Origin of the sequence: Oceanobacillus sp. CFH 90083 (assembly GCF_009389585.1) — a bacterium.
GTDB lineage: Bacteria > Bacillota > Bacilli > Bacillales > Amphibacillaceae > Oceanobacillus.
The window spans coordinates 57,672-115,342 of the sequence record NZ_VIYG01000008.1; the positions used below are offsets into that span (position 1 = coordinate 57,672).

52 protein-coding genes, 1 pseudogene and 1 riboswitch (2 of these 54 cut by a window edge) are annotated in these 57,671 nt (G+C 39.1%); of the genes and pseudogenes, 34 read left to right on the forward strand and 19 right to left on the reverse strand.

The features are described 5' to 3' along the window. The 10 genes from FLK20_RS13445 to FLK20_RS13490 form a co-directional block, all read left to right on the forward strand. Positions 1–111: the end of a dihydroxyacetone kinase subunit DhaK gene (locus FLK20_RS13445; RefSeq protein WP_152657111.1), read on the forward strand. 894 nt of this gene lie to the left of the window's left edge; only the last 111 of its 1,005 coding nucleotides appear in the window; its start codon lies beyond the left edge, outside the window; the stop codon is at positions 109–111. Next, a complete protein-coding gene (gene dhaL / locus FLK20_RS13450; RefSeq protein WP_227995042.1) occupies positions 108–743 on the forward strand; it encodes a dihydroxyacetone kinase subunit DhaL in 636 nt (211 codons plus the stop codon). Before FLK20_RS13445 ends, dhaL begins: the two co-directional genes overlap by 4 nt. A 16-nt stretch (positions 744–759) precedes the next feature. After that, the gene (gene rhaD, locus FLK20_RS13455; protein ID WP_152657112.1) at positions 760–1,578 is read left to right on the forward strand and encodes a rhamnulose-1-phosphate aldolase; all 819 of its coding nucleotides are present in this window, start codon (positions 760–762) and stop codon (positions 1,576–1,578) included. Positions 1,579–1,787: 209 nt separating this feature from the next. Then, complete coding sequence (locus tag FLK20_RS13460; protein WP_152657113.1) at positions 1,788–2,972, forward strand: M20 family metallopeptidase; 1,185 nt, start codon at positions 1,788–1,790, stop codon at positions 2,970–2,972. 402 nt (positions 2,973–3,374) lie between these two features. Next, entirely contained in the window at positions 3,375–4,391 is a 1,017-nt protein-coding gene (locus FLK20_RS13465; RefSeq protein WP_152657114.1) for an oxidoreductase, read from the forward strand. A 170-nt stretch (positions 4,392–4,561) separates the two neighbouring features. Then, positions 4,562–4,861, forward strand: a complete 300-nt coding sequence (locus FLK20_RS13470; protein ID WP_152657115.1) for a TIGR04197 family type VII secretion effector — start codon at positions 4,562–4,564, stop codon at positions 4,859–4,861. After that, positions 4,861–5,211: a DUF3958 family protein gene (locus FLK20_RS13475; protein WP_152657116.1), complete on the forward strand. Its 351-nt coding sequence runs from the start codon at positions 4,861–4,863 to the stop codon at positions 5,209–5,211. The genes FLK20_RS13470 and FLK20_RS13475 overlap by 1 nt, the downstream gene beginning before the upstream one ends. Positions 5,212–5,393: 182 nt before the next feature. After that, positions 5,394–6,899 carry an EndoU domain-containing protein gene (locus tag FLK20_RS13480; RefSeq protein WP_227995044.1) on the forward strand — a complete coding sequence of 502 codons (1,506 nt, stop codon included), beginning with the start codon at positions 5,394–5,396 and terminating at the stop codon, positions 6,897–6,899. A gap of 15 nt (positions 6,900–6,914) precedes the next feature. Further along, positions 6,915–7,283, forward strand: coding sequence for a hypothetical protein (locus FLK20_RS13485; RefSeq protein ID WP_152657118.1), 369 nt, complete (start codon positions 6,915–6,917; stop codon positions 7,281–7,283). Between the two features lie 352 nt (positions 7,284–7,635). Beyond that, positions 7,636–7,875: a hypothetical protein gene (locus FLK20_RS13490; protein ID WP_152657119.1), complete on the forward strand. Its 240-nt coding sequence runs from the start codon at positions 7,636–7,638 to the stop codon at positions 7,873–7,875. Between the two features lie 202 nt (positions 7,876–8,077). On the opposite strand, the gene FLK20_RS13495 is transcribed toward FLK20_RS13490, so the two are convergent. Together FLK20_RS13495 and FLK20_RS13500 are read right to left on the reverse strand one after the other, a co-directional pair. Then, a complete protein-coding gene (locus FLK20_RS13495) occupies positions 8,078–8,611 on the reverse strand; it encodes a phosphoribosyltransferase family protein (RefSeq protein WP_152657120.1) in 534 nt (177 codons plus the stop codon). 19 nt (positions 8,612–8,630) lie between these two features. Continuing rightward, on the reverse strand, positions 8,631–9,701 hold the full coding sequence (locus FLK20_RS13500) for an NCS2 family permease (RefSeq protein ID WP_152657121.1): 1,071 nt from the start codon (positions 9,699–9,701) through the stop codon (positions 8,631–8,633). 203 nt (positions 9,702–9,904) lie between these two features. Beyond that, positions 9,905–10,006, reverse strand: a riboswitch (purine riboswitch). A 301-nt stretch (positions 10,007–10,307) separates the two neighbouring features. Between FLK20_RS13500 and FLK20_RS13505 the strand changes: the two genes are divergently transcribed. After that, entirely contained in the window at positions 10,308–11,468 is a 1,161-nt protein-coding gene (locus FLK20_RS13505) for a hypothetical protein (RefSeq protein ID WP_152657122.1), read from the forward strand. A 176-nt stretch (positions 11,469–11,644) separates the two neighbouring features. On the opposite strand, the gene FLK20_RS13510 is transcribed toward FLK20_RS13505, so the two are convergent. Genes FLK20_RS13510 through FLK20_RS13530 form a run of 5 tightly spaced genes read right to left on the reverse strand, consistent with a single transcriptional unit; the run spans position 11,645 to position 16,642 of the window. After that, a complete protein-coding gene (locus FLK20_RS13510) occupies positions 11,645–12,697 on the reverse strand; it encodes a YkvI family membrane protein (protein ID WP_152657123.1) in 1,053 nt (350 codons plus the stop codon). A 13-nt stretch (positions 12,698–12,710) separates the two neighbouring features. After that, the gene (menC, locus tag FLK20_RS13515; protein WP_152657124.1) at positions 12,711–13,817 is read right to left on the reverse strand and encodes an o-succinylbenzoate synthase; all 1,107 of its coding nucleotides are present in this window, start codon (positions 13,815–13,817) and stop codon (positions 12,711–12,713) included. After that, positions 13,814–14,632, reverse strand: coding sequence for a GNAT family N-acetyltransferase (locus FLK20_RS13520; protein WP_152657125.1), 819 nt, complete (start codon positions 14,630–14,632; stop codon positions 13,814–13,816). Before FLK20_RS13520 ends, menC begins: the two co-directional genes overlap by 4 nt. Then, positions 14,619–15,767, reverse strand: a complete 1,149-nt coding sequence (locus FLK20_RS13525) for an amidohydrolase (protein WP_152657126.1) — start codon at positions 15,765–15,767, stop codon at positions 14,619–14,621. Before FLK20_RS13525 ends, FLK20_RS13520 begins: the two co-directional genes overlap by 14 nt. A 5-nt stretch (positions 15,768–15,772) precedes the next feature. Further along, the gene (locus FLK20_RS13530; protein ID WP_152657127.1) at positions 15,773–16,642 is read right to left on the reverse strand and encodes a MurR/RpiR family transcriptional regulator; all 870 of its coding nucleotides are present in this window, start codon (positions 16,640–16,642) and stop codon (positions 15,773–15,775) included. A gap of 365 nt (positions 16,643–17,007) precedes the next feature. On the opposite strand from FLK20_RS13530, the gene FLK20_RS13535 reads away from it, so the two are divergent. Then, positions 17,008–18,210 (forward strand): hypothetical protein, encoded by a 1,203-nt coding sequence (locus tag FLK20_RS13535; RefSeq protein ID WP_152657128.1) that lies wholly within the window; start codon positions 17,008–17,010, stop codon positions 18,208–18,210. 284 nt (positions 18,211–18,494) lie between these two features. Further along, positions 18,495–18,803, forward strand: a pseudogene (locus FLK20_RS13540) (virulence RhuM family protein); the annotation flags it as partial. 70 nt (positions 18,804–18,873) lie between these two features. On the opposite strand, the gene FLK20_RS13545 reads toward FLK20_RS13540, so the two are convergent. Then, positions 18,874–19,635 (reverse strand): MurR/RpiR family transcriptional regulator, encoded by a 762-nt coding sequence (locus tag FLK20_RS13545; protein WP_152657129.1) that lies wholly within the window; start codon positions 19,633–19,635, stop codon positions 18,874–18,876. A gap of 154 nt (positions 19,636–19,789) precedes the next feature. Here FLK20_RS13545 and FLK20_RS13550 point away from each other — a divergent pair, with 154 nt between their 5' ends. From FLK20_RS13550 to allB, 11 genes are all read left to right on the forward strand, one after another. Next, the gene (locus FLK20_RS13550) at positions 19,790–21,370 is read left to right on the forward strand and encodes an alpha-glucoside-specific PTS transporter subunit IIBC (RefSeq protein ID WP_152657130.1); all 1,581 of its coding nucleotides are present in this window, start codon (positions 19,790–19,792) and stop codon (positions 21,368–21,370) included. Between the two features lie 24 nt (positions 21,371–21,394). Next, positions 21,395–22,720: a 6-phospho-alpha-glucosidase gene (locus tag FLK20_RS13555; protein ID WP_152657131.1), complete on the forward strand. Its 1,326-nt coding sequence runs from the start codon at positions 21,395–21,397 to the stop codon at positions 22,718–22,720. Between the two features lie 289 nt (positions 22,721–23,009). Beyond that, positions 23,010–23,945, forward strand: coding sequence for an RsiV family protein (locus tag FLK20_RS13560; RefSeq protein ID WP_194165623.1), 936 nt, complete (start codon positions 23,010–23,012; stop codon positions 23,943–23,945). A 467-nt stretch (positions 23,946–24,412) separates the two neighbouring features. After that, entirely contained in the window at positions 24,413–24,589 is a 177-nt protein-coding gene (locus FLK20_RS21660) for a hypothetical protein (protein ID WP_194165624.1), read from the forward strand. Positions 24,590–24,881: 292 nt separating this feature from the next. Further along, positions 24,882–26,471, forward strand: coding sequence for a PucR family transcriptional regulator (locus FLK20_RS13565; RefSeq protein WP_194165625.1), 1,590 nt, complete (start codon positions 24,882–24,884; stop codon positions 26,469–26,471). A gap of 138 nt (positions 26,472–26,609) precedes the next feature. Beyond that, entirely contained in the window at positions 26,610–27,866 is a 1,257-nt protein-coding gene (locus FLK20_RS13570; RefSeq protein ID WP_152657134.1) for an MFS transporter, read from the forward strand. A gap of 44 nt (positions 27,867–27,910) precedes the next feature. Beyond that, positions 27,911–29,209 carry a CapA family protein gene (locus FLK20_RS13575; RefSeq protein WP_152657135.1) on the forward strand — a complete coding sequence of 433 codons (1,299 nt, stop codon included), beginning with the start codon at positions 27,911–27,913 and terminating at the stop codon, positions 29,207–29,209. Positions 29,210–29,332: 123 nt separating this feature from the next. Next, complete coding sequence (locus tag FLK20_RS13580; protein WP_227995048.1) at positions 29,333–30,586, forward strand: Zn-dependent hydrolase; 1,254 nt, start codon at positions 29,333–29,335, stop codon at positions 30,584–30,586. Beyond that, complete coding sequence (locus FLK20_RS13585) at positions 30,586–31,365, forward strand: dihydroorotate dehydrogenase electron transfer subunit (RefSeq protein ID WP_152657137.1); 780 nt, start codon at positions 30,586–30,588, stop codon at positions 31,363–31,365. The genes FLK20_RS13580 and FLK20_RS13585 overlap by 1 nt, the downstream gene beginning before the upstream one ends. Further along, positions 31,365–32,300 carry a dihydroorotate dehydrogenase gene (locus tag FLK20_RS13590; RefSeq protein ID WP_152657138.1) on the forward strand — a complete coding sequence of 312 codons (936 nt, stop codon included), beginning with the start codon at positions 31,365–31,367 and terminating at the stop codon, positions 32,298–32,300. The genes FLK20_RS13585 and FLK20_RS13590 overlap by 1 nt, the downstream gene beginning before the upstream one ends. A 26-nt stretch (positions 32,301–32,326) precedes the next feature. Beyond that, on the forward strand, positions 32,327–33,718 hold the full coding sequence (allB, locus tag FLK20_RS13595; RefSeq protein ID WP_152657139.1) for an allantoinase AllB: 1,392 nt from the start codon (positions 32,327–32,329) through the stop codon (positions 33,716–33,718). 110 nt (positions 33,719–33,828) lie between these two features. On the opposite strand, the gene FLK20_RS13600 is transcribed toward allB, so the two are convergent. After that, on the reverse strand, positions 33,829–34,593 hold the full coding sequence (locus FLK20_RS13600; RefSeq protein WP_152657140.1) for a DeoR/GlpR family DNA-binding transcription regulator: 765 nt from the start codon (positions 34,591–34,593) through the stop codon (positions 33,829–33,831). 247 nt (positions 34,594–34,840) lie between these two features. Here FLK20_RS13600 and FLK20_RS13605 point away from each other — a divergent pair, with 247 nt between their 5' ends. The 5 genes from FLK20_RS13605 (at position 34,841) to phnX (ending at position 40,161) form a co-directional block, all read left to right on the forward strand. After that, a complete protein-coding gene (locus FLK20_RS13605; RefSeq protein WP_152657141.1) occupies positions 34,841–35,593 on the forward strand; it encodes an ABC transporter ATP-binding protein in 753 nt (250 codons plus the stop codon). Beyond that, positions 35,586–37,211 (forward strand): ABC transporter permease subunit, encoded by a 1,626-nt coding sequence (locus FLK20_RS13610; RefSeq protein WP_152657142.1) that lies wholly within the window; start codon positions 35,586–35,588, stop codon positions 37,209–37,211. Before FLK20_RS13605 ends, FLK20_RS13610 begins: the two co-directional genes overlap by 8 nt. A gap of 9 nt (positions 37,212–37,220) precedes the next feature. Then, positions 37,221–38,204: an extracellular solute-binding protein gene (locus tag FLK20_RS13615; protein ID WP_227995049.1), complete on the forward strand. Its 984-nt coding sequence runs from the start codon at positions 37,221–37,223 to the stop codon at positions 38,202–38,204. Positions 38,205–38,275: 71 nt separating this feature from the next. Further along, positions 38,276–39,370 carry a 2-aminoethylphosphonate--pyruvate transaminase gene (gene phnW, locus FLK20_RS13620; RefSeq protein WP_152657143.1) on the forward strand — a complete coding sequence of 365 codons (1,095 nt, stop codon included), beginning with the start codon at positions 38,276–38,278 and terminating at the stop codon, positions 39,368–39,370. Continuing rightward, on the forward strand, positions 39,367–40,161 hold the full coding sequence (gene phnX, locus FLK20_RS13625; RefSeq protein ID WP_152657144.1) for a phosphonoacetaldehyde hydrolase: 795 nt from the start codon (positions 39,367–39,369) through the stop codon (positions 40,159–40,161). The genes phnW and phnX overlap by 4 nt, the downstream gene beginning before the upstream one ends. A gap of 213 nt (positions 40,162–40,374) precedes the next feature. Here phnX and FLK20_RS13630 read toward each other — a convergent pair whose 3' ends face one another. From FLK20_RS13630 to FLK20_RS13655, 6 genes are all read right to left on the reverse strand, one after another. After that, entirely contained in the window at positions 40,375–41,022 is a 648-nt protein-coding gene (locus tag FLK20_RS13630; protein ID WP_152657145.1) for a class II aldolase/adducin family protein, read from the reverse strand. Next, positions 41,022–41,942, reverse strand: coding sequence for a 1-phosphofructokinase family hexose kinase (locus FLK20_RS13635; protein WP_152657146.1), 921 nt, complete (start codon positions 41,940–41,942; stop codon positions 41,022–41,024). Before FLK20_RS13635 ends, FLK20_RS13630 begins: the two co-directional genes overlap by 1 nt. 244 nt (positions 41,943–42,186) lie before the next feature. Continuing rightward, complete coding sequence (locus FLK20_RS13640; protein WP_152657147.1) at positions 42,187–43,539, reverse strand: PTS galactitol transporter subunit IIC; 1,353 nt, start codon at positions 43,537–43,539, stop codon at positions 42,187–42,189. A gap of 23 nt (positions 43,540–43,562) precedes the next feature. Then, entirely contained in the window at positions 43,563–43,841 is a 279-nt protein-coding gene (locus FLK20_RS13645; RefSeq protein ID WP_152657148.1) for a PTS sugar transporter subunit IIB, read from the reverse strand. A gap of 1 nt (position 43,842) precedes the next feature. Further along, complete coding sequence (locus tag FLK20_RS13650) at positions 43,843–44,316, reverse strand: PTS sugar transporter subunit IIA (RefSeq protein ID WP_194165626.1); 474 nt, start codon at positions 44,314–44,316, stop codon at positions 43,843–43,845. Continuing rightward, positions 44,294–46,288 carry a BglG family transcription antiterminator gene (locus FLK20_RS13655; RefSeq protein WP_194165627.1) on the reverse strand — a complete coding sequence of 665 codons (1,995 nt, stop codon included), beginning with the start codon at positions 46,286–46,288 and terminating at the stop codon, positions 44,294–44,296. The genes FLK20_RS13650 and FLK20_RS13655 overlap by 23 nt, the downstream gene beginning before the upstream one ends. Before the next feature lie 543 nt (positions 46,289–46,831). On the opposite strand from FLK20_RS13655, the gene FLK20_RS13660 reads away from it, so the two are divergent. Further along, a complete protein-coding gene (locus FLK20_RS13660; RefSeq protein ID WP_152657151.1) occupies positions 46,832–47,908 on the forward strand; it encodes a tartrate dehydrogenase in 1,077 nt (358 codons plus the stop codon). Positions 47,909–48,056: 148 nt separating this feature from the next. Here FLK20_RS13660 and FLK20_RS13665 read toward each other — a convergent pair whose 3' ends face one another. After that, positions 48,057–48,977, reverse strand: a complete 921-nt coding sequence (locus FLK20_RS13665) for a PTS transporter subunit EIIC (protein WP_227995051.1) — start codon at positions 48,975–48,977, stop codon at positions 48,057–48,059. On the opposite strand from FLK20_RS13665, the gene FLK20_RS13670 reads away from it, so the two are divergent. Continuing rightward, positions 48,970–49,404, forward strand: a complete 435-nt coding sequence (locus tag FLK20_RS13670) for a DeoR/GlpR family DNA-binding transcription regulator (protein ID WP_255473832.1) — start codon at positions 48,970–48,972, stop codon at positions 49,402–49,404. The two genes, FLK20_RS13665 and FLK20_RS13670, sit on opposite strands and share 8 nt — an antisense overlap. A 191-nt stretch (positions 49,405–49,595) precedes the next feature. After that, positions 49,596–49,856 carry a PaaI family thioesterase gene (locus FLK20_RS13675; protein WP_152657153.1) on the forward strand — a complete coding sequence of 87 codons (261 nt, stop codon included), beginning with the start codon at positions 49,596–49,598 and terminating at the stop codon, positions 49,854–49,856. A 327-nt stretch (positions 49,857–50,183) separates the two neighbouring features. On the opposite strand, the gene ade is transcribed toward FLK20_RS13675, so the two are convergent. The 3 genes from ade to FLK20_RS13695 all read right to left on the reverse strand — a co-directional run bounded on the left by ade (position 50,184) and on the right by FLK20_RS13695 (position 55,021). Then, positions 50,184–51,950, reverse strand: coding sequence for an adenine deaminase (gene ade, locus FLK20_RS13685; protein ID WP_152657154.1), 1,767 nt, complete (start codon positions 51,948–51,950; stop codon positions 50,184–50,186). A 24-nt stretch (positions 51,951–51,974) separates the two neighbouring features. Beyond that, a complete protein-coding gene (locus FLK20_RS13690; protein WP_227995053.1) occupies positions 51,975–53,288 on the reverse strand; it encodes an NCS2 family permease in 1,314 nt (437 codons plus the stop codon). A 317-nt stretch (positions 53,289–53,605) separates the two neighbouring features. Further along, the gene (locus FLK20_RS13695) at positions 53,606–55,021 is read right to left on the reverse strand and encodes a YfcC family protein (RefSeq protein ID WP_152657155.1); all 1,416 of its coding nucleotides are present in this window, start codon (positions 55,019–55,021) and stop codon (positions 53,606–53,608) included. A 265-nt stretch (positions 55,022–55,286) separates the two neighbouring features. Here FLK20_RS13695 and FLK20_RS13700 point away from each other — a divergent pair, with 265 nt between their 5' ends. Further along, positions 55,287–56,411 carry a M20 peptidase aminoacylase family protein gene (locus FLK20_RS13700; protein WP_152657156.1) on the forward strand — a complete coding sequence of 375 codons (1,125 nt, stop codon included), beginning with the start codon at positions 55,287–55,289 and terminating at the stop codon, positions 56,409–56,411. Positions 56,412–57,255: 844 nt separating this feature from the next. Next, positions 57,256–57,671: the start of an AAA family ATPase gene (locus FLK20_RS13705; RefSeq protein ID WP_152657157.1), read on the forward strand. Its footprint extends 685 nt past the window's final position; 416 of the gene's 1,101 nt are visible here — the first part of the coding sequence; the start codon lies at positions 57,256–57,258; its stop codon lies beyond the right edge, outside the window.

Below are 57,671 nucleotides of genomic sequence, written 5' to 3' on the forward strand. Positions count from 1 at the left end.
GAAATGGCAGGGGTATCGATTTCGATGTTAAGACTTGATGCGGAGTTAAAGCGTTTGTACAATGCACCGGCATATACACCTTATTTTTATAAAAGAGGTGAGCAGACTTGAAACAATTAAATATACAAGAGACACAGAATATGCTGCTCTTTATGGCGGAAAGATTGATGGCAAGTAAAGAACTCCTGTGTGAAATTGATGGCAAAGTGGGCGATGGAGATCATGGCTTTGGCATTGAAAGAGGATTTAAGGCCGTGAAAGCAATGCTTGAGGAGAATACTTATGCCACGATTAATGAATTATTTAAAGCTTCCGGGATGACGATGCTGCATTCGATGGGTGGTGCTTCCGGAGTTATTTTTTCACAATTGTTTTTAGGAGCTGCTGCTATTCCTGAGGAAGAAAAGCTTACCTCAGAAATACTGGCACAAGTCATGCGCAAGGGACTGGAAAAGATTAAGGCAACAGGGAAAGCGCAGCTTGGAGATAAAACCATGATTGATGCATTGGAGCCGGCGGTTCTTGAATTAGAGCAGGAAAGCAGCGGCTCTCTGGAGGAAGCGACAGGAAAAGCAATGCTAGCTGCGGAGAATGGTGTGGAAAAAACAAAGGAGTATCCTGCTAAATTTGGCAGAGCAAAGTTTGTTTACGAGCGTTCCATAGGGGTACAGGATGCTGGAGCGACGACCGTATTTCTGATGTTTGAAGCGATGCATACGTATATTTCACAACAAAATGAATAGATGGAGGTAATATTTGATGGCAACCGATTTTTTAAATACTCCTTTTATGACAAGTATTATCGATACATGCAGCCAGATTTATCAAGCCGGCTGGGCTGAAAACCATGCTGGAAATCTGAGCTATCTACTGACAGAGGAAGAAATAGAAGCATATATCGGCACAGATAAGAAAGTGATCTCATCAAGGAAGCTGGAGGTGCCTTGTCCGAATTTAAGCAACAAGTATTTTTTAGTAACAGCAGCCGGAAGCCCGTTTAAAAATATCATAAAGGAGCCGGATAAGCACCTCGGTATTATTCAAATTAATGAGGATGGCAGTGGATTTGATATCATTTGGGGTTTCCGCGGGAATAAGCGTCCTACCAGTGAACTGCCGACACATCTGCTTTGCCACAGTGAGCGGCTGGAAGCAGATGATCAGCATCGCATTGTGCTGCATTGTCACCCTGACTACACCATTGCGATGACATTTATGCATGAACTGGATCAAAACGCTTTTACAAAAACAATGTGGTCGCTAAATTCGGAATGTGTTCTTGTATTTCCGGAAGGGCTGGGGCTACTCCCTTGGATGGTCTGTGGCAATGGAGAAATTGGTATGGAGACAGCTGGGAAAATGAAAGAATTCAGAATTGTTATCTGGCCGCATCATGGCATTCTCGCCGCAGGGCAATCCGTGGATCAAGCATTGGGATTAATTGAAACCATTGAAAAAGCGGCACGTGTGTATGTTGTGACAGACGGGAAAAGGAAGCAATGTATGACAGAGGATCAGATAATTGCACTGGCAGATGCATTTCATTTAAATGTGAGAAAAGGAATTGTGATGGAGTAGAAACATGATTAGAACTTGGAAGCCGTATGAAATCAAGGGGTTATATATTGATTTTATACGGTTTTTGGTTGGGGAAACTTAGCACATCGTTTATCCAAAAGTACACGAAAGCCGGTGTAAATGCTTACGTACTATCCAGGAGACTTAAAATCATTAATTTGTTAGAATAGTATCTATGTTATAAATTTAAATTTTCGGAGGCAGGAAGCATGAGTAAAAAGGAAGTTTTATATGAAAAATTAGATAATACTTATGAAGAAATGGTAGCTATTAGAAGGCATCTGCATCAGTATCCGGAATTGTCCTTTCAAGAGGTAAAGACACCGGAATATATTGCGGCATACCATGAAAAGTTAGGGCATCGGGTACGAAAGAATGTAGGCGGAAATGGAGTGGTAGCCTATTTAGAGGGAGCAAATCCAGGACCGACGATAGCGTTACGGGCTGATTTTGATGCTCTGCCAATACAGGAGGAAACAGATCTTCCTTTTCAGTCTGAAAATCCAGGGGTAATGCATGCGTGTGGACATGATGGGCATACAGCAACACTGCTGGGTCTGGCAAAAGTCTTAAATGGAATAAAAGAAGGTTTGGCAGGAACAGTTGTATTCATTCATCAGCATGCGGAAGAAGTGATCCCGGGTGGTGCAAAACCAATGATTGAGGATGGCTGTTTGGACGGAGTGGACGTGATATTTGGTACGCACTTACAAGCTGAAGTGCCCGTTGGCGAAATTCGTTACCGGGTAGGTCCTCTTCAGGCAGCAGCAGATTTCTTTGATATTCATATTCAGGGAAAAGGCGGACATGGGGCATCGCCTCATCAGACAAAGGATAGCATTTTAATAGGAAGCCAGCTGGTCACGAATTTGCAGCAAATAGTCAGCAGAAAGGTAGATCCTTTAGATCTGGCCGTTGTTTCTGTAGGGTCCTTTGAAGCAAAGAATGCGAATAATGTGATTGCTGATACAGCACTGTTAAAAGGGACAGTCCGTACGTTTGATGAAGAGGTAAGAGATTTGATTGAAAATGAGATGCAGACGATCGTTTCTTCTACTTGTGCATTATCTGATGCAGAGGGTGTTTTAAATTACCAGAGAGGCTATCCGGCTCTGGTCAATCACGCAGAGGAAACAGCGTTTGTGGCTGAACTGGCGAAGGATGTGCCTGGAGTTGAAGAGGTAGCAGAATCAAGGAAAATCATGGGCGGAGAAGATTTTTCTTATTATCTCCAGCATGTGAAGGGTACATTTTTCTTTACAGGTGCAGAGGTTACCGGCAAACCATCGTACCCGCATCACCATCCTAAATTTGATATTGATGAAAAAGGACTGCTTCTTGCAGCTAAGGTGCTGGGTACAGCGGTGTTAGATTATATGGCTGAGAATAAATAGATAAATAAATGATAGAGGCACTTAGATTGATTGAAAACCTTTCTGAGTGTTTTTGTCATTGTGAAGAGTTTACTTTAGCTATAGCCTTATTTGTAAAGAGTACGGGCTAAAATATAATCAAAAAATTGAATTCAACGTATCCATCGCTGTTCTCGTTATTCCTGTCTCTGTGTATTTTTAGTTATTATTACTATAGTAGAACTATTGTGTTGATTATAGGAAATTTTTGATGGCAGGTGGAAGGAAAAGAGGTTATATGACTCTAATACTTTTTTTAAGTATTAGTTTATTGTTAAATGAGAAAATATGTTCGCAATTATTAAGGAAGCCTTTGACCTGATATAAATAATACGTAATAATAGAAGAAACTGCATATAAATCTATTTTAGGAGGCTGCTATCTATGCTTACAATTGGTTATATTGGAAACGGAAAAAGCACGAACAGATATCATCTGCCATTCGTCCTGCAAAGAGAAAATATAAAGGTAAAAACAATTTATCGGAGAAATCCTGACCGCGATAGCTGGGATAAGATTAAAGGAGTGCATTATACTTCTGATTTAGATGAATTATTACAGGATGAGGACATTCAACTGATCGTGCTTTGCACAAAACATGACAGCCATTATGAATACGCAAAACGCGTTTTGGAACATAATAAGCACTGTCTAGTTGAAAAGCCTTTTATGGAAACTTCAGAACAGGCAAAAGAAATATTTGCGCTGGCAAGGGAGAAAGGGCTAATTGTACAAACGTATCAAAACAGACGTTTCGATAGTGATTTTTTAACCGTTCAAAAAGTGATCGAGGAAGGGAAACTCGGCGACTTGCTGGAAGTGGAGATGCACTATGACTATTACCGTCCCGAAGTACCGGAGTCTGCCGATTCTTTTGATCCGAATGAATCCTTTTTATATGGGCACGGCTGTCATACACTGGATCAGGTAATCAGCTATTTTGGCAAGCCGGATGATATCCATTATGATGTCAAACAATTGCTGGGGCAGGGACGAATGAATGACTATTTCGATTTAGATTTGTATTATGACGGGTTAAAAGTATCTGTGAAATCCAGTTATTTTAGAGTGAAAGAAAGACCGAGCTTTGTCGTTCATGGCAAAAAGGGGTGTTTTATCAAAGAAACAAAAGATCGTCAGGAAGAACACCTGAAGTTATTTTATATGCCTGACAATAAGGATTTTGGTATCGATACAATCAATCATTATGGTGTACTGACATATGTGGATGAAGAAGGTACGGTGCATGAGGAAAAAGTGAAATCTGTAGATGGTGATTACGGTAGAGTATATGATGATGTATACGAAGCTGTTATAAATGGGAAGGATAAAACCATTACGGATGAGCAGACGCTGTTGCAAATGGAAATGTTGGAAACGGGAATTGAGAATTTGAAGTAAGAAGAAAAATAGAATGGTGCCGTTACATAAACGGATAGAACCTGGATGGACAAGCTAATTGTTTATCCAGGTTTTTTATTTAACATAATTATTTTATAATTTCATTTCCTTTTATGGTAGAATAGTATTAATTATTTAGGTACTAATATATATGGAAGGAAGGATTTCTTATGACTTGGGTGATCCAAAGTAATACTGGAACAGCGAAACAAATTGCGACGAACATTATAATCTCATTAGATAACCTTGCCAGTGCAGGTACCGTAATACGTGATACAGGAACAACCGTAGCTGGAAATCAATTAGCGCAGGAAGCAATCGAATTCGCATTAAATGGCCGGGAACAAATTGTTGAAGTGGTTCGCCATTCATGTGAGAATCTTCAACGTGTTGCGGAGGAATTTGAAGCAGCTGATCGAGAAATTCGTGACCTTATAGATTCATCCCCGCTCTCGCTGGAGGGGAAATAGTGATGGAACCAAAAGATGAACTGCAAAAAATAAAACAGCAATTCTATCAATTGGAAGAAAAGTTTGATAACCTGGAAAGATCAAGAAAACGGGTAGACTACATAGATGAGAGGTATCAAGAGCTATTTCATCGTATTACGAAGATGTATAGGGATTTAGAACAGCACAGTGAGATGCGGGAATTTTTTCAAATGCAGCAGGATCGTCTGCGACAGAGTGAACAAGCCATTTTTAGCCGCCTTGATGAAGAGAAGGAATCTTTATTATATAAGAGACGACAGCTATATCAAGAGGAAGATGATCTGGCACATCAAAAACGTCGAATGTATCTGAATGAGGACGCCTTATGAGTATTGCTATGTATGTTGCAGCAGCACAAGAACAAGGGGAAAGTGTAGCTGTGGTTTGTCAGCGGGAACAAGAAGCGTATCAAAGCCTTATTCATGCCTTAGAAGCATTCACATCCGACACACAGCTTAAATCAAAAACCTATTCTAATGCCAAAGCATTTTACGGACAGGTATTAATTCCGTTGGCAAAAGCAGGTATTTTATTATCTGAGGCAGTCAGTAAAGCATGTCAGAAATTTCCTAACCAATATCTGGCGACAGTGGATAGTGGAGATTTACATTCAGCTGAATTGGAAGCACAAATTCAGCGAATAGAAAATCGTATCCTGCACTTAGAAGAGCTTCAGGATATGGTGGAAGCAACGGATATTTCCGGAGTCTTTAAAAACGCTTCATCCTGGGTAAATGATAGGGTAATGGAAAACTTAATGGATTCTAAAAGATATTTAGAAGAAAAGCTGCATAGGTTGATAGATTTTCATCAACGTTCTCCTCAGTTTTTTTCGGAAATCAAGGAACTGGAGGGCATTGTTAATTGTGGAGTACAACAAGCAGAAACTTCCTGGAGTGCAGCAAGTGGCCGTTTTAACATTCCACCTGTGAATGATTTAGCATGGACAAAAGGTATTGAAGCGAAATGGGAAACCAGAGAGGAAACAATACTACAAGAAAAACTGGAAGCAGAAGAAGCACATCATATTCAAATGATAGAAGAATTAAGCGCCTATGATCTGCGTTTATGGAAGTCAGGGTCAACGGATAGATGGTTTATTGAAAAAAATGGCGATCGAGTGTTTGATGATGAACTACAAGCTTATCTCAAAAGATATGGTGATGCCTTCGATGAAAATTTGTATATAGAGGTTGATTTGGAGTATCTCCTTGAAAAAGATGTGGAAGCTCACAAAAAAGGAAAAAGTTATTTAGCAGATATTGAATATGAAGGAAAAGATAAAGTTATTGCGCAATCAGGTGCACATGTTACCACTTTTCAGAGGTCTTCTCTCGCCGCTTTTACGGGTCTAGGATTAACAAGGAGAAGTTCAAATAAAAATCATTCACAGGATGCATCCAAAAAGAATCAAGATAGAAAAAATACAAGTGAGGATGCTTCTGTAGCTGCGAAAAATAATGGGCTTGATTCAGATGGGAAATTTGCTGATCCTTTAGTAGAAGGGAAATATCGTACTTATGTTAGTATAAAAGAAAGCAGGGGAGAAACGCCTAAATCTAGATTAGAATGGAAAAGAACTGGCGAATATGAAAGAAAAGTTACTAGAATAGATAATTTGCAAAATACCGATAATTTCAGGAAAGGTAGTTTAGGACATATTTTTGAGGGTGAACTAAATCGCAAAGGACAAGCTGTTGGATTTCATTCGGAATCCACTCCAAATTCGTCTGGTAGAGTCGTTTCAGGTACTGAATCAGAAATTAATAAGTACGGTGTATATGAGGCTAATGTGGAAATAAATGGAATACCCAAAGTCGGAAATAGTGGAAAATCTTCATTTTTCCCAAAAGAATGGGATGCACAAATAATTGTTGATGAGATTAATCATGCATTTTCTAATAAAATATTGATCAGGGGAAATACTTATGTAGGAAGAGCATCGAATGGAATGGAAATTACAATGTATATTGATAAAAATAATCAAATAATTTCAGCATTTCCAACATATCCATAGATAAAGGAGAGCGTAATGAATATTAATTATGAAATTTTTGATAGAAAAGGATTTAAAAAAAGACCAGTTATTAACTTTGAAGATAAAAAGTATATCGGTTTAGAAGATTTATTAAATGTTGATAACTCTTTAATTACTATTGATGATATTCTGGAAAAAATAAAAATTGTTGAGGAAGAAAAAAGTGACTTTGAAGAAATTGGTAATGAAAGAAGTCTTTTAGAAATAAGAAAAGATCAGTCTACAATATCGGATATGTTTGAAGGAATAATTGATGATAATGAACTATATCCAATTATTCATATAGATACATTAAAGCTAAAAGATATTGTATTAAAATGGAAGGATGCAAGGAAAAAACTAATGAATGAAATACATGAGTAAGTTGATAACTTAACTAAAGGATAGTTGAATTTGATGGTTTAGTTCAGATGGATTGTGACAGTTACTCCAGATAACTTATTGAATGAAAATATGGAATTAGAGTGCTGACTTTTATAAAATTATGATAAACGGAGAGCATTATTAAAAGAAGCTTTTCAAATGTTTGAGAAATCAAATCAACTATAATCAAAGATTTCTGGGGTTAAATCCTTTTTTAATAATAGTTGTATTTAGGGATAAGAAATATCACTGGAGATCTTGAATGTTAGAACATTCAAGATCTCTTTCAGCATGAAAAAGACTTATAACTCGAATAAAAATCTGTATAAAGAGGTTGATTTGGAGTATCTCTTTGAAAAAGGTGTGGAAGACTCCCAAGGCAAGGTTACACGAAGCCAGTGCATATTGCAGAATTCATCCGCCGATGGTAAGAGGAAGGCGGTTTAATAAGACAACTAAAGAAACTGATATTTATCTTCACCATGAAGTTCATTTATCTAATGGAAAACGATTAGATTCATATGATCCTGATGCTGGAGAAATTATTTCTAGAAAGTCTACCTATTTAGATCAGATTTCTGATAAAGATTAAAAAAATTTACGAGAATTTGAAAACAAGTATAAGAAGGAATGATAAGAAGTAATGAATATAGAAGAATAGCTGGAAAGACACTTGAAGAAGAATACATTCTAGAAATACCCGCTTCTAATATCAAGAGTAAAAAAGCAAAAATAAGATTAGCCTAAAACGAAAGCTTCCCAATGTTTCAGGCTATTGGTCCTTACCGATAAATCTAAAACAAAGGCAATTCCTCCAAAAAGATAATATCCGTCCTTTCAACAGCACTTCCTTCAGCCAAAAGAGCAGCTTTCGCCAATACATTTGCCCCTGCTTCTTCTAAAAGCTCTTCCAGCGCACGTACAGATTCACCTGTACTAATCACATCATCAATAATAGCAACGCGCTGTCCTTTAAGTAACGCTGCATCTTTACCGTCAAGGCATAATGTCTGTTCTTTTTGCGTGGTAATGGAGGTTACCTTCTTAACCAGCGGGTTCTGCATATATGGTTTAATACTTTTTCGTGCAACAATATATTTATCCATTTTCAGCACTTTTGATATTTCATGAATCAGCGGGATACCTTTTGCTTCAGCTGTTACAATATAGTCAATTTCCGGCAGCTTTTCCGCCAGCAGTGGTGCAAGATAGGTGACTAATTCTGTGTCCCCTAAAATATCAAAGCTGGCAATGTTTAAATCCTCTGCCACAGCAACGATGGGCAGTACCCTCTTTAAGCCTTGTATATCAATCTTAAATGTTTTCATTCTGTTCACCTCATCTTTTTTAGAATCCAAATAAATTAATTAAGAATTGCATCACAACACCTGCTACCATACCGATAAAGGGGTCAGTGATGGATGTTATCACAATCGTTGTTGCTCCAACAATGCCGCCGGAACTATCTGTCGTTAAAGCTTCCATAGCATTACCCGGTAATGTAACGACTGCCCCTAACACAAATAGGAAGCCTGCAATTGATGCGGTTGGTATGTATTTTCCTATTTTCGGCAGAATACCGAAGAGAAGGATGACGGCCATAATAACCATCATTAAGACACCCGACCAAACAGCATGAGGAGCGCTGGCTGTCGCTGAAATAACGACCTCAACGGGTCCGCCGCCGAATAAAGCGGAGGCCATAGAAGCTACACCACTGATAACAGTAAGAACATCCAGATTGACCCCTTTTTCAGCAATCGCACCGTTAATATTACCAAAGGCGATATTTGCTCCAATGTTTAAGCAGGCCAAAGCCAATGCGCCGCGAATAACGGCCGGATTAAAGACAAAGGACTGTAATGCTATCTTTTCCTTAGGCAGAGATGGGGCTGTGTCCGTGGAATCATTTTTATGAACAAAGTAGTAAATGATACTGGAAAGAATCACGGAAACGGCAATGGTATAAACTAAATCCTGCGTTGCGATATACGTAACCAGTGCACTGGCAAAAGAAATAATTCCAGCCAGTTTATCTTTCTTAGCCATATCCCAGGCCACCTTGGTCAGCATGAGACCGACGCCTGCCATCATCCCGGTGGTAACAACTGGACCAATCCATTCAACGATGCGTTCCAGCAAGCCAAAAGCACCGATGATCACCATGAGACAAGCTCCGAAGAAAAGCATGGACAGCCTTTCTTTCATATTTTTTCCCAGCGTACCGGCAACGGTAATAGACTCCGCTTGAAAGGAAATGACTGCTACTGTCCCGGTAAAGGCGTTTCCTGCAGCACCGACAATAAATGCAAAAGCGGTAGGGACAGAAGCAAATCCGAATGCCAGTGCCAGCAGACCTTGAGGCAGTCCATTCAGCACGCCGCTTAATGCTGCCAAAATATCTTTTAAAATATCCATGTATTTCCTCCATTTGCACCCGTATATTTGAGTTGATGTAAATAGAGGCTGGTTATCCTGGCAATTACAATAGAATACACATGAAAGGCTTGACCTGATCAGCTGCAAATAGAAAAAGCCGCCTATTTTGATAGACGACTAGGTTAACTGGAATCAACAACAAAAACAGCACCCTTCTGCGTGTACTTGTTCTGTCAGTTTATTCTATTGTAATAACCGTCCATAGTAGAGTAATTTTTGGTTACTCTGTAGAGACTCCCGGACCATATTACCGGGAATATACGGGGTGCTATTTATTTTTGATTATGAATAGAACTTACCACAATGAAGTGATAAAGACAATAAGACTTGAAAATATTATTGATAGAATAATCCTTATGAGACTCACTTTTGAGGATTAAAATGAATATATTTCTATCGTCAGTTCGAAAAATTTTGAGGCAAAACATTGATTGATAAAGACCCCATGTATTAACTTACACTAACAGATGGTTTAAAGGTTTTGTTATATGATATAAAATAGAACTTATGATACTACGAAAATAATATTAAATAGAGTAGCAGTTAGATTAAAAAATATATAATTTATTTATGGAGTGAAAACTATTGAAATTAAAATTTTCATGGAACAAAAATAAGAGAAAAAATGATTATTCTACCCATAAAAAATTTGATGTAAACGAATTTATTTTTGAAGAAGAAATAAAGAATAGAATGGAGAAGTTACTTAAAAGTTATAGAGATGAATTTGAACCAGAAATACTAGAGGGAAATTATACCTCTGACTTAGGGATGCTTTTTAGTACATTCCCATTGATTGAAGAGTTAAAGCACTATTATAATAATGATTTGTGTATATCAGTTGCTACTAGTGTTGCAGCAGCAAGAGATACAGATTTCAATCTCAGAACGCATGCATACTATGCTGAAAATGCCTTGTTTAGAATTTGTAATGCTTGGGAGTATTTATTTGTTATTCTAAATCATTTTTTTCAAACAGATTTAATTGTAGGGAATGATATGAGGAACCTAATTATAGAAGCGAAATGTCATAATATTAATTTTGTGGAGACAGGAAATGGCTATAAAACTGTAATAAAACGTTTGCCAGAAAAGAAAATTAAAGAGATAGAACCTACATTAAAAAAAGAGCATAAATTATTAAAAATATCTACTAAGAAAAAAAGTAATTCTTTTGTGAAAGCAATGAAGAAAAAATATTCTTCAAATACAAATATTAAGGCATTATTAGAGTTATACTTTTGTGAGGAAGTTAAGGAGATTATCGATTTAAGGAATGAATTTGTTCATAGAAGATCTTTAGGGGCTAAATTTACAGTTGCTCCAATAGATCCTCTGCCAACTCAAGGAGTAAGTATACAACAAGAAGGATGGTATTGCTTTAAGGATTTGGATATTAAGCTTGAGAAAAATTTATCGGCAATAAAGGAAGCTATTCGGTTGATGGTTAATATTATATTTTCCAATGAGGTTCCTAACCATAAATCTAATGAGGGAAAAACTTTTTTTGCATATAAAGTTAAGTGTAATGATTGTTCTAAAGATTTATTAATTAATGACTGTACAGTGGACGTGTTTAAAGAAATTAAAGAGTCAATCATATGCCCATATTGTAAGAGTAACAAGACAAAGATAAAAGAAAAATTAGAAGTTCATGATAGGTACTATTACTCTAATCTACAAGAGTATAATGAGTTTCTGTTTGAATATTTTAAAATTAATAAAGAGGGAAATAGTGAGAACTAAAATTATAATCAGCGGGTATATATTATTTTAAAGTTACAATTATGTTAAGGTTAAAAATGGTTATTATTTAATTTGAGTTAATTTGATAAAGTTCAAACCTTTATTTCTAAAATGATGAGTACAGAATAAAATAAGATATGGTCAATAATTGCAGCCATATCTTATTTTAATTTTGACTACCCTGCTAGCTTACCTCTCCTAAACCAGGCAATAATCGCTGCAATAATCAAAGCAAATCCCAGATAACCCATTGTAGAATATACCTTACCGACAAGTGTTGTAAATCCGGCAAAGCTTGCTGCAAATCCTATTAATCCAATTATTACTACAGCAGGCTTATAGGCTTTACTATCAGGTGCAATAAATCGTACGGTAAAGGAGTAGAACATGCCGACTGCTGTATTATACATCATTCCAAGCAGTGCAATCGCCATCAGGACACCGACAATCGGGTGAATTTGTTCTGCCAATGCCAGAGTTGGCATGTCCATTCCTGCAACCACATCTATCTTTACGAACATTCCGATATGAATAAGGATAATCAATCCGCCAAGCATAACTCCTCCTAAAATACCTCCGAGACCGGCAACTTTACGATCTTTCTCCCCGCCGCTCATAACGATGAGCAGCGCTGCTCCTGCTGCCAGATTGTAAGATACGTAGAGGAAGGCACTTAACAGCCAGTTAGGTGCTGCAGAAGCCTGTTCTTTCGCTATGGCATCTGCTTCAGCAAAGGATAAATCCATTGTGAAAATGGAATAGATTAAAATGATAAAGATGATGGCGATTAAGTAAGGCGTAATCGCTGCGATGATGCCAATAATCTTTTGTGTGTTTAATAGTAATGTCAGGATGGTCAATGTGACCATGATAATGCTTCCTGCCATGGTGTTGATGCCAAACATCTGCTCAAAGGTAGACCCGGAGCCTGCAAACATAACGACAGCCACACCGAAGAGGAAGAAGGTAATTAAAATGTCCAGTATCGCCCCGATATAGCGTCCGCCAATATGATAAATAACGCCTTTATGGGAGGCTGCCTGCAGGTCTGTTCCCAGCTGGGCAAAGGTGTAACCTAAAAAGACGAAGAGGAGGGTGGCGACAATTCCACCGACCGTACCCCAGATACCAAAGCTGGTGAAGTATTGCATCACTTCCTGTCCGGAAGCAAATCCTGCCCCGACAATAAGACCGACAAAAGCACTTCCTATTTGAAAACTCTTTTTCATTGGTTTATCTCCCTTATTTATAATCTTTCTTTGCTACGGTATAGGCTTCTACAGCTTCCCGGTCTATTTCATAACCAATCCCAGCTGTTGCTGGAACGGTGATATACCCATTTTCTGCAACTACTTCCGGTGCAATAATATCCTTTTCCCAATAGCGGCTGGAGCCGGCAGTATCACCAGGCAGGATAAAGTTCGGCAAGGTGGTTAAAGCAACATTATGAGACCGGCCGATTCCAGATTCCAGCATGCCGCCGCACCATACCGGAATACCATTTTCTGCGCAGTAATCGTGGATTTTCTTCGCTTCGGTTAATCCGCCGACACGGCCGATTTTAATATTAATAATTTTTGTGCTTCCCAGTTCGACAGCTTTACGTGCATCCTCCAGCGAATGAATGCTTTCATCCAGGCAGATTGGCGTTTTCAGTTCTGTTTGCAATTGGGCATGATCAATAATATCGTCGGATGCTAAAGGCTGTTCAATCATGGTCAGGTCAAAGTCATCTAACTGCTTTAACAGGTCAATATCCTCTAAACGATAAGCAGAGTTGGCATCTGCCATAATGGCTGTGTCCGGGAACTTTTCACGTAAAGTACGCATCACATCTACATCCCAGCCCGGCTTAATTTTTACTTTCATGCGCTTATAGCCTTCTTTAATATAGCCATCTACTAAAGCAACGAGATCCTCAATGGACTTTTGAATGCCGATACTGATGCCGACTTCAATTTTTTCTTTTGCTCCGCCTAATGCTTTTGCGAGGGGCTGATTGGTCTGCTGTGCGTAAATATCCCAGACAGCTCCTTCGAGTGTAGATTTTGCCATATTATTTTTGCGGATGGCAGAAAAGATTTCATTTACTTCATCAGGGTGCTTTAATTCTTTATTTAAAATAAGCGGAATTAAAAAATCCTCCAGCATGTGCCAGTTGGTCTGCAACGTTTCTTCGTTATACCATGGTGCATGGAATGCAACGGATTCTCCCCAGCCGACAGTACCGTCTTCATCCTTTGCTTCCAGTAATAAAAAGTCTCTGTTCGTAAATGTGCCAAAGCTAGTTGTAAAGGGTGCTTTTAACTTCATTTGTAAATGACGGATAGTGATTTCTGTAATTTTCATGATTGTTGTCCTCCAAGGTCTAAGATATCTTTTCTTATAAAAATATATTTTCCGTAGTCTTCATAGGTTTTCAGCCGTACAGCGGCATAACCTGCTTGAAAGAGCTTCTGGAACAGCTCCCGTGTTTTCAATCTCCAATCCAGCGCCAGCTCCTGGCTTGCTGCCTTTAAGCCTTGGAAATCCTTTGGAACACTGATGGAATAGGAATATTCAGTCAATTGAGGGGGTTCTACCTCTTTCGTAAAGACTGGTAAACCTTCCTGGTTAAAACTTAGTGTGTTAAGAGCTGTCGGTTTTTCTGTATTTATGGATTGCTTCTCAACCACGTATGGACTTTTCAGGTGCCAATGGATTTCAAAGCGATCTGAAGGAAGTCCTTTATTAAAACCGTCCTGCATATTGCCATAGCAATTTTCAATATAGGTATCACAAATGCCGTTCAGCTTTGTCAGATTAAGGTAGGCATTACGGGTTTCTAAAGGATCGTATGTCCATTTCATCATGTCATAGCCCTTTTCTATAGCAAGCTCCCGCTGTTTTTGCTTCAGCATTTCTCCGATGCCCCGGGAACGGTATTCCTGATCAATGCCAAGCATATGGGAGCATAAATAGCTTTTGCCGTTATCGAAGCCCGCAAATCCGTAGCTGAAGCCGACTAAATCATCGTCAGCATAAGCACCGACCATAATACCGCCATTTTTGGTGGCAGTAAGCGTCTGGTGGGTGGGGATGGTAGCCATTCCCCAAACCCTGCCTTCAAGCTCCTGCATTTGTTCCATTTCTGCCATTGTTTTCAGTTCTTTATATTGAATCATTTTGTATCGCTTCTTTCTTTGTCTGTTGTAATGCCAGGACAAGTGCCTGTGTAATAATTTCTGCTCCGGTTGGCAGGCGCTTTTGATTAAATGTCATATTTGGATGATGAAGTCCTGGAGTGACGCCGCATCCAAGACCCAGCATCGTTGTTTGCAGCTGCGGTTTGGAATACGTATAAAAATGAAAATCCTCTCCGCCTGGTGTAATAACCTCCGGTGCGCAATTTTCTTCTCCGGCCACATTGATAATTGCCTGCTGTAAAAGGGATTTTGCCGTGTCATCCACTTGGGCTGCAACAATATGGGCATCTACTTGATAATCTATAGAAACATCATATAGGGTGCTGACTGCTTCTACAGCTTTTTCAAAGCCTGCTGTCAAAACGTCCATTGTTTCGTTTGTTTGTGCACGAGCATCGATACTGAATGAAGCACTGCCCGGAATAATATTTGTTGAAGTTCCGCCTGCCTTTATTTGTGTCATTTTGATAGAGGCAGACTCAGCAGGGCTGATCCAAATTCGTTTGAGTCCATCAATCAGCGCAGCTGCAGCTTCAATCGCATTTGCTCCCTGTTCCGGTCTGGCGCCGTGCGCCTCTATACCGTGAATCTCTCCGGTGAAAAGCTTTGCCGCACCGTGATACAGCGCTGGGGCATAGGTTCCGTCTTCTAATTCTATAAGCGGGCGGACATGTGCTCCAAATAAAAATTGAAGCGGGTCGACAACACCTTGCTCAACAAAAGCTTTTGCTCCCTGAGCCTTTTCCTCGGCCGGCTGAAAAAGGATACGAACAGCCCCTGATAATGTCGGCTCCAGCTCTTTTAATAAAAAAATGACGCCGAGCGCTACAGTCATATGACCATCATGTCCGCATGAATGGTTCGCCTGGAATTCTCCATCGACCTCTTGCCATAGGGCGTCTATATCGGTTCTGAATCCGACCGTCGGCGTTCCTTTTCCAATGTCTACATATAATCCTGTCATATTATCAAAAGTTTGCGGCTCTAAGCCCTCTTTACGCAGAAGATTAACGAGATACGCTGTTGTTTCTGTCTCCTTCCAGCTTATTTCCGAGTTGTTGTGTAAATGCTCAAAGATTGGCTCTAATTGCGCTGCTAATGGTTGGTTTGTCATTTTTCTCAACTCCATTTATCAGAAATAAAACTATTATTAAAATCATCGTAGTTCACACGCTGCTTATCATAATATTCCGGATCAAAGGTCATCATTCCCGTTACTACCAGATTGAGAAAGGAAATAAGTGATGGCATCAGGTCAATGGTTGATTTTTCTGTTTGTTCCAATGTGAAAGCATGGGAACAATGCTTTTGAATTGGTGCCAGCTTGGAATCGGTTATTGCCAGTATGGTTATTCCTCGTTTATGAAGGTCTTCGGCAATTTGAATCGGTTCTTTAAAGTAGCGGTGCAGGGAAATCACTATGACCACAGAGCTTTCATCGATTTCCTGCATGGTCCGGATGAGCTGTGGTGTATCTGTATGAATAATCGATACATTCGGTCTGAGAATATTTAATGTGAAATGCAGCCATTGGGCAGGGAACTGTGATGCGCCACTCCCGATAATATAGATATTTTTTGCTTCATGTAATTGATGTGCTGCTTTATTAAATGATTCCTTATCTATTTGTTCAGCAATTCTGTTAATTTTCGCTATATCTTTTTCCATTGCTTTTTCGATCAGCTGCTGGTCGTTGAAAAGCTTCTTTTTGGCTGAAAAATAATTACCAAGCGTACTTGCTGTATTTTGGTTAAATACAAATAAAGTGATTTCTTTTTGCAGCTGTGCGTAACCTTTCAGCCCGAGTGTATAACAAAAACGGATAACCGTAGTCTCACTTGTTTCAGCCTTTTTTCCAACTTCAGCTGCGGAATGTGTGCCGACAAAGGTTGGATTATTTAACACAAAATTTGCGACCTTTTGCTGCTTCTTGGACAGATTATTATAATGCAATTCAATCAGGTCTTTAATCGTCTGGGTACCTTCCAAAAGAAGTCCTCCCTTTATTTTATATAAAATGAAGTTTAAACTTTTTAAAACCTTATTATAAATAATGAGAGATAACAAGTAATTTTCAGAAAAAATAATATTAACTCATTATTATAAAAAGCATTAGTTAAGAAGGAGGTGGGGGCAGAATGACTGGGAAAAATGAAGCTTGGTGTATGTTTCATTCTTTTGCAAAAAAGAGGTATTATCTAAAAAATAATTCATACTTATTACATAATGAACAAATTTATATAAACGTTTGTTTAATTTGAATTCCGCAGGTGAAGTGTTTAACCCTTCCGTTTTTCGGTTAAAGAAACATAGTCATACTGGAGATAACAGATAAAAATTGAGGTGAACCTAATTTGAGTGATACCACAAGATATATCGGTCTGATAACCGCTCCTGGTTATCCAAATGAAATAGGAGCGAGATTGCAAAATGAATTGCCCTCGCTGCTGGACTATTATGTAAAGGAAGAAATAGACTGGAAAATAGATTATTTGGAAGATCCCTTACTTGGCGGGGGAGCAAATTCAAAAGAAGTACTGGAAGCCACAAAGAAAAAGAAGGAAGATAAGGAATGGGATTATGCTGTCTGCTTAACGGACATCCCTTTATTTATAGGGAATCGAATGATTGTTGCCGAGGCAAATGAAGAGGAAGATATTGCGTTAATCAGTATGCCAAGCTTTGGCTCAACCTTAATGATCAGGCGTTTACGGGAATCCATTATGCAGCTGGTAAATGAAATGTACTATGGAAGCTCAGAGGAGAGCCGGGAGCGTTCTGCATTGCGTATCGAATCAAAACGGAGCAAACATAAAGGGATAGATGTGAATGATTCCAAAAATCTGATGACAAACAGATTCTTTGGCTGGCTGTCTCCGCTTAAACGGGAGACGCCAAAAGATGAGGTAGAGGGATATATAGATGTTCGTTTTACAGTGGCACGAAGAGGGAGTATCTCTATTCGTTTATTGGCGGGAATGGTACGGGCGAACCGGCCCTGGTCTTTGTTTCCGGCATTTATGAAAATTCTTATTATTGCTTTTGCCACTGGCTCCTATGCTCTTGTTTTTCCAACGCTATGGCTATTGAGTGAGCATTATACGATTTTCAGAATGTGTCTGCTTACCGTTTTCTCCATCATAGCGATGACGATATGGATTATTTTGATTCATCGATTATGGGAGAGGAAGCGGGATCAGAATAATAATTATACACGAAAGCTATATAACGCTACGACATTTCTTACTTTGCTTATTACCGTTTGTATTTACTATGTCATGCTGTTTTGTTTATTTCTTGTCGGTGTATTTGTTTTTATTCCAATGGGAATGCTCGAGGATCAGCTTACGGGAACTCCGGGATTAAGCAATTATTTCTATATTGCCTGGATTGCTGCCAGTGTTGCTACGGTCATTGGGGCGCTTGGTACAGCATTAGAGGACGAGGATGTTGTGCTGAATGCAACATATGGTTATCGTCAGCGGAAGCGTCAGGAGCAGCTGAGGGAGAAAAGAGAAAATGTAGAAGATAAAGAGAATGAATCACTGACGAAATGACGTGGAGAAACCGGGACGAGCCCTTACTTTAGGCTGGTCTTCTTTTTTCTGCCAGTTAAAAAATGATATTCTCCATAAATGTTAATCCACTATGCTGCGATTCTCTGAAAGACATACATAAATTACTTCCAATAACAAATAGAACGATTGAGCTTTCTATACTTAAGAATAAAGAAAGATGTTAAAATAAAGGATAGCATTAGACGGATAATATTAAAAAGTAATATATGAGTATTTTGTGTACATGAATTGCAATTAGTATTAAAGGAGTGACATTAGTGAATATAAATGATACAAACATCCTAATCTACCAAACAGAAGAAGGAAATACAAAAATAAATGTCAGATTAGAAAATGAAACGGTCTGGATGACGCAGAAAGCCATTGCTGAGCTGTATCAATCAACAAAACAAAATATAAGTCTTCATATAAAAAATATATTTGAAGAAGAGGAATTAGATGAAAGTTCAGTTGTCAAGTTTTACTTGACAACTGCAAAGGATGGTAAAAATTATAAAACAAAACATTATAATCTCGAAATGATTATCGCCATTGGCTATCGTGTACGATCTCATCGGGGTACCCAGTTTCGCTAGTGCATTCAATCAAACCCCTCCTCGCTATACTTAAAATATATATTTCACATGTTAAACATAAACAAATTCAAAACCTATCTTTCTGCTTCACCTTCCACTCACTAAACTTCCTTACAATCATATCAAAAACAATATAAAACGGCAGAAAGCTGGAGTTGTCCACTTTATTATATAAATAAAACGGTGTACTGTTCACATAGATATTAAACATCGCATTTTGTGCCAGCAAATTATTTCTCAACGTGGTTACGCTGACATATTTAATATTTCTTGTTTTAATCATCTGGATGATTTCGTCCAGATTTTTTGATTCGCCGGATAGGGAAATAATAAATAACAGATCGTCCCCGCCAATTTCTTCAATGCCATTTTTAAAGTCCTGTTCATTCCGCATGACCATAGATTTCTTGTGCAATGACCATAGCTGTCTTTGCACATCATTGGCTAAATCCAGCTGAGCTGTTCCTGTACCGTATATATAGATATAAGGTGCACGATCCATCAGCTGATTTAATTTGTCAAAATGTAACTGCTCCATGTATTTCATGGTCTGTTGGATATCCTGGTTGAGCAGCTCTATCAGATCTTGAGTTGTCTCTTCTGTATAGTTATTTAATTTAATATAGGATTTCAAGTCGCTGTAACCATCTAATCCCAGCTTTCTCGTTAATCGGTGGATGGAGGAGATGGAGGTATGAGCGTGTGTTGCCAAATCTTGAATTTTCATCGTTTTCATTTCATCGATGTGATCATGGATTGTTTTTATGATATGTAAATCATTCTCATTTAAATCATCAAAGTATTGATTTATCAGTTTATCTAGGATCATCTATCTCATTCCTCTCTTACGCTGAAAATATTTTCGCTCTATGAAAATATAATCTAATGTTACTACGTTATTTCTAAACACGTCAAACCTGTTGGAATTTGAAAGCGCTACCTATATATTGGAATTATAGATTAAAACAAAGGAGTTTTTATTTATGAATGCAATCAAGCGGTTTGGCAGTGCGATGATTGTTCCTGTACTTTTGTTTGCGTTTTTCGGTATTGTTGTAGGTCTGGCAACATTATTTAAAAATGAGGCTATTATGGGAAGCATCGCAGAAGAAGGTACGTTGTGGTATAACATTTGGTCGCTGATTGAAAGCGGCGGATGGACAATCTTTAATCATATGGAATTGGCTTTTGTGATCGGGTTACCGATATCACTTGCAAAGAAAGCACAGGCACGTGCCACACTTGCAGCATTGATGGTTTATCTTGTGTTTAATAATTATATCAATGCTATTTTGACACTTTGGCCATCTACTTTTGGCGTTGATTTATCCCAGGGTGTTGAAAATTTAACAGGTGTGAAAGAGATTGCGGGTATTCCTACGCTGGATACAAATATTATTGGTGCAATTGCCATATCCAGTATTGTTATTTGGATTCATAATCGTTTTTACGATAAGAAATTACCTGAAATGCTCGGTATTTTCCAAGGTCTTGTATTCGTTACCATAATCGGCTTTTTTGTGATGATTCCTTTTGCTTTCCTGATTGCATTTGTGTGGCCATATGTTCAGGCAGGTATTGCTTCATTACAAGGATTCATTTCACAGGCAGGATATATCGGTGTCTGGCTGTTTCATTTTCTGGAACGTGTCTTAATTCCAACGGGGCTGCATCATTTTATCTATACACCATTTGAATTTGGTCCGGCTGCTGTCAATGAAGGCTTAAAGCCGTATTGGATTTCCAATTTAAATGATTTTGCAAGCTCGACTGCAGCATTAAAAGATCTATACCCATATGGATTCTTAATGCAGGGAAATATTAAGATGTTTGGCTGTTTAGGTATCGCGCTTGCTATGTACTTCTCAACACCAAAAGAAAATAGAAAGAAAGTACTTGCACTGGTACTGCCTGCGACGTTAACAGCGGTATTTGCAGGAATTACCGAACCGCTTGAATTTACATTCTTATTTATTGCACCATATCTCTTTGTCATCCATGCACTTCTCGGGGCAACGATGGTTACAATCATGAACATGTTTGGTGTTGTCGGTATGATGGGTGCAGGTTTTATTGAGATAGCAGCATTGAACTGGATTCCGCTCTCTTCCAATCATGGAGGGATTTATATAGCCCAGGCTATTGTCGGGTTTATCTTTGTAGCATTATACTTTGTCATCTTTAAATGGATTATTGAGAAGTTTGATATTCCATTGCCAGGCCGGAAAAAGGAGGAAGAGGTCAAATTATATACGAAAAAAGATTATCAGAATGCGAAACAAGGTGGCGGCCAGGAAGAGGAAGCTCCTAAATATGATTCTGAATATGAAGAGAAGGCGGTCTATTATTTAGAAGGGCTTGGCGGCAAAGAAAATATTAAAGATGTTACAAACTGTGCAACACGTCTGCGTGTCACAGTCAAAGACCCTGACCTGGTCAAAGATAATGATTACTTTACTAAAAATCAGATGGCTCATGGCCTAGCTAAAAGCGGTCAGAGCATACAGGTTATTGTGGGCTTGAGTGTACCGCAAGTGAGAGATTACTTTGAAGCGAAACTTTAAAAATATACTAGGAGGCGTTTTACGATGAAAAAATTTAACATTACCATTGCTGGAGGCGGGAGTACATTTACACCGGGGATTATTTTGATGCTGCTGGACTATCTGGATGAGTTTCCGATTGATACGATTAAACTCTATGATAATGATGGAGACAGACAACAGACGATTGCCGATGCTTGTGAGATTTTATTGAAAGAACGTGCACCGGAAGTGACTTTACTGGCAAGTACGAATCCGGAAGAAGCATTTACGAATGTAGATTTTGTGATGGCACATATTCGTGTTGGTAAATATGCGATGCGTGAACTGGATGAGAAAATCCCATTAAAGCATGGGGTTATAGGGCAGGAAACATGCGGACCTGGCGGAATTGCTTATGGAATGCGTTCGATTCCGGGTGTATTGGAGCTGGTAGATTATATGGAAAAATATTCACCGGAAGCCTGGATGTTAAACTATTCTAATCCGGCAGCTATTGTTGCAGAGGCAACACGGAAGCTGAGACCTAATTCTAAGATTTTAAACATTTGCGATATGCCGATCGGGATTGAAGAATTGATTGCGAAAAACCTGGGATTATCCTCACGTAAAGAAATGGAAGTAGACTATTATGGTCTGAATCACTTTGGCTGGTGGACAGATATTCGGGATAAAGAGGGCAACAGTCTCATGTCAAAGGTGACGGAGCATGTAAGTCAGCATGGTTATGCGACAGATGGCTCTTCTGAGTTGGAGCAGCAGGCAAGCTGGAACAGTACGCTTAAAAAAGCAAAAGATGTACAGGTGCTTGATCCTGCAACTGTTCCAAACACGTATTTGAAATATTATCTATACCCGGATTATGAAGTGGCGCATGCCAATAAAGAATATACGCGTGCTAATGAAGTAATGGCAGGTCGTGAAAAATTTGTGTTTGGAGAATGTCAGGCGATTATCGATAAAGGTACGGCGCAGGAAACGGAATTAGCTATTGACGAGCATGCCTCCTACATCGTTGATTTAGCAAAAGCAATTGCCTTCAACACAAAAGAACGGATGCTGATGATTGTAGAAAATAATGGAGCCATCGTTAATTTTGACCCGACAGCAATGGTAGAGGTTCCTTGTATCGTTGGCAGCAATGGACCGGAAAAGCTGGTAGTCGGTGAAATTCCAAGATTCCAAAAGAGCCTGATGGAGCAGCAGGTTGGTGTGGAAAAATTAGTAGTAGAAGCATTTGAAGAGGGTTCTTACCAGAAATTATGGCAGGCAATCACCTTATCTAAAACCGTGCCGAGTGCCAAGGTTGCGAAGGATATTTTAGATGATTTGATTGAGGCGAATAAAGCATTCTGGCCGGAATTGAAATAGGTTATATCACATAAGCAATATGGGTGGATACGCTCATATTGCTTATTGCATTATCTGATTACCTGTTTTTATCTACCATGAATTGGCTGTGAGATTTTTTGTGATAGAAGGTTTACTTTACATTAAGTCTATCTTCTACAAATATTGCAGCTATAAAACCCTTTATTGGCATGTATTTCCATGATTCACTTAAAGATCTGTATCGTTATGGTAAAATAAAAGGGATTATGAGATAAGAAAGAATAGTAGGTTCAGCTGTTATAAATACATCATTCAGGGAGAGATGGGAATGCGCATAAATTATATTATTCTGGGGCTTGCTATGCTTGTTTTAGGCCTGGTTGGATGTAGCAGCAACAGTGATGATATGAGCAATGGGGAGCAAGAAGTAGCAAGCGATTTACATTCACAGGCAGCAGATGAGGAAACCGAAACAGAGGCATCTGTATCGGTGAATGAAAATCAGGGAGAGGAAGAATCAGAGGAGAATATATCGGGTGATAAAGACGGAGAGCCTGGGGTTGTCCCAATGGAAGAAGAGTCAAAGGAGGCTGAGCAGGAAGCCGAAGAGGAGATGGAGGCAGAAGAAGCTGTAGCAGGTGACGAGGATCAGAAGGACGCTGCGTTTTTGTCTCCAACATCAACAGAATATGATATAGAAAAAATAGAAAAGGCAGGTGAATGGATCGAGATTTCTGCAGAATATCCAGTGTTTGGTATGGGTGACATGGATCAGCTGATTGCACGGGAAGCTGAAAGTTTTTTTGAAAAATTTGAAGCGGAGTTTGCGGAAAACGAAGAAATCAATGCTCAAACGTCGCAAGAGGGAGAGGAACGGCTTTATTTTTGGGAACCTGTTGTGACAGACGAATATGTATCCTTTATGTTTATAGATTTTAGATTTTTAGGTGGTCCACATCCCCATACTTCACAGCATCCCTTTAATTACGATGTAAACAATAATCGGAAATTAACGATTCAGGATTTTGTGAAAAACGAATCGCAGCTTAGCAATCTGAGTGATTTAATATATGAAAAGCTGCCAAGTGAGCATTTGGAAGAAGATATGCTGGAAGAAGTACTGAAACCAGAATGGGATAATTTCAATCATTTTATCTTAACAGAGGACTCAATTGTTTTTCATTATGAGCATTATGTGCTTGGACCATATGCTTATGGGGTATTTGAAGCGGAGGTAACATTTGATGAGCTGAATGAGCTTTGACGGAGAAATAGACAAACTTTAGTAGTCATGTGCTTGTACTGTATCCATTAGGGATGGGGACAGTAATTCTCTGGAATGATTGGCAGTGTGTTTATTATCTTCATTTGGTATAGGCACAGTTTTGCCCCATTGTTTATGTTTGGCTTTCAATGATTTTTAAAATGTAATTGGAGCAGTTGAAGTTTTAATGGGAAAAATAGAAAGATAATCGATAGCATTGGTTATTAATTTCCATTTATTTGAAAATTTGATGTATTTGCTATTGTTAAAAGAGCGGATTTTTGTTAAAATATCCTTACTTAACAGAGTGAGAAAAGCAATACAGTATGGTGTTTAGAGTGCGGTTTAACGGAGATTGAAAAAATATATTCCTTTTGAGAAATAATTATTTATTGGATAAACAAAATTAGTTGAATATATCTCTGTTTAGGTTTTATCGTTTAAAATTACGGATAGGATGTGTTGAAATGGAAAAAGAACCGAAATTAGCTGCTTTTGTAAAATTGCATAACCTTATCATATATTATTCTGAATACAGGGATATGCCGGCGGAAGATGATTTTGATTTCTTTAAAGAAGTGGAACAGTGCTGTAATGTTTTAGAGATTAGTTACGAAGATTTTCTAAAAGAGATGGAGTTTTAGGATAGAGAGAGCGGACTTTTCTGGCAGGAAAAAGAATTTCTTTGGAAATAGCGAGAACAATGCATTTGAATACTCTGCTACTATGGATGGAAAATAAAGGCCGGATACTTTAAGGTGTCCGGCTATGTCTGATTTAGACGCCTATATTTTCTATCAGGACAGATTCCCTTTATAGTGTGTGTTAAAAAGTACGATTTGTTTTATAGCTGCAATAAACTTATTAAATACTAAAAGTAAATTTAGTGATCGGAATAAACGAGAACCTTTCAGCACAAAATGGAGGGATATGAATATGGGTCTATCGATCAGTAATGCAATGAAGCTGGGAAGATTTAATGAGTGTGAGGTAGTTGCCGGGCATAAAGGAATGAGAAGAATTGTTGAAAACGTTACCGTAATGGAAGTTCCCGAAATCGTGCCATGGCTAAAAGGCAAAGAACTGATCCTGACCACGCTGTATGTAATAAAAGATGACTTTGATGCACAGAACCTATTAGTCCAGAAGCTCCATAATGCAGGAGTTTCTGGACTTGCTATTAAGCCGTCTCATTTTATTGGCGAAATCCCTGATGGAATCATCAGCAGCGGTAATAAACTTGCTTTTCCAATTATTAAGATTCCACATGATATCAGATATTTAGATATTTTATCTCCATTGATGCACTATATTTTTAATCAGAAAATAGTATTGGAAGAGGATTTAGAGCAGGCAACAAGAATATTACAGGCAATATCTCCCGATGAGCAAGGAGTAGAAGCTTTTTTACAAAATGTAAGTAATCTTACAAGGAATCTGGTAACGATTGAAAGCGAGCTGTCCTATATTACCATTCCTAAATTCCCAAAAAACATGTCGCCATTAACGCAGGAGCAAATTTGTGATCTTTCCTTCACTAAAAAAGCGGCCAGATTAAAGCGTAAAATGAATAATACATTTATATCGTGTATTGTCTCTCCGATTATAATGGACGGAAAGTATTGTGGGAACCTGACTTGCTGGGGAATAGACAGCGATCATTTATCAACGGATATGGTTATTCTGGAAAAAGCTTCTGCTTTATTATCACTCGAATTCTTAAGACACAAGGTGAAATACGATGTGGAACAGCAGTATAAAAATGACTTTATCCGAGAATTGTTATTTAGTAACAGTATGAAAGAAAAGAACGTTATCGAGTGGGGAAGAAAGTATAAAATTACAAAAGATACAATGTATTGCTGCATGCTGCTTCGGATAGAAGGGGAGCAGGCTGATTCGATAGAGCAGCAGAAATTAAAGGATGCCAAAATCATTCCAATGATTAAAACATTTCTTTCCGGTTCGTTAAGCGGATATATTGGCAATGAAGTTTGTGTGATTTTTTCTGTTATAAGTAACAACAATGATATGATCGAAAACATGTACGATGAGATTAGCAGATATATTGGATCTGCTTGCAGACTTATCATAGGTGTTGGAAGAGCGGGTCAGGGTCCCCGGGGGATCCAGCTGAGCTATAGACAAGCTGAGCAGGCGCTATCTTTACATGAGAAATCTGGACTGGACAAAAACATCGTTCATTATAAAGATTTGGGCGTGTACCGGTTAATCAATCAAATGAGAGATAGTAATGAGCTCCATGAATTTTATGATGAAACGATAGGCAGGTTAATAGAATATGATTCCAAAGGTGAATTATTAACAACGCTTCAAAGTTATTTTGATCATAATGAAAAATTAAAGACTGTGGCAGACAGCTTATTTATTCATGTGAATACATTAAAATATCGTCTGAATAAAATAGGGGAGATAACAGATCATCATTTAAAAAATTCCGATGAGAAATTAAAGCTGTTTATTGGTTTGAAAATATACGATCTGTATTATCTAAATAAACATTAATTTGTTGTTTCAGACAAAAAAATCAACTAAAAATAGTTGATTTTTTATATTTTATTTTTTTGAAAATTTCTGTATTATTTGTTTATACAATGTTGAAAGCAGTAAATTATTCCTGATAGTCAGATAAGGGGGAGTTTTATGGAAAAGGATAATGGCGTTCAAAATCAGACAAGTGCAGGGAATGGCCCTGATGGTCCAAAGAAATTCACGGGCTATCAATGGAAAACATTATGGGCATCCACAATTGGTTATGCTATGGATGGATTAGATATGATGATCCTTGCTTATACTTTACCGTTAATTATGGCTTATTATGGACTTAACCAGGTCGAAGGCGGCAGTCTTTCAACCATTACTTTGCTCGGGTCTGTACTGGGGGGAATTCTTTTCGGTATATTAGCGGATAAGTATGGACGGGTCAGGGTATTTACCTGGACCATATTAATTTTTTCTGTGTTTACAGGTCTTTGTGCATTTGCTCCAAATGAACAGACCTTTGCTTTCTTCCGGTTTATGGCAGGACTGGGACTGGGAGGCGAATTTGGAATTGGCATGACGCTTGTTAGTGAAGCATGGCCCAAAAAATATCGTTCCAGAGCAACATCTATTGTTGCGACAGGCTTCCAGTTTGGGATTATTTTAGCTACCTTGGCGACTTTATTTATTGCTCCAAAGTTTGGATGGCAGGGTGTGTTTCTGGCAGGGGTTCTCCCGGCTATTTTAGCTTTCTGGTCACGCCGGAATTTAGAAGAGCCCGAAATTTGGAAGCAGCTTAAAGATGAAAATAAAAATAAAATTGCATTAGGTCACCTTTTTTCTTCCTTTAAGAAGACGAAGGTTACGATTGGTTTGACGATAGCAACAAGTGTGCAGAATTTTGGCTTCTATGGAATTATGACCTGGATGCCGACAATGCTGGCTGTTGAAATGGGGTATTCATTCAATTCTACGACGGTGTGGACCGTGGTTACTATCGCTGGAATGCTGGTTGGTATTTTAATTTTCGGAATCATGGCCGATAAAATTGGCCGGAAGCCATCCTATTTGATTTTCCTGTTTGCAGCGGCTGCAATGATTTGGATTTATTTCCAGCAAACCTCTACCACGATGCTTATCGTATTAGGAGGATTACTAGGCTTTTTTGTAAATGGAATGATGGGTGGATACGGAGCATTGCTTGCCGAGCATTATGAAACAGAGGCAAGGTCTACTGCTGAAAATGTTATTTTTAACGTTGGAAGAGGAATCGCAGGATTTGCTCCGCTGATTATTGGTTATATTTCATTAAATTATTCTCTCAGTTACGCGTTAGGGCTTCTTTCTTTCATTTATGTTCTTTCTGCCCTGAGCTTTATCTTTCTGATTCCTGAGACAAAGGGAGTGGAATTGCATTAAGGTGCAGGTTCTAAATAAGCGATTTAGGAAAAGAGGTGCGCAATTTGAGCAAAGAGGTTACTTTTGCAGCTGTTGGCGACAGCTTTATCACGCGACGCTTACCAGATACGCATTTAGAAGCATTTACGGAACTACGCGACCTGATTAATCAAGGTGACTTTCGGTTTACCAATTTTGAAATGACCACCCCTGGAAAGGGTAAGATGCCGTCTGCTATAAGCGGCGGCACATGGGCAAATGCTCATCCAAGTGTGATTAATGATCTTAAATCTTACGGCTTTAACTGTGTGGCATGGGCAAACAACCATACATTAGATTATTTATACAGCGGCTTGCTGCAAACAAAACATTATTTGGAAAAAGCGGAATTGGTTCATGCTGGGGCAGGAAGCAATTTAGCGGAAGCGAGTACCCCGAAATATATAGAACTCCCTCAGGGGAGAGCAGCTTTAATTGCTTTAACGACAACATTCCATGAAACCTGGATGGCAGGCGAGCAAAGAAGAGATGGGAATGGACGCCCAGGGGTTAATGGGTTGAGATGTACAAATCAATTTTATACTACGCCGGAGAAGCTAAGATGTCTCAAAGAAATAGCTGAACAGACAGGGATAAATGCGCAAAGGAATTTAGATATTATGGAAGGTTTTTTGTTAGAGGATAGTCCGGAAGAAGTTGTATTTGGAGGGCATCGGTTCATGGAAAGTGACGAGCCCGGGTGGAAGAGGATACCTGATAATAAAGACGTTCATAGAGTCATAGATGCGATAAACGAGGCCAAACGACAGGCAGATTATGTTATTGTGAGTATCCATTCACATGAGATGCAGGGAGAGAATAAACAGCTTCCCGCTGAATTTGTGGAACAAATTTCAAGATTATTTATTGATGAAGGCGCGCATGCGATTTTAGGTCATGGCCCTCATATTGTACGCGGCATAGAAATCTATAAAAATAGACCTATTTTCTACAGCTTGGGCAACTTTATTTTTCAAAATGATACGGTCGAATCTCTGCCTGCAGACTTTTATGAGAAGTATCATTTATCACCGGACAGCAATGTTGCAGATGCTATGGATCAAAGAAGCAGAAATAATACGATAGGGCTGGGCACAAACCCGCTTGTTTGGGAATCTGTTATTCCAATATGGAAGATGAGAGACGGCAGGCTGACGGAGTTGAAAATATATCCAATCGAATTAGGATATAAGAAGGAAAGGTATCAGCGGGGCTGGCCGTCACGATCTCAAAATGACGCTATTCTGATGAATCTGCAAAGCTTGTCCAAGCCGTATCAAACAAAGATACAAATTGAAAACCATGTAGGTGTTGTTGAGCTTTAAAGCAGCACTTATAAAAATGTGAGGAACTGCTTATCTCGAACATATTCAGAATATGTGAGTCTAGATGGTTAAATGAAGGATATATAATAAAAGCTAATGTCAAAGGAACAGGGGGGAGTTTGGTTGGATTTTCAAAGATTAGAGCAGACGCTAAAAAAAATCAATTCATATAGTGATGCTGGTGAAGGCATCAATAGGCTGGCCTATACAGCAATTGAACAGCAGGCTGTTAAGGACATTGCTTCTCTTTGTGAGAACGAAGGCCTGGCAGCCAGGTTTGATTCAGCCGGAAATCTGATAGTAAGGAAAGAAGGGGTAAATGCGAGTTTACCAGCTGTGGCTTTTGGGTCACATATTGATAGTGTTTATGAAGCAGGCGGATATGATGGCACAGTTGGAGTTGCGGCTGGACTGGAACTCATACGCAGCCTTCATGAAGAAAACATACAAACAGAGCATCCCTTGGAATTAATTGTTTTTGCGTGCGAGGAGTCAGCAAGATTTGGATTTTCGACGCTTGGCAGTAAAGCAATAGCCGGGCTGGTGAAAAAAGAAGCTATTGCTGAGTTACAGGATAAGGACGGTATCCTTTTGCAGGATGCTTTCAAAAAATGTGGGCTTGATTTGGATAAGCTGGGGGAAGCGAAGCAGAGAGAGGGAGCGTATAAAGCTTTCTTTGAGCTCCATGTTGAACAAGGCCCTATTTTGGAAAAAGAAAATAAACAAATAGGCATTGCGACAGGGATAGCTGGTGCGACAAGATTTCAGTTAAATATAACAGGTGTTGCATCACATTCTGGAACAACTCCAATGGATTATCGTAAGGATGCTTTTCTTGGAGCTGCTGAAATTGCTCTTGCAATCGAAAAGGCTGCCCAATCTGAAAATTCTATTGGAACAGTAGCAACCGTGGGCGTTTGTAATGTGAAGCCGGGTGCAATGAACGTTATCCCTGGAGCGGTGGAAATGAGTGTAGACATTCGCGGAATTTCAGAAAAATCGAAGCAGATCGTCATTCAGGAGCTGTTTCGGTCGATAAAAGCTATCGAAGAAAAACGCATGTTAATGGTTCAGCATACAAAAATAGGTGATCAGGCTCCAGTCCTTTTAAATCAAGATGTCATCCGGGAGCTAAGCAATACCTGTGAAGAAAGTCAGTATTCGTATCATATGATGTCCAGTGGTGCCGGGCATGATGCAATGAATATGGCAAAGCTGTGTCCTGTGGGGTTATTGTTTATACCATCTAAAAATGGTCTGAGTCATAATCCGGAAGAGTATAGCTCGATGGAGCAAATTGCATTAGGAGCAACTGTGCTGAAAAAGGAAGTATTGAAATGGGCGAAAGTTACGAGTAGTACAACGGGGCAGATATAATGAAACCATACGATTTAAAGATAATTTCCAATGTCCGGGTAAGTGAACGATACTGGCACTTGAAATTAGATGCGCGTCCTATTGCAGATTCTATTCGTCCAGGACAGTTTTTTAACATCAAATGTGCGGATTTAGCTTTTTTAAGAAGGCCGTTCAGTATTTATCGAATCAACAAAGAGGAAAAGACAATCGAATTTCTTTACCTTGTAAAGGGGAATGGCACTGTCCATTTAACGGAAGCAGCTCCAGGGGAATACCTGAATATTTTTGGACCGCTTGGGAATGGATTTGAGTTAAAAAAAGAATGGAATACAGTATTACTGCTTGCCAGAGGAGTAGGTATTGCAACGCTGGCTGCCCTGGCTCAGGAGGCTGCTGCAAATCAAGTAACATGCATAGCTGTGTTAAGTGCCAGAACCAATAACGATTTGCTTTCTACAGAAATGCTTGAGCGTTTGGGCGTCGAGGTTTATAAAGTAACAGAAGAAGATGGAACAAGTGATGTGGAAGCTGTAGAGAAGCTGATTGAAAACCTGTTGAAGGCCAACAGGATACAAGCGGCTTTTACTTGCGGATCTAAACGCCTGTCAAAACTGCTGCAGAGAATGGCAAAAATGGTACACCTCCCGGCTCAAATTGCATTGGAAGAACATATGGGATGTGCAATGGGGGTCTGCTATGCCTGTGTCTGTGATATTCAGGAGAATGATGATACCCATTCCGTAAGAGTCTGCAGAGAAGGTCCTGTTTTTGATTTGAACAAGGTGGTGTTGAAGTAATGGATCATTTGCAGCTTGGTGTGAAAATCGGTCATCTGTATTTAAAGAATCCCATTATGCCAGCCTCTGGTGCATTTGGTTTTGAAATGGAAACACTGATAGACTTTAATAACCTGGGTGCCATTGTGCCTAAGAGTATAACAAAGCATCCGCGCGGTGGAAATGCCACTCCCAGAGTGTGTGAAGTGAACGGAGGGATGATTAATTCTATCGGCATTCAAAGCAAGGGTGTAGATTACTACGTGAAGGAAATTTTACCTCATTATGAAAGATATGATACACCGCTTATTTCCAGTATTTCTGCAGACTCTGTGGAGGAATTTGCAGAAATGGCAGAAATAATCAGTAGAGAAAGCATTGTTTCCGGTATAGAATTAAATATTTCCTGCCCTAATTTAAAAGGGAATGGAAAAGCGTTCGGGATGGATGCTGCACTTTCCTATAACGTTGTAAAAAAAGTGAAGGATGTAACCGATAAACCAATTATTGCTAAGCTGACACCGAATGTGACAAGTATTCAGGAAATTGCTCTTGCTTGTGAAAAAGGAGGGGCAGACGCATTAAATGTTGCTAATACCTTCTTAGCAATGGCTGTGGATATTTATACCAGGGAGCCAAAAATCGGAAATGTATTAGGAGGCATCTCTGGTCCGGCAATAAAGCCGCTGATTGTCAGAATGATTTACCAGGTCAGAAAGGTAACAAACCTCCCGATTATAGGCTGTGGAGGAGTGATGACCTGGGAGGATGTCGTTGAAATGCTGCTGGTGGGAGCGAATGCTGTGCAGGTGGGAACGGCCAGCTTTATTAATCCAACTGCGCTGCCGGACATATTGGAAGGTCTCAAAGAATATATGACTGCTAATGGCGTGAAGGATATCAATGAACTTGTTGGAAAAGTGAATATAAAGCATAATCAAGTAGAAAGCATTTAATCGTTTGGATGGAGGAGGAGTAAAAAATGAAATGGGATTTAGTGATTGAAGGCGGAACAGTTGTAACAGAGCACGAATCGTATGAAGCAAATGTATACGTAAAGGATGGAATAATCAGCTCTATCTCCAAAGAAAAACTGGATGGAGATGCGTTGGAAACCGTGAATGCAGCAGGACAGTATGTGTTGCCCGGCCTTATTGATACGCATGTTCACTCCAGAGATGGGGGAGCCACGCATAAAGAAGATTTTTATCATTCCACCCAGGCAGCAGCTGCTGGCGGGATTACAACTATATTTGAAATGCCCAATACAAATCCGCCAGTAAACAACGCTGAAAACTTTCATAAACAGCAGGAAAATTTAACAGCAAAAGCACATGTTGATTTTGGATTATGGGGAATATGCCTCGGGGATTTAAATATTAATGAACTGGAAGGTTTAAATGAGTCGGGAGTTATTGGATTTAAATATTTTTGGGGATATGCCATCGATAAGCAGACCTTTGGGCTGATCTATAATTATAATGAAGGAATGAAAAATGTCATTCCTCCTGCTGATGATGGAGAGGTTTATCGGATGTTCGAAAAGGTAGCAAAGACAGGGAAGACGTTTGCTATTCATGCGGAAAACAGTGAGTTAATCAATCATTTAACAGAAGAGATGAAGAAAACGGGGAGGAGTGACTATGATACCCTGCTGGCTTCCAGACCGAGCCTGGCAGAAGAGTTAACGATACAAACCGGAATTGCAATGGCTAAACAGACAGGCGCAAGATTGCATATTCTTCATGTCAGCAGTGCAGAAGGGGTGGAATTAATTAAACGTGCCCAGGACGAAGGATATCCGATTACTGCGGAAACTTGTCCGCATTTCTTATTTCTGACAAATGAAGATTATGAAAAAATTGGACCGGAAATGAAGGTTTATCCGCTGATAAAATATAAAAAAGATCAGGAGAGATTATGGGAAGGTGTCAGAGAAGGGGTTCTTTCTATCGTTTGCTCAGACCATGCTCCCCATACACCGGAGGAAAAACAGGCTGATTTATGGGATGCACCTGCCGGGATGTGCGGTGTTGAGACACTGGCGCCGTTAATGCTTAAAGCCGTTTCAGATAAGAAGATTACCATACAGCAGCTGGTTTCCCTGCTTTCCACAAATCCGGCGAAGCAATTTGGAGTCTATCCTCAAAAAGGATCTCTCCAGGTTGGAACAGATGCCGATTTTACCATCGTAGATATGAACAAGGAAGGAACCATTAACAAAGAGAAGCTTCATAGTAAGAGTAAAGTGAGCGGCTTCGGCGGTATGAGTTTAAAAGGAATTCCTGTTTGTACGATTGTCAGAGGCTCAATAGTGATGCAGGATGGAGACATTCAAAGTGAGCCTGCAGGAAGAATCATTGTTTCAAAATAAGTAGTAAAGAGAGTCTAGAAAATGTTCAAAATAAAAAGCAGCGCTAATTATCTAAATGATAGATTATTGCTGCTTTTTAAGTGGTTCTGGAAATAGAAGTATCCTGCTGTCTAATCCTCTGCAACAATCAGCTTTGTCTCCACCTCACCAAACTGCTCCACAACGCCTTTATCCACCCTCTCATCGGTCACAATATAATCAATCTCATCCAACCCGGCAATATTCACTGTGACATTCTTCCCGAATTTAGAGCTATCTGCAGCAACATAGACCTCATGAGAAAGCTCAATAATCTTCTTGCGGGCGAGCGCTTCCTCCACATTATAATCGGAAATTCCCTTATCCATCGTAATTCCGCTGGCACAGATAAATGCTTTCTGTATGTTTAATTGATGAAAGTTAAATAAGTAATCATAGGTAACGACAGATTGTTCATTTTTTCTGACCTTCCCGCCAATAACAATGAGCTCAACAGCACTGTTCATTAATTCCAGGATGACAGGAACCGAGTTTGTAATGACTGTCAGATTTCTTTTTTCCTTAATATATTTTGCAATTTGATAAGTTGTAGAACCGCTGTCCAAATAAATGCAGTCCCCGTCTTCAATAAATGCATTACATCTTTTGGCAATGGCTGTTTTTTCGTCCAGATGGCTGATCATCCGCTCTTCCATGGAAGCTTCGCCAAACTTTGGCTCCACCAATTTGACGCCGCCGTATATCTTTTTCAGCTTTCCTTGCTCGGCAAGGGCATTTATATCTCTGCGCAGTGTATCTATTGAGATTTCCAGCTCTTTCTGAAGCTCAGGCATCTTCATCACTTTCTTTATCATTAATAAATCAATCATCTTCTGTTGTCTCTCAACTGGAAGCATTTTATCCTCCTCATGAACGTTTTGATTGGATTATGCTATATAAACAGTTTACGGGTACTTTGCAGCTTAATCAACCTGTTTACATAAAATTTAGAATCAAATATGTAAAAGTGGAGGATTTTTTGCATATAAAATATGCATGAATTATGCTTAATTTATTAATGATTTACATATTCTTAACACGATAAGTGATTTATCTTAATATTCGTTTTATATGATGGAGGTAACTCAGAGGAGGTGGTTCGTTTTGTTGGAACTACAAAATATAAGCAAACAATTCGATCAAAAAACAGTTTTAGAAAATATTAATCTTAAAATCAACAGCGGCGAAATTGTATCGCTGCTTGGGCCCAGCGGAAGCGGAAAAACAACCCTTTTGAATATTATCCTGGGATTGACCGGAATTGATCAGGGAAAAGTTATTTTTAATGATAAGGACTTAAGCTATGTAGATATGAAAAATCGTGGATTTAATATTGTATTTCAGGATTATGCGTTATTCCCGCATTTAAACGCCTATGAAAATATTGTATATGGATTGCGTAATAAAAAAGACACGGCATCAGCGGAGGAGGTCAGGGAATATATCGATTTCCTGGAGCTGAAGCCGCATTTGAAAAAGAAAATTGGTGAGCTGTCGGGCGGACAAAAGCAGCGGGTGGCCTTAGCAAGAACCCTTGTTACCAAGCCGAAGCTGCTGCTTTTGGATGAGCCGTTAAGTGCATTAGATGGTGTGATCAAGGAGTCGATTAAAGAAAGAATTAAGTCGATTGCCAAGGAGTTTAATCTGACAACCATTATTGTAACGCATGACCCGGAAGAAGCTTTAACGATATCCGATAAGATTTTAATTATTAACCAGGGAAATATTTCGCAGTTTGGGACACCCTTTGAAATTATTAATCAGCCGCAAAATGATTTTGTGAAGGAATTTATTTTAAGGCAGCTGCAGATTAAACGGCAAAATATATTTAACCTGTTTGGTGAAAAGTATGCGTAATGCAAAACCGGAAATGCGGGTTATCTTTATCATTATCTTATTATTATTCGTTGCTTTTCTGATAGCACCGCTGCTTGTTTTATTTTTCCGCTCATTTGTCACGGATGACGGGGGAGCGGGACTTTCAAATTATATGGCTTCTTTGTCAAATAGTACATTAATCAGTGCAATCGGCAACAGCATCAAGGTTTCAGGTGTGACAGCCATTATCACAACGGCGCTGGCATTTGCGTTAGCGTATGCGGTGAATTGTACAAGAATCTGTCAGCCTCTAAAGAGTGCGGTGAAAGTCGGAATTCTCATCCCGATGCTGATTCCTACGATTACTTACGGGTTTGCAATTATGTACACCTTTGGAAATCAAGGGTTATTGACAAAGCTTTTCGGCAGAAATTTGTTTGAAATCTATGGATTTAATGGACTGCTGATTGGATATGTTATCTATACACTGCCGGCAGCTTTCCTGTTAATCCATAATTCTTTCAAATATATTGATAAGAAATTTATCATTGTGTCCAAGCTGATGGGCGACAGAACATTAAGAAGCTTTCTGAACACAGTCGTTCGACCATTATTAGGAGCATTGGGCGGGGCATTTGTTTTATCCTTTATCCTCAGCTTCACAGATTTTGGGATACCGGCATCTGTAGGCGGGACGTATGATGTTGTTGCAACGCAGCTTTATCAGGCGATGCTCGGGTCGATTCCGGATTTCGGTCAGGGTGCTGTGATTGCTGTACTGATGTTATTTCCAGCAGTGGCAGGTGTTATTCTATTAAACTATCTGGAAAGATTCAATTTTCATTATGATAAGTTCAGTGAAACAGAATTAACACCGGGTAAGTTCCGGGACAGCTTCTATGGCATTTTATCTCTCGTTATTCTGCTGGCAATGTTTTCTGTATTTGCCGTAATGTTTATTGCACCATTTGTGACGGCTTTTCCTTATGATCTGAGCTTTACATGGGATCATATAATGGATGTTTTCGGGTCGAATGATCTCGTTTCGGTTTACAGAAATTCACTTATTGTGGCAGTTTTAACAGCTTTTTTAGGAACGATTATCGCATACGGATCAGCGCTTCTTAATGCGCGGACACCGATCAAAGGAAAACAAACCGTAGATATTTTTTCTATGATTACCAATACAGTGCCCGGCATGGTGCTGGGGCTGTCCTATTTACTGCTCTTCAATGACAGCAGTTTAAAAGGAACCTTTATCATTATTGTTTTATGTAACATGATGCATTACTTTACAACACCATATTTAATGGCGAAAAATGCACTGACAAAGATGAATCCGGACTGGGAAACGTCAGGAGAATTGCTGGGAGATAACTGGATTAAAACGGTATATCGCGTTATTTTACCGAACTCTGTATCTACCGTTTTAGAGATGTGCAGCTACTATTTCATCAATGCGATGGTAACCATCAGCGGTGTTATCTTCCTGGTATCCGCCCAGACGACCGTCGTAGCAAGCAAAATTAATGAACTGCAGCATTTTGCAAAGTTCAATGAAATATTTGTTTTATCTGTACTTATTTTCTTGACCAACCTAGTGGTTAGAGCCGTGTGTGACATTTTTCAAAAAAGAGCGGCAATCTATAAAAAGTGAGGGAAAAACATGTTGAAATCAATGAAGAAGTCTATCGCAGGAGCAGGAATCGGCTTGGCATTTGTTTTAGCAGGGTGCGGTGCACAAAGCAGTGATGATGTCGTGATTTATACCAATGCAGACGAAGAAGCAACGGCGGCGATGGAGACGGCGTTGGATGATGCAGGCTATGAAGGGGAATATATTTTGCAGTCCCAGGGGACATCTGAATTGGGAGGCAAGCTGCTGGCAGAAGGGGACCAAATTGAAGCAGATGTGGTAACAATGAGCTCTTATTTCCTGGACAGCGCGCAGGAACAGAATGAGATGTTTGCAGATTTAACCTATGAAACAAGTGCACTCGAAGAACCTCCGGCTTATTATGCGCCGATTTTAGGAAACACAGGTGCCATCTTTGTCAATACCGAGGTACTGAAGCAGCATGGCTTAGAGGCTCCGGACAGTATTGCTGATTTAGCAAAGCCTGAATACGAAGGACTTGTTTCGATTCCCAATATTGATGATTCTTCGACAGCATGGCTGATGGTGCAGGCAGTAATCAGCGAGTACGGAGAAGAAGAAGGAAAAGAAATTTTTCAAAATCTGATTACGAATGTTGGACCGCATCTGGAGAGCTCCGGCTCCGGTCCAATCAGCAAGGTGCAGGCAGGCGAAGTGGCTGCCGGCTTTGGACTGAGGCATCAGGCGGTTGTAGCGAAGGAATCAGGAGCACCAATTGACTTTGTTGATCCGACAGAAGGGAACTTCTCACTGACGGAAGCAGTGGCAGTAGTAAAAAAGGATAATGATGAAAAAACGCAAAAGGCAATGGATATGGCAGAGGTTATCTCCACAGATGCAAGAGAAGAGCTATTAACCTACTACCCTGTAGCTCTCTATGAAGGAGAAACCGTTGACGAGACACATAAACCGGCGCATTCTATGACATTTGACCAGCCATTAAACGTGGAGCTGTTGGAACAGCATCAGGAATTCTTTAATTCTGCAAAATAGGGGGCTGGATGTGGTTATTAATAAATGGAAATCTTTAAAATTTCCTATTCAGTAAAAAGGAGCGATATATTTTGGAACAATATAAACTATTAACACCAGGCCCTTTAACAACAACAAATACAGTGAAAGAGGAAATGCTCTTTGACCGCTGTACATGGGATCAGGATTACAAGGACATCACCCAGAAAATCCGCATGCAGCTGCTTGATTTGGCAAATGCTTCCCCGGAGGATTATACAACTGTACTGATGCAGGGGAGCGGGACATTTACAGTTGAATCTGTGATGACAACTGCAATGAATAAGAAGGATAAAGCATTGATTATCACGAATGGTACCTATGGGGAAAGAATTGTGCAGATGGCTGATTATACCGGTTTACATTATAAGCATTATAATGTTGCTTATAATGCTTATCCGGATGAAATGGAGCTGAAGTATATTTTAGAGCACGATTCTACGATTACGCATCTGGTGATGGTGCATTGTGAAACAACAACCGGCATATTGAACCCGGTGGAAATCGTTTCAAAGCTTGCTAAGGAGTATCACAAGACCCTAATAATTGATGCCATGAGCAGTTTTGGCGGTATCGAAATGGATATCCCGGACCTGGGTATCGACTATTTAATCAGCAGTGCAAACAAATGCATCCAGGGTGTGCCGGGATTCGGTTTTGTTATTGCAAAGCTGGATAAATTGCAGGCTTGTGAGGGAAATGCCGCCAGCTTATCTTTAGATTTATATGATCAGTGGAAGACAATGAATCAGGATGGAAAATGGCGTTATACTTCACCGACGCATGTTGTAGCAGCATTTTCTAAAGCAATCGATGAATTAATCGCAGAAGGAGGAATTCCAGCAAGATCGCGGCGTTATCAGCGTAATAATATGCAGCTGCGGGAGGGCTTGGAAAAGCTTGGATTCCGGGCTTATATAAAGGGGAAAAGGCAGTCGCCGATTATTACGACATTCCTGTTCCCGGATGACAAATTTGCATTTGAAGATTTTTATCATTATGTGAAGGAAAGAGGCTTTGTTCTGTATCCGGGCAAGCTGACAGAAATCAATACATTCCGGATTGGCAATATTGGAGAAGTCTATGAAGAAGATATAGAAAGATTGTGCAATGTAATCCAAGAATACATGGGAGTGGTGGTAAAATGAAAAAGGTAGAAGGCGTTATATTTGATTGGGCTGGAACAACTATTGATTTTGGCTGTTTTGCCCCGGTACATGCGTTTGTAACAGTTTTTAAAAAAGCAGGAATGGAAGTAACGATAGAAGAAGCAAGAGAGCCAATGGGGCTGACGAAGATCGATCATATCCGGACAATGCTTTCTATGCCGAGAGTTTCAGCTTTATGGAAAGAGGCGTACGGACGGGAGTTCACGGAGCAGGATGTAGAGAGTTTGAATGCTGACTTTGAATCTGCTCTCCTGGAAACGCTGGCAGCATATACGGACCCGAAGCCGGAGGTGCTGGAAACGATAGAGCAGTTGAGAAATCAAGGCTTAAAGATTGGCTCCAGCTCAGGCTACACGCAAAAGATGATGGAAGTGGTTGCTCCGGAAGCGGAGAAAAAAGGGTATCGGCCGGACTTTTATATGACAGCTGACGGAACAGGCGGATTAGGCAGGCCATATCCATATATGCTTTATCGGAATATGGAAGCCTTGAAATTAACAGCAGCCCGCCATGTGGTTAAAGTAGGGGATACTGTTCCGGATATAGATGAGGCATTAAACGCCGGAGTCTGGTCTGTTGCAGTGATTATTGGCAGCTCGGAAATGGGATTGAGTGAAGAAGAATTTCATGCGTTATCTGAAGCCGAGCAGGAGGAATTGATTGTTCGGGTAGAAAAAACTTTTACAGAGCATGGGGCTGATTTTACGATTCGGACGCTGGGAGAGTTGCCTGGGGTTATTGAGGAGATTGATCAGCAGCTTCAGAAATAAATCTGGTTTTGATTTTGTAAAATAATATCTGCACTTTATGCTGCAAACAGCTGTGTCGTACTTCTTTCAAAGTATCAGACACAGCTGTTTTTGTATATATAAGTTTAACCGTGAAAAATCACTGCTTAAAGCCTTGTTTTAAATGTGAAGGAGTTATCAATTTAATTATCAAGCATGCGTGGTGGAGTATTCGTATAAAAGCTCATTGCTATTCTATTCATCCAAATTATAATGATAATCTTTCTGAAAATCGATATTCTCGCCAACTTTTGAAAGAAGATACATTTTGTAAGCAACATAAGCGTTGTATTCTATTCTTTCAACCATATCGTATGCTTTCTCCAGCGACTTATCTGCCACTACCAGACCATGTCTTTCCAATAATAGTCCGGCCGGTATTTTATCAGCATCCCGTTCTGCAATCGTTTCCCTTACTAAAGCCGCTAGTTCCGGAGAGGTTGCCGGCCGATAATCCAGACAAGGGATATCGCCGATTTTTTGAGTAGCTTCTGTAATATTTGGCATATCTTTCCCCATACTTGCCCAAACCATAGATTCTTTTGCGTGAGCATGAATGACACAGTTAATGGCAGGATTCTCTTCATAACAAGCCATATGCATATTGATTTCTCTTGTTAGTCTTCCTTCCCCCTCGATAATATTTAAGTCTTTATCTACTACTAAAATTTGAAATGGGCTTAAATCACAACGGTAGTTTTGAGACATTAAAGTAGGCGTCATAATAAAATGCTCATCACTAACCTTTAAACTGAGATTTCCACCGGCTGCATTCGTTTGGAATCTATCAAACATGGTCTTTACGATTTCACACATAGTTTTTCTTTCTTCAGAATATAGCATTATATCACCTCATGTATTTTTAAATTATTTTCAATAAACTCAAAGTCATCCTTATTAATTTGACAGCTGCTGTAATGCTGTACTTTGCTGGCAGAGCAGAGGATGCCCCACCGGACCCTGTCTGAGATATCAAATCCATTTGCGACACCATAAATATAACCGGCCACAAAAGCATCCCCTGCCCCTGTATCACTCTGAACATTCACTTCAGGAGGGACAGCCTGATAGAATCTGTTCTCCACCTTATATAGCGCACCTTCAGAACCCAAGCTGCATACCGCATTTGGCACTTTTTCACAAATTCGATTAAACTTTTGATGAATAGGCTCATCTCCAGGAAATAAATCATTAATCTCGTGCTTATTCGGTTTCACAAAGTCTATCTTCTCTTCTATAGCTACATGTAAATATTCCTCTGCAACATCACATGCAACGTAAGCGTTTTGTTCCTTCAACAGACGAATAAGATATCTGAAATCTTCAACGGAAAATCCTTGTGCCGGCTTTCCGACGACAGCAATATCGTCAGGACGAATGTTTTCTTTGATATATGAATACATTTTTTCTTTATCGTTATCTGAAACTTTTAGTCCTCTTTCCGTTATCATATAACTGCCGCCGCTGCTATTAATCACAATGATACTTTCCCTGGTCCGTTGATCAGGTATGTCGATAAATTCATGATTCATGTGGTACTTATCAAAGATGGATACCAGCTCTGCTTTATTTAACTCTCCGGAAAATCCGGTTGCTTTATTAGGCGTACCACCAAGCTGCTCTAAAATAGCCGATACATGCGTTGGCTTCCCGCCAAGATCAACATATTTTTCTCTGATTATATTGTTTTTTTCAGGGGTCAAATCACCTTCAAGATAAACAATCCTGTCTATCGCTGGATTGGGTGTAATTGTGTAAATCAAATTATCCCTCCTTCCGTGATAGTTTTTCTCTCATCTTTCCTAATCTATTTTTATATGCAGAAAATAAAATATCCTCTGCATATAGCTTCACTAGAATGCTAATAATAAAAGCCATAAACCACATGCTTACATCTTTCGTGAAAAAACCAATTACCATTAGCAGAAATGCTAAGACAACCATAAAGTACCAAAATAGTTTTGATTTTAAAATAAAATTCAAAGGTCTCACTCTTTCATGTTTATATTATTTTTCTGCCTCACTAAAATATTTTTCATTATCTCTTTTTCTTCCAAAGTAGAATATAATGAACAGCCCAATCCATACGATGACACCAAGGATTCCCCACCATTCTCCGGCCATTGCATTGGCAAACACTAATTTAAATTCCCCATTTTCAATTGTGCTCCATGTCAGCATACTGCCTGCTTCTACATTTACTGCTCCAGTCTCATTTGCCAATCTTGTTATATAAGGAGCAAAGTATGTGGAGATATATAAGAAAACAGGTGCGGTAATAACACCGTATATAATGGATCTGACAAGGTTTCCTCTAGTTAGTAAGACTACTGCGACACAGACAGAAAGATTGACGATTCCTCCAAACGGTAATACTGCATTTCCCGGTAAGATGACAGAAAACAGCAGTAATACGGGGATGATAACAATCGCAGATACCCAAATTTCATTTCTGCCAGCTAAGATCGGCCAATCTAAACCAATAAATATCTCTCTATCACCAAAACGTTTTTTCATAAACTCAGAAATTGCATCGGAAATAGGTGATAACGCTTGCATAAATAACTTAGAAACCATAGGGAACAGAGTTAAAGCTGTGGCTGCTTGTATTCCTAGAACAAGTGAATCTTGTAAACCATAGTTAGCAGCCAGTCCCAATAAGAAACCAATGAGACCGCCCATAATATGGTTTTCTGCAAACACACCAAGCTTATCTCTTAATGCCTCGGCATCCATTTTTTTGTTTAAGAAAGGTACTTTGTCCATTAATTTATCAATTGGATAAAGCAAGGAAGCAATAATTGTCATATGATGTGGTACAGTAACCCCCGGTATTCCAGTTAAATCCTCTATTTCTTTTCCCCAAATGTCACCGATCTTCAGCTCAATAACAACCTGAATACTGGCAACAATAAATCCTAAAATCACACTGCCGGAAAGAAACATAACCAAAATGGCAGTGAATATTTTTCCCCATACATTCCACATGTCTACATTAAGTGTTTTGGTCAGCTTGAAAGCCAGCATCACAATATTAATCCCGACAGTAATTGGGAACATAAGAAATGCCAAAGGCCAGGACCATGTAATTGCTGCAGCAGTTGTCCATCCGCCGTCCACAGCATTTAAATTAATCCCTGTATTTTCAGCAAATGATTGTGCAGCGGGACTGATAGAAGCCAGCATAAAATCAACAACTAATGACATACCGGAAAAGGCTACCCCAAATATGATTGCTGCACTTAATGCATCTTTAAATTTCATCCGTGCAATAAGTCCAATAACTAACATAATTAAAGGGACAAACACTGGAGCACCCATGTCTAAAATATACTCAACAATATTTTGCAAAAAATCCATCTGTCTTCTCCTTCCTTTACGGTTTAATTTTTAAGAATTTGAATCAGTTTTTCTGTTTCTTCCTGCAATCCCATGCCCGTAAGGAAAGCAATCCCGTTTAACATCGGAATATCATATTCTTTACCGCCTTTTGTAATAGAAATGTAGACATCCGCCGATTTAATATAGCTGTCTAAGGATTTAATATCTACTGCCTCTACATTTGCTTTGATTTTATTGTCATCTAAAATTCTCTTTACCTTTGAAGCCACTGTCTGACTTGTTGCTACACCACTTCCACAAGCTACGATTACATTTTTCATTCTAATTTCCTCCCATTAAATAATGATTTAGTTTATTCTCAAGCTGTTTTGTATCTTTTTCCTCGAAAATTATTCTGGAGAAATCCTCCGTTTGGAAATGCTCCATAAGGGTGGAGAGCAATATCGTTTGATTCTTTGGCTCTGTAATACCAAGGAAGAAAATAAGCTTTACACTTAATTCCTCGCTCGAGTTCCCCATATTTTGAAATTTCAGTTCATCCTGCAGCTGAACAAGATAAATAAAAGGTGTTCTCACATGAACTGCATCCGTGTGCGGAATAGCAATATTGCAATAACTTGTCCTTAAACCTGTGGGAAAGCTGTGTTCTCTTTCAATCAGGGCTTCCTGATAAGAAGCATTTACATATCTCAGTGATACTAATTCCTCAGCTACTTCTGCAAAGAGTTCCTTCCTGCTTTGGGAAGGGTGATTCAATTTCATTAATTTGGAGCTAAATAAGCTCTTGAATTCCATCTTTGTATCTCCTTTCGATGAGCTTAAATGCGTCTTCACCGGTAGAATTATATAGTGCATCCATAAATTCAATATCCATAAAAAGACTGTTTAGCTGTAATAATTTTTTTACATGAGAATTATCTTTATTAGGAGATAAACATAAAACACATGACCTTATCGTTGGACTGACAACAAGCTGAAAATCTTCACAATATACACCATCGTTATAATGTGCATGAGGTAAATAGACCTCTGGACCAATCAGCATGGATTCATATTTTTCTTTGAATATGTGCAAGGCTGCCTCTGAATACGCTGGTGCGATAGATTTTCGCTCCTGCATTTTTTCCAGGCCGATTTGTGCCATTTCAAAAATATGATTCACATGAACAAAGCTGATTTGTTCTGGTCTTAAAATAGAATGGCTTATGTCCGTATTTTCTCTATCATCCTGAAAAAAACGATGTGCTTTCTCCTTGATATCCTCAAATTTTTCTTCGGGTATGACATCCCGTAGAAAATTCATTAATTGTTTTGTTTTAATACTTGGATTGGCAACAATATGGTTTTCTACCTTGTTGATAAATTCTTTTCGCTTTTTTTCATCGAAAAGATTAACCATCACAAAAATTTTCTTATCCGTCTGAAGCGGAGCGGTCGTAAAAACAATATCGATATCTGGATTTTCCTGATAAAATTGCCGCTCGCTATAAGTCCCCAGGAAATTAATATTCGGGAACATATCCTTCAGCTGGACATTCATTAATTCCGATATGGAGTTACCGCTCTGGCATACGACAATTGCTGTGACCTCTTTATTATTTTGATAAGCATCATTGTTGACCTGATACATATGCCCAAGCACAATCATAGAAAGGTAAACGATTTCAGCTTCACTGAGGGTTATTTTTTCATATTCTCCTACAATTTCCTTAATTACCTCATAGACTGGATAATACCGATTGATAAAATCTCTTTGGATAGGATTTTCAAGTGTTAAACCCAATCGTTTTCGGATTAAAGCAGGACTCAGGTGCTGCATTAGTTTTTTCTTAAATTGGTTGTCTCGGAAGTTGAAAGCCAGCTTATCCTCTAATTTTTTTATAATAAAGGAGACAAATTCTTCTACTTCTGTTTCACTTGTTAAGCTGGAATCCAGGTCAATCCGATTAGCTCCCAGGAAAATGAGAGACAAATAGGTCAGGTCCTGTATTGATAGATCTGGATACTCCCAAAATAATTCTTGAATCTGCTTAAATTCACTTGTCTGATTTAATTCCTGATACTTGATAGACAGGTTCCATTCATCTTTCATAACGTTCGCCCGTTTAATCATGATGAGAATAATATAGGGCAGCTTTGAAAGATATTCGTCACTGAGTGTAATGTTTATCTTTCTTTCGAGCCTTCTGATTCTTTCTGTAAGCAGGAAATACTCTCCTCTGGCATAAATGGCTTTATCTTCTAAAAGATTTCTTCCATTCGGATATAAAAATAACCTGTCTATGATATTAATCAGCTCAGCTCTGATCCTGACCTCATCTCCCGCTAAATAAAATCCGTCTTTCCTCGTGTATTGAATAGAAATTCCATCAGATTTTATCTCGCTGTTGATCGCTTTGATGTCGTTGGTTAGCGTGTTTTTGCTGGCCAGGCAATGATCTGAGAGCTCTAATAAAGATAAATATTCACTGTCATCCAGCGCTATCTTTAAAAACGCTATATCTCTCCTTACCTCTGGTTTGAATATTGGAGTCATTTCATCAATGGGAATATGATAATGACTGGCAATATTTTTACTATGTTTGTGGGGAATATAGATAATTTCATCGTTACTAAAAATAATGTCTTGGTGGAACTGTGAATTGATTTCTCTTTTCAACTGCTCCAATTCTTCATAGGTTAAATTATAAGAAGTTAAAAGCTGCTGGATGTTGAGATGATTTTCTTTTAACAGGTCACTTATAATTTGTTTCTCTGAGTGCTTCATTCCGCCACCTCCCATTTGTGCACAACCTCATTATAAGACAGAATATTTCGCCATACGTGCTGGTTCATCACAACTTTGATTTTGGTTGTTTTATTTTTGTGATGAAGTATAGGCATTGACAAATCGAAATAATCTATTAGGAGGTAAAAGAGAAAATAATGAAAGAATAGGAATAGAAAGCTTGCAGCTTTTGTGACAAGCTTTCTTCTTATCTTTATTTTTTATGTTATACTACGGATAGACTTGAATAACCAAACTATTCTTTATAATTAGTAAAGATGGAGAAGCTGCTTTGAGTTCTATTTAGTAAAGCAGCTGAGGTTTATAAATATTGCTTCTTGTATCATAGAATAATATTCTTGCCTGCTCTCAATAAAAGGTAAGCGATTGTACTTTTGTGTAAACGCCTTCCCGAAACAATATACTAATATATCAAGCTGAAATAAAAAGTAAAAATGAGTTAAGCTCTTTTTTCATCGACAAACTATATGTTAAATGAAAGTTACATAATTTACTGATCAACGATAGAGTGGAGGAGTATTAATGAAAGAATGGAAGGTAGCACTTGTTCCGGGAGACGGAATAGGTCCGGAAGTAGTTGCAGAAGGTGTCAAGGTATTACAGACAATAGAAAGGCTGGATGACAGACTTTCCTTTCAATTTGAAAGTTTCCCCTGGGGCTGTGAGTATTACTTAGAACACCAAAAGATGATGGCCGATGACGGGATAGAACAATTGAAGAATTTTGATGCGATTTATCTTGGGGCAGTCGGATATCCTGGTGTTCCCGATCATATCTCACTTTGGGATTTATTATTGAAAATTCGCAAAGGCTTTGATCAATATGTGAATTTACGTCCAGTCCGTTTATTAAATCAAGAGCTGTCCCCGATTAAAAACAAAACGGAAGAGGATATTGATTTTCTGGTTATCCGGGAGAATAGTGAAGGGGAGTATGCCGGAGCTGGCGATTGGCTGTTTAAAGGAAAGAAAGAAGAGGTTGTTTTGCAAACCGGTGTTTTTTCCCGTAAAGGAACAGAGCGGATTATCCGGTATGCTTTTGAGGAGGCGCGTAAGCAGAAGAAATCATTGACCAGCATCAGTAAGGCAAATGCGCTCAATTACTCGATGGTTTTCTGGGATGAAGTATTTGAGGAAGTAGGAAAAGAATATCCGGATGTGAGAACAGAGTCCTATTTAGTCGATGCTGCGAGCATGTTTTTTGTGATGCATCCGGAACGCTTTGAAATCGTGGTAACCTCTAATTTATTTGGAGATATTTTAACGGATATTGGTGCTGCCATTACTGGTGGAATGGGGCTTGCAACAGGAGCGAATGTGAATCCGGAAAGGGAATATCCTTCTATGTTTGAACCAGTCCACGGCTCCGCACCGGATATTGCCGGTCAAGGAATTGCCAACCCGATTGCGGCGATATGGTCTGTGGCACAAATGCTGGAGCATTTTGGGGAGGCAGAATGGGGAAGGCGGCTTGTCGATACGATAAAAGAAATCATTGATGAAAAGAAGGTACTTACGCCAGACCTTGGCGGAAAGCATCGTACTTCTGAAGTTGGGGATTATTTTGTGGAGAAAATAGCAGGGAATTTTAAGAGATAAGGTTGCAGTAGTATAAAGATGTATAGGGGCTTGAACAGAGCAGGCATGAGCTGCGATTTGCCGAAAAGGGTTTGCATAACCTCTTAAAATAACAAAGGGGCTGTTACACAATCGATTCCCCGATTGTGTAACAGCCCCTGTTGTTTGATTAACTATTTCTTTTGATAACTTCCTCTATTAATTCATCGAGAACAGGATCTTGAAGATAGCTGTTTAATGATATAATTTGTATATTTGGATGAGCATTTTTTGTTCTTTCTACTAAATCTTTATGAACAACAATTACTTCACTATCTTGAGGAGCGTCCTCAATGCGATAGTTTTTCACTTCTACATCTGTAATTCCGGCTTTTTGTAATTTACGCTTGAATGTTGTTGCTCCCATGGCGCTGCTGCCCATACCGGCATCACATGCAAACGAAATTTTCTTAAATGGTGAAAAAGTGTTGGCGTTTTCATTATCAGATTCTAAAGTATCCTCTTTTTGATTTAGAAGATTTTTTCCTTCTGATTTCATTGCTTTCGACTTCTCAACAGATGCTTGCAGTTTATCATCATCATTTTCTGATTTACTTGATTTTAAGATGAAAGAAGTTACTAAGAATGATACGATCGTAGCAACTAATACACCGGCGATTACCCCAATGAAGTTCCCTCTTGGTGTCAATGCCAGATAGGAAATAATAGAACCGGGACTTGGTCCTGCTACTAAGCCAGCATCAAAAAGCTGGAATGTAATAATACCAGATACACCGCCCAGAATCATAGCTATAATTGTTAATGGTCTCATGAGCACATAAGGGAAGTACAATTCATGAATACCGCCGAAGAAGTGAATAATGATTGCTCCAGGAGCAGTACGTCTTGCTGTTTTGGCACCGAACAGCGTGAAAGCCAACAGCAACCCAAGACCAGGACCGGGATTAGAAGCTACCATGAAATAAATAGATTTACCAGCTTCTAAGGTTTGTTGCATTCCTAAAGGATAGTAGATACCCTGGCCTTTCCTTAAAGAGGAATCGGTAATTATTATTGATGGAAGTACGACAAACTTAACTTTAGTGAACAAAATTCCTCAGGATTTTAGAGCAACAATTATTACAAATAGCCCTCCGATAGCAGTTGCCTTATCTCAACATCGAAATATTGAAGTAATTAATCTGGGAGGGATTTTCTATAAACAATCGATGATTAATGTTGGTGTGGAAACTTATCAATCATTAAGTAAAATGCGGGCAGATCTGTATATAATGGGAATTTATAATATAGATATTGAGTCTGGTGTAAGTGTGCCGACTATGCAAGAGGCAGAAATTAAGAGTTGCATGATTGACGTTTCTACAGAAGTATTATCGATGTTAACGAAAGATAAGTTTGGAACAGTAAGTAAACATATAGTAAGCTCTATTGAAAATATTAGTTATCTGATCTCGGATGAAATTCCGGAACAAGTGCGCCGGGATTATAGCAAAGAAAAAGTGCTATTAATTGATTGAGAATGCTATTTTTAGGTTTCATAACGTGAATAACTATTTTCTATGTGAATTTAAATCTGTCATGCAGCAAAAAAATTAATATAGCTTCTATCTTGTTAATTAAATAGTGGTTGGAATTAGTCTGCTAATATTAATAGCAGGAGGAACAAGGATTGCTGCTATTCAGTTAGATATGCGTTGAGAGTTTGAAAATGTCCAAAATTTTTCATGGTGGTGCTATCATATCATTAGTTGATACACCTATGGGAATAGCTGCAAGAAGTATTGAAGCAGAAAAAGTATCGACAATTCAGCTTGAAGTAAGATTTATTAAACCCGTTCAGTCAGGGGTAATTACGACAATTTCTAAAATAAAATATGAGCAAAAGAGTACGTGCATTATAGAATGTCAGGTGAAGAATACAGAGCAGGAGCTAATAGCATTGGGCACGTCTACTTTTAAAAAGAATTAAGAAGTGAAAATTTAATGAATAAAGCTCTTTATATGGAAGATAGGATTCCAGGAACAACTATCTGCTGTATAGAGAGCTTTTAATTACTTGCTCCAAAATTTATTCAGCTTTTGTGTTTGTACTTGGCTCATCCATGTCTGATTTTATTACGGGAGAAACGATTAATGTTAATGGAGGTATTTATATAAATTAAGCAGTGAATGGTTGTTTATAGAATTTCTGTGATCAGAATATAGCCCTTCAAAAAGCTTTGCATCAAACTTTTTGAAGGGCTATATAAATGCAGTTTCTAGCTTGAATTATCTTAGCAATTTAATTAGACACTAGTTACCCCTTTACAAACAAAGGAAGCAACTCCTGATGATACACATCAACTAAACCTACATCAGATATACGAATTTCAGGTATTACAGTTAGTGTGAGCGATGAAAAGGCCATTGCAGGAGAGCGTCTTCCTACTTTTACTCCCATGGATTTCGCCATCTCATTAAAATGATCTACTTTTACAGCGATTTCCTCTACCGGTTCCGGTGACATCAAGCCTGCTAATGGAAGGTCTAGTTGTGCCTGTACTTCTGTATCCTTTACAAGACAGAGTCCTCCGCCGGACTTCTCAAGTTGTTTGACAGCAATTAGCATATCCTTTGCATTTGTGCCGGCTACCACTAAGTTATGACTGTCATGAGCAATCGTTGTTGCATATGCTCCATGACGAAGCCCGGAATTTTTAATGACCCCTACAAATGGTTTTTTATTTTGACCGTGTCTGCCGATGACACTTACAAATGCATAATTATCAGGCAATTCCTGAATCATGCCGTTTACCACGTCAACATCTACGGTTCCTTTTGCGGTTGTCCCATTAAGCTGCATCTCCATGGTATTTAAGGTTGCAGAGCCTGTTTCAAAAGGTGCCTTAATCCATAAATCTTCCTCTGTTAACGCTGGAATTTGTACGGTATTTCTTAGTAATGGAGGTACACTGCTTGTAATTTTCTCCGTCAGTTCTCCATTTGCCACCATTTGCTTTCCTTCTACAAACACATCTGTGACATCCATCTTTTCTATAGAATCAACTAGCGAAAAATCAGCGCGATATCCGGCAGCAATTGCTCCGCGGTCTCTTAACCCATAGCGTATTGCACCGTTCAATGATGCATAACGAATTGCTAAAGGTGCCGGGATGCCTTCTTCGATACAACGTCTGACAACACGGTTCATTTGACCATTTTTTAACATATCATTTGGTTCTACATCATCCGTACACATGGCGATATTGCTGACATAAGGTACTTCTTTCCAGGCTTCTGCCGCAATATCAGCAAATTGGCTGATGCTCGATTCCCGGATATAAATAAGCATTCCAGCTCGCAGCTTTTCTAAAATTTCATCGGTTGCCCGGCTTTCATGGTCAGAATCCACTCCGGCTGCTAAGTAAGCAGCAAGGTCACTGCCATATACTCTTGGCAGGTGACCTTCATTTCGCACGCCTGCTTCTAATCCTTTTTGAACAATCCCGGCCATTCTTGGGTGCTGCTTGATGACACCAACATAGTCCATTAATTCAGCAATGCCGACGACATTAGGTAAATGCAGCATTTCTTCAATATCCTCCGGGTGAAACTCAGCTCCCGCTGTTTCTAAATCAGGAACTGCAGGTACACAAGACGGAATAGTAGTAAGAATATCTACAGGTAAATCCTTACTCGCATCTATCATGTATTTTACCCCTTCTATACCCATTACATTTCCGATTTCATGTGGATCAATGACAGCGACGGTTGTCCCATGTCTGAGGACTGCCCGGGCAAACATGTCTGGCGTAATCATTGTACTTTCAATATGAACGTGACAATCGATTAATCCCGGAATCGCATATTTCCCTTTCGCATCAAATTCCTTATCTCCGTTTATCTGGAAAGAAGGCTTATTATCCTTATACGGTGCTACAGCTGCAAAGCGGTTTTCTTTCACACCAATGTCTGCTTTGTATATTTCTGCAGTAAATACATTCACCAGATTTGCTTCACGTATGACTATATCCATATTTGTATCGCCTCTTGCTGCAGATACAATTTGTTCTCTTGTAAACAAACGATAACCTCCCAAAATAATAGATTAATTTGCTAACGATATGAAATATAAAACTAACGGTATCAATAAAATATATAAACCCCAATGTAATTCTCTGTGTCTTCCGGAAAGAAGTTTAAGTATAACAAAGATGATAATTCCGGCAGCAATTCCATTTCCGAAGTTAAAGGTAAAGATAGTTATAACGATCGTCATAAATGCCGGCAAAGATTCCGTTATATCACTGAAATCTATATTGCGTACAGCGGACAGCATTGTCAAGCCAACTAATATTAAGGCTGGAGCAGTAGCTTCTGTAGGTATAATCATAATAATTGGCGTAATAAATAACGTTAATAAGAATAAGATTCCTGTAGTAACTGAAGTTAATCCAGTTCGTCCACCTGCTTCTACTCCAGCCGCTGATTCAACATACGTTGTCATGACTGGTACAGAGAACAGAGAACCAAGCACCGTACCACCAGCATCGACAGAAAAAGGTTTATCAATATTTGGGAGATTTCCGTTCTTATCCAGCATGTTTCCTTTACTGCCAACACCCAGCATTGTACCTAAGCTGGAGAAAAAATCCGGTATAAAAAAAGCCAGGATTAATGGAAAGTATGCCCATTTTAATGCTCCCATAATATCTAGTTCAAACGCAATTGGAGCGACACTTTCCGGTAAAGAAAAAATCTTATCCGGGATCGTTGTAACTCCCATCGGTATACCAATAATTGTGACAATGACCATACCAATTAATAAATGGCCGCGAACGTTCCGTGCCAGCAGCACACTCATAATTAAAAATCCGATTAAGGCTAAAATCGCATTTGGTGATCCAATATCCCCAAGCTGAAGTGCATTGGCATCTTCGCTTGCTACAACAAGGCCAGCATTACGAAATCCGATTAAGGCAATAAATAAACCTACACCTGCACCAATGGATAGTTTAATTGCAGGAGGCATTAATTTTACAATAAGCTGTCGCAGCCCTAATACTGTAAATAGAACAAATATCACCCCAGAAATAAAAACCATTCCCATGCCCACTTGCCATGGAATTCCTTCTGCAGCAGCCAGGGTTATAGCGAGAAAGGCTACAGACCCGAGACCTGGCGCAAGTGCAAAAGGTCTGTTACTGTAGAGCCCCATTATTATTGTAATGATACCAGTCATCAGAATAACGGAAACCGTCACAGGACCTTTTGGCATTCCTGCTTCCTCTAACATTCCTGGTACTATAATCAATACGTACAACATTGTCATAAACACAGTTAGTCCTGCTATAAACTCTGTACGGACATTTGTTTGATTAGCATCTAATTTAAATAATTTTTCTGTCATTTTGCCTTTCAACCGATAAACTCCTCTCTTGGTGCACTTACTTATTCGTGAAATCCGAACGTTTTATGTTTGGAACTGTTTCTTTGTCCGTGATTCATAAAATTAATTTATCAATATAATATACTGTTGTCAATATAATTTTCACTATGTCTCCCTTGCTATATGGATTTCTAAATGATTGAAAAATTTTTTTCTAAAGTGCATCCTTTTTAATAGAAGACATAGCAAATGAAGATACCCTCATGTTTTACAAAAATAAAGCGAGGAGAGCTATACTTCAGCAGATCTCCTCGCTTTACATATTATTTATTTAAAAAATCTCCACTTAATCACATTGGTCCCCAATTAATCAGAACCGTAATCACTATAAAGATAATACCAATAATATACCAAATCCCCACAAGCGGCAGTGCAAACTTCAACCACTTCGCCCAAGGAATCCCGGCGATTGCCAGATTCGCCATTAATACACCGGACAGCGGCGTAATAATATTCGTAAATCCGTCCCCAAGTGTATAAGCCTGTACAGCAACCTGACGCGGAATATCCATTAGATCAGCAAGCGGCGTCATAATTGGCATAACAATGGCCGCCTGACCGCTTCCAGAAGTAACGACGAGGTTAAATAGACCATTCCCAATAAACATCGCAATTGCCCCCATTACACTGGAAAAAGGTTCTAAAGCAATAGCCATTCCATGTACAACGGTATCAAGCACCTGTCCATTTTCCAGAATGACAACAATCGAACGGGCCATACCGATAATTAAAGCGCCATACAGTACTCTTTTTGCACCGTTCATAAACTCTTCCACCATCTGGTTAGCACCTATTTTGGCAATAAGTGAGGTAACAACTGCCAATGCAACAAAAATACCAGCCATTTGATTGATATCCCAACCCCATTCGAAAACGCCATAAACATAAATAGCAATACCAGCTATCAGTACGAGTAATACAGCGAGATGTGTCGGCGTTAACTTTCCATCAGCGTCATCCATGGAATTTTCCTCAATTCTCGGAAAGGGATTCCCGCTCAGAATACTTTTTTGCGGGTCATTTTTAACACGGTTGGCATACCAGATAATATAGGCAATGGTTGCACCGACAACAATGACATACAGAATAATTCTTAAGGCGAGCCCTGAAAATAGTGGGAGCTGTGCAATTTGCTGTGCAAAACCTGTTGTTTGCGGGTCTAAGAATCCGATTGCAAAACCAGAGTATGCTCCTAAATAAATAATTGAGACGCCGACAATAGCATCCATCTTCATCGCTCTTGCTAGAATAATTCCAATTGGGATAAATGCAATGGAAGCGTTGGCGATAATTCCGAGTCCGCCAAAAATTGAAAAGAGACCAGCGACCATTAAAATTAAGAGCCATTCTCGATTTTGTGTACGCTTAATTGTTTTGAGAATAAGGTTATCAATTGCACCTGTTTTTTCAATAACAGCGAAAGTTCCTCCGATAGTCAGTACGAGAAAAATTAGCCCTGCACCGCCAATCAGTCCTTCTTGAATTGAGCTGAATAAATCAATAAAGTTGACCGGTTGCTGATCTATTTGACTATAGCTGTCCGGGACAATGACATCAATTCCATCTTCCGTTGCTTCTCTTTCGTAACTACCTGCGGGAATGATATATGTAAGAATTGCTGCAAGTAATAAAATGATAAATAAGATCACATATGCATCAGGAAGTTGAAATTTCTTTTTTTGCCTAGTTCTTTCTTCTTGTGGCATAGAATCCTTCTTTCTTTGAAAATCTTAAACTTGAAATTGATTATATAAGAGTTTATACTTCAAATCAATATGAAATAATAAGAATACTTAAAAAAATGTAAACTATTTCCTTGGTTTTTGGCAGGGAAATAATATGTAAGAAGAAAGGTGGCTAGAGGTAAAAACAGAGCATCAGTAGATTAGATAATCAGCTATTTTATGAGGAAATTGGTCATGTTTCTGATAAAAAATACAGGGCTTATTCAATAAAGGATGGGAAAGACAAATGGGGAAAAATATAGAAAAAAGTGTACTGGAAACTTTCGGGCATTTACATACACATGCAGAAATCAGCTGGGAAGAAGTAGAGACTACGAAATATATAAAAGAACAATTAGAAGCAGCAGGCTGTGAAACAATCACATTTCCGGATCACACTGGTGTGATTGGAAAGCTTGGAAGCTTTGATAAAGGGCTGCCGGTAGTTGGTGTCCGTGCAGACATGGATGCACTCTGGCAGGAAGTGAATGGTAAATTTCAGCCAAACCATTCCTGCGGACATGATGCGCATATGTCCATGGTATTAGGTGTGCTGTGGACATTACAGCAAATGCCGGAAATACAAGATAAAGTAGCGATTAAGTTTATTTATCAGCCGGCGGAGGAAGAAGGCAGCGGTGCGCTGAAAATGGTAGAAGAGCATGCTGTAGAAGATGTCGATTATCTGTTTGGCGTCCATCTCAGACCGAAGCAGGAAGTAGCGGCAGGGCAAGCCGCTCCAGTTATTGTCCATGGTGCAACCACAACATATGAGGCTATCATTAAAGGAGAGGATGCACATGGTGCACGTCCGCATTTGAATGACAATGCAATCGAGATTGGCATGCAAATTGTCAATATGCTGGGGCAAATTCATATGGACCCGAGAGTACCCCACTCAGCAAAAATGACGAAATTCCAGGCAGGAGCGAAAAGCTCGAATATTATCCCGGGCAATGCATCCTTCAGTTTGGATTTACGTGCGCAATCCAATGAAGTGATGGGGCTTCTGGTGAAAAAAGTAGATGGTATTCTGGAGTCTGTGCGAAACCTTTATGATGTGGACATTGATGTGATTGACTTTCATGGCGTACCGGCTGCGGAAACAAATGAGGAAGCAACAAGCTTTATGCGTACAGCGGTGACAGAGGTACTTGGTGAAGAGAATATTGTAGAGCCTCTCTTGACGCCTGGTGGAGATGACTTTCATTTTTATACGGTAAAAAAGCCGGGATTAAAAGCCACCATGCTGGGGTTGGGCTGTGATTTAGGACCTGGATTACATCACCCTGAGATGACCTTTGATAAAGATGCACTTGTCACAGGAGTGGATATTTTAACAAAAGCAGTTTTGAATGTGTATCAAATTTAATAGGAAGATAGATTATTAGATGTGAGGATAGCCAGTTTTTACTGTATTTGCAGGAAGAGCTGGCTTCTTAGGTTGGGTATAAAAGGATTTTCGTGAGATATTAACATGTGGATAACTGTGTATAGAGCAAAAACCTGAGTGCCCAAAACTATAACGTGTGAGTGCCCTGTGATAAAGAAAACTTGCTGACTGGAAAGCAGGCAGGAACAGACAGAAGTATAGTCGGGATTGGGACTGGGGTTGCGATTATTCACCCCATGGAAAGCGTTGCACTTATGCCTGTGGTGAAAGTCAACATAGATTCGTTAACCTGCCATATTTTTTACTGGAAAAGCAGAAGCAATGAATTCTAGTACGATTTTAAATCTATTATATAGATTAATTGGAATATAAATCCAATAATAAGTGGGTATTTAACCGTGCTAAACACCCTTGTGGTTTGACATGTTTTGTACCTATATATACTGTTTTTTAATAAAGGTTATCAAAAGAGCAAGACCGTTTCAGTAGGAACAGTTTTTCCGAAACTGTCATTTTTGCTCTGCTTTTTGAACTACTTTTTCGTATTTTTTGATCCTTCATTCCTTCGTAGATCTACCATTTTCTTAACAAAAACCACTATATCAAGCTTCTTCAAAATGGGTTTAATTCTTATCGTTTATTTTTAACAATGTTCGTATGAAAAGCTATTTAAGAGAGCCGGAAGTAGGTATCCTGTATTCAAAATAAATGCACATTCCAAAAATAGGAGCAATTAACTGTTTTTCTCTTAAAAGGTTAACAATATATAAGATATTTAGTATTCTTAATAAAAAATAAAGTAAGCAGAGAAAAGGTGAGCAAGATGCTTAAAATTAATCTCGTACTGTATACTTCCGATCAATCTTATGCTGAATATTTTTCCAGTTATGTTAGAAACCCTGAGAACGGGATGAGATTTTCGGCGAAAATATATACAGATTCTGAGGCGTTTCGTAGGCATATCCGTAACCAAAAGCAACATATTTTGTTAACAGATATGCGGGTGACGGAGGAGGACGGCGCCAATTTTGATATGGTTATTCGTCTATCGGATGGTCAGGAGGCGACTCAAGGCGAGACAAGTATTTTTAAATATCAGCCATTAAAGGAATCATTGTCTCAGGTGCTGGCGATATATCTCGAAGCAAATGGCAAGATTCGTACATTAATGAATAAGAAACAAAAAGAGAAAGTGATCAGCTTCTATAGCGGGAGTGCTGGATCAGGCAAGACACTAAC

Bases quoted from the DNA above. Each gene is read 5' to 3' on its own strand.
- FLK20_RS13570 (WP_152657134.1), top strand. From the start codon at position 26,610: ATGGAAAAGGATAATGGCGTTCAAAATCAGACAAGTGCAGGGAATGGC.
- FLK20_RS13465 (WP_152657114.1), top strand. From the start codon at position 3,375: ATGCTTACAATTGGTTATATTGGAAACGGAAAAAGCACGAACAGATAT.
- FLK20_RS13545 (WP_152657129.1), bottom strand. From the start codon at position 19,635: ATGATCCTAGATAAACTGATAAATCAATACTTTGATGATTTAAATGAG.
- FLK20_RS13460 (WP_152657113.1), top strand. From the start codon at position 1,788: ATGAGTAAAAAGGAAGTTTTATATGAAAAATTAGATAATACTTATGAA.
- phnX (WP_152657144.1), top strand. From the start codon at position 39,367: ATGAAAAAGGTAGAAGGCGTTATATTTGATTGGGCTGGAACAACTATT.
- FLK20_RS13510 (WP_152657123.1), bottom strand. From the start codon at position 12,697: ATGAAAAAGAGTTTTCAAATAGGAAGTGCTTTTGTCGGTCTTATTGTC.
- FLK20_RS13560 (WP_194165623.1), top strand. From the start codon at position 23,010: ATGCGCATAAATTATATTATTCTGGGGCTTGCTATGCTTGTTTTAGGC.
- FLK20_RS13495 (WP_152657120.1), bottom strand. From the start codon at position 8,611: ATGAAAACATTTAAGATTGATATACAAGGCTTAAAGAGGGTACTGCCC.
- FLK20_RS13485 (WP_152657118.1), top strand. From the start codon at position 6,915: ATGAATATTAATTATGAAATTTTTGATAGAAAAGGATTTAAAAAAAGA.
- FLK20_RS13700 (WP_152657156.1), top strand. From the start codon at position 55,287: ATGGGGAAAAATATAGAAAAAAGTGTACTGGAAACTTTCGGGCATTTA.
- FLK20_RS13660 (WP_152657151.1), top strand. From the start codon at position 46,832: ATGAAAGAATGGAAGGTAGCACTTGTTCCGGGAGACGGAATAGGTCCG.
- FLK20_RS13525 (WP_152657126.1), bottom strand. From the start codon at position 15,767: ATGACAAACCAACCATTAGCAGCGCAATTAGAGCCAATCTTTGAGCAT.
- FLK20_RS13615 (WP_227995049.1), top strand. From the start codon at position 37,221: ATGTTGAAATCAATGAAGAAGTCTATCGCAGGAGCAGGAATCGGCTTG.
- menC (WP_152657124.1), bottom strand. From the start codon at position 13,817: ATGAAAATTACAGAAATCACTATCCGTCATTTACAAATGAAGTTAAAA.
- FLK20_RS13695 (WP_152657155.1), bottom strand. From the start codon at position 55,021: ATGCCACAAGAAGAAAGAACTAGGCAAAAAAAGAAATTTCAACTTCCT.
- rhaD (WP_152657112.1), top strand. From the start codon at position 760: ATGGCAACCGATTTTTTAAATACTCCTTTTATGACAAGTATTATCGAT.
- FLK20_RS13655 (WP_194165627.1), bottom strand. From the start codon at position 46,288: ATGAAGCACTCAGAGAAACAAATTATAAGTGACCTGTTAAAAGAAAAT.
- FLK20_RS13630 (WP_152657145.1), bottom strand. From the start codon at position 41,022: ATGCTATATTCTGAAGAAAGAAAAACTATGTGTGAAATCGTAAAGACC.
- FLK20_RS13675 (WP_152657153.1), top strand. From the start codon at position 49,596: ATGTCCAAAATTTTTCATGGTGGTGCTATCATATCATTAGTTGATACA.
- FLK20_RS13565 (WP_194165625.1), top strand. From the start codon at position 24,882: ATGGGTCTATCGATCAGTAATGCAATGAAGCTGGGAAGATTTAATGAG.
- FLK20_RS13640 (WP_152657147.1), bottom strand. From the start codon at position 43,539: ATGGATTTTTTGCAAAATATTGTTGAGTATATTTTAGACATGGGTGCT.
- FLK20_RS13610 (WP_152657142.1), top strand. From the start codon at position 35,586: ATGCGTAATGCAAAACCGGAAATGCGGGTTATCTTTATCATTATCTTA.
- FLK20_RS13500 (WP_152657121.1), bottom strand. From the start codon at position 9,701: ATGGATATTTTAAAAGATATTTTGGCAGCATTAAGCGGCGTGCTGAAT.
- FLK20_RS13645 (WP_152657148.1), bottom strand. From the start codon at position 43,841: ATGAAAAATGTAATCGTAGCTTGTGGAAGTGGTGTAGCAACAAGTCAG.
- FLK20_RS13520 (WP_152657125.1), bottom strand. From the start codon at position 14,632: ATGATTCAATATAAAGAACTGAAAACAATGGCAGAAATGGAACAAATG.
- allB (WP_152657139.1), top strand. From the start codon at position 32,327: ATGAAATGGGATTTAGTGATTGAAGGCGGAACAGTTGTAACAGAGCAC.
- FLK20_RS13550 (WP_152657130.1), top strand. From the start codon at position 19,790: ATGAATGCAATCAAGCGGTTTGGCAGTGCGATGATTGTTCCTGTACTT.
- FLK20_RS13590 (WP_152657138.1), top strand. From the start codon at position 31,365: ATGGATCATTTGCAGCTTGGTGTGAAAATCGGTCATCTGTATTTAAAG.
- FLK20_RS13470 (WP_152657115.1), top strand. From the start codon at position 4,562: ATGACTTGGGTGATCCAAAGTAATACTGGAACAGCGAAACAAATTGCG.
- FLK20_RS13585 (WP_152657137.1), top strand. From the start codon at position 30,586: ATGAAACCATACGATTTAAAGATAATTTCCAATGTCCGGGTAAGTGAA.
- FLK20_RS13600 (WP_152657140.1), bottom strand. From the start codon at position 34,593: ATGCTTCCAGTTGAGAGACAACAGAAGATGATTGATTTATTAATGATA.
- FLK20_RS13650 (WP_194165626.1), bottom strand. From the start codon at position 44,316: ATGGAATTCAAGAGCTTATTTAGCTCCAAATTAATGAAATTGAATCAC.
- FLK20_RS21660 (WP_194165624.1), top strand. From the start codon at position 24,413: ATGGAAAAAGAACCGAAATTAGCTGCTTTTGTAAAATTGCATAACCTT.
- FLK20_RS13555 (WP_152657131.1), top strand. From the start codon at position 21,395: ATGAAAAAATTTAACATTACCATTGCTGGAGGCGGGAGTACATTTACA.